This is a genomic window from Dinoroseobacter sp. S375, assembly GCF_049800775.1.
In the GTDB taxonomy this organism is placed as follows: domain Bacteria; phylum Pseudomonadota; class Alphaproteobacteria; order Rhodobacterales; family Rhodobacteraceae; genus Dinoroseobacter.
On sequence record NZ_JBNAFR010000001.1, the window covers coordinates 811,072 to 867,034 of the forward strand.

The window sequence follows — 55,963 nt, forward strand, 5'->3', positions numbered from 1 at the left end:
AGTCGGTCCCGATCCTCTATGACAAGCGCGCGCAGCGCATCGTGAACAACGAAAGCGCCGAGATCATCCGGATGCTCGACGCCCATGCGGATGCTCTGGGCAGCACCGTGTCTGCGGACGCGCGCGTGGTGCTCTGGCCCCGAGACCCGGCCCGGCAGGCCGAGATCCGGGAACTGAATGAGCTGATCTACACCACGATCAATAACGGGGCCTACAAGGCGGGGTTTTCATCGGATCAAGAGGTCTATGCCACGGCCTTTGCCGCCTATTTCGACAGCTTGGAGCGGCTGGACCAGCTCCTGTCGGATGGCCGGGCCTTTCTAACCGGTGACGCGTTCACCGAGGCTGATCTTCGCCTGTTTCCAACGCTCTACCGCCATGACCCGGTTTACATGCTGCGGATGAAGCTGAACGGGGCGCGGATCCTGGACTACCCCCATCTGTGGCGCTGGCTTTGCAGGGTCTACGGATTGCCGGGCGTCGCGGAAGCCGGCTCGTTGCTCCATTGCCGCCAAGGGTATTTCGGCCGATCCTGGAACGGCGTGGTGCCCCTCGGCCCGCTCAAACCCATGCCCTACCCCGAGGCCTATGGCCATCCGGAACTCGCCGAGGGCTAGGGCAGGCTAGCCGCGCCAGACGGTCTCGCCCGCGATGAGCTTGAACCCCACATCGCGCTTGGGTTCGCTGGGTTGACCATTGATCTTGGCCAGCAGCATTTCCGCTGCGATCTGGCCGATTTTGAGATGCGGGATCGCCGTCGAGGTCAGGCGCCACGGCTGGATCGAGGCGCTCGGCAGATCCCCCCAGCCGGCGATCCCGATATCCTCGGGGATCCGCAGTCCAGCCTTCTGGCAGTATTGCAGCCCGCCAACGGCCATGTTGTCGTTCTGGTAGTAGATGACGTCGACCTGCGCGCCCGTGGCCAACAGTTGCTCGGTCCCATAGAACCCGGTGTAGAACCCCGGCGTGTCGCGGAAGAGCAGCTGTTTTTCGAGCACACCACCGGCATCGCTCACGGCCTGACCGTAGCCACTGAGCCGGGAGCTGGCCGCGTTACCCGTATCGTGGCTTGTCCCCACATAGGCGAATTTTTTGTACCCAAGACCAGACAGATAGCGGCCCATCTCATAGCCACTGTCATAGTGGTTCAACCCCACGGACATATCGAGCGGGCTGGAATTCAGATCCCAGAGTTCCACCACCGGCAGGTTCGACCCGCTGAGCATCTGGATCGCCCGCGAGGTATGGGACCGCCCGGTGATGATCAGTCCGGCGGGCTGCCACGACAAAACCGTCTCAATCCATTTTTCTTCTTGTTCCAGAGCATATTCCGTCAATCCCAGCACGGTCTGATGCCCGAAGGATCCGAGCTTGCGATCGATCCCCTCGAGGACCTGTGCAAAGATCTCGTTCCCCAGTTCGGGGATGCTGACCCCGACGAAAGTGGACTTCTTGTCCCCGCCAAAAACAGTCGCGAGACGATTCGGGAGGTAGCCCAAACGCTCGACTTCAGCCATGACTTTGGCGCGCGTTTTCTCCGAGAAGCCGCCCTCGTCACGCAACACGCGACTGGCCGTCATCTTGGAGACGCCTGCACCACGCGCCACCTCCGTCAAGCTTATCTTGTTGTTTTTGCTCATCTATAACCTGATTTCTCTCGGTTACGTTACGGGTAACTCAATGCTCCGATCGCATTTGAAAGTGCCCAGCTGCCTTGGGAGGGGCGGACGTATGCTGCATGACCTGCGAAACAACCTGTTCTTCAATGGCGTCAAAAAGCATTTCGGGGGCACCTATGCTCTGCGCGATGTGTCCCTGAACGTCGAACGCAGCGAGATCGTGGCCCTGCTGGGCGAGAATGGCGCGGGCAAATCCACCCTGATCAAGATCCTCGGCGGCATTCACAGGGCCGATGAGGGCGGGGTGATGATCAACGGCCAGCCCTATGAGCATCGTCCCGGCAGCTTTGGCGAACGGCAATCGGTGGCCTTCATCCACCAGGATCTCGGCATGATCGAATGGATGAGTGTGGCCGAGAACATCGCGCTGGCGCTGGGGTATTCCCGCAAGGGCGGGCTGATCAAATGGGACGAGGTCACCGCCTTTGCCCAGCGCGCGCTGGACAAGGTGGGCTGCGATTTCGACCCGACCACGCGGGTGCAGGACCTGTCGCGCACCGAGAAATCCCTGGTCGCCATCGCCCGGGCCCTCGCCGTGGAATGCGATTTTCTGGTGTTGGACGAGCCCACCGCGTCGCTTCCAGCCGATGAGGTGGAACGGCTGTTCGAGGCGCTCCGTCCGCTCAAGGATCAGGGCGTCGGGATGATCTATGTCTCGCACCGGCTCGACGAGATCTTTCGCATTGCCGACCGGGTCGCCGTGCTGCGCGACGGAGATTCGTGGGGCTGCGCGACATCGAACACACCACCCCCGAGGAGCTGGTCTACATGATCGTGGGGCGCAAGGCGCGGCAGGTCATGAAGCCCAAGCTGACCCGGGGCGACACGATCCTCGAGGTCTCAAACCTGAGGGTCGAGGCGGCCGGACCGGTGGATTTCACCCTCCACAAGCAAGAGATCGTGGGTCTCGTGGGGCTGCGCGGCGCCGGGCATGAGGGTGTTTCACGGGCGATCTTCGGCGCCGAGGCCTTCACTGGCGAGATCCTGCTGGATGGCGAGGTGCCGGACCTGACCTCGCCGCAGACCGCGCTCACCTCGGGCATCGGGCTCGTGGCCAAGGACCGCACCGAGGAATCCGTGGCCATGTCGCTCAGCATTCGCGAGAACACCTTTCTCAACCCTGCTGCCTTTGGCCGGGCGCTGTTTTCCTTCATGAGCCCGAAGACCGAGACCGCCATGGCCGAGCAGATCGGGGCGGACGTGGCGCTCTCGCCCAATGACCAGAGCATGGCGATCGAGAGCCTGTCGGGCGGCAACCAGCAGAAAGTGGTGATCGGGCGCTGGCTCGAGACCAAGCGCAAGCTGCTGATCTGCGAGGACCCGACCGCAGGCGTCGATGTGGGGGCCAAGGCCGAGATCTACGCCCTGCTCAACCGCGCCGCCGAAGAGGGGGTCGGCATTGTCGTCGTCTCTACCGACTTCGAAGAGGTCGCGGCGATCTGCCACCGGGCCATCGTGTTCAGCCAGGGCGCCATCGTCAAAGAGCTCTCCGGAGCCGAGTTGACGACCGAAAACCTGATCCAGACCGCATCCGCGTCGAACGCTGTTGAGAGCTAAGGAAGAAGACTATGCAATCGCTTGAATCAAACGCTCTCGAGCCCACGAAAGCCGAGCTGAAGAACGCCTCGCTCAAGACGCGGGTGATCCGGTTCCTGCCGGTCTATGGTCTGGTGATCCTGACAGCGATCCTGATCGTGCTGTTCTCGATCCTGCTGCCGAACACCTTTCCGACGATGCTGAACCTGCGGGCGATCATCTCGGACAAGGCGATCATCGCGCTCTTGTCTCTGGGGGCGATGATCCCGATGGTTGCAGGCCGGATTGACCTGACCGTGGGCTATGGCATCGTGCTGTGGCATGTGCTCGCGATCTCGCTGCAGACGCTTTATGGCTTCCCCTGGCCCATCGCGGTCATGAGCGTGCTGGCCCTGGGCCTTCTGACCGGGTTCCTGAACGGGATGCTGGTGGAGATCGCCCGGATCGACAGCTTCATCGCCACGCTCGGGACGGGCACCGTGCTTTATGCGCTGGCCCTGTGGCACACCGGTGGCCGCCAGATGGTCGGCGCCCTGCCCGAGCCGTTCTATGCGATCAACGGCACCTTCGTGTTCGGTCTGCCGATCACCGGTTTTTACGTGCTGGGCCTGACCATCGCCATGTGGCTGATCCTCGAATACACGCCGATCGGCCGCTACCTCTATGCCATCGGCGCCAACCAGCGCGCCGCCCAGCTTAACGGCATCAACACCCGCAAATTCGTCATCGGCGCTTTCATGTCCTCGGGCTTCATCACGGCCTTTGCCGGGGTGCTGTTGGCCTCGAAGCTGCGGATCGGTCAGGCCTCGGTGGGTCTCGAATTCCTGCTGCCGGCGCTGGTCGGGGCCTTTCTCGGCTCGACCACGATCAAGCCGGGACGGGTCAATGTCTGGGGCACGGTGGTGGGGGTTGCGATCCTCGCCGTGGGGATCTCCGGCATCCAGCAATTCGGCGGCTCGTTCTGGGTTGAGCCGATGTTCAACGGTGTGACCCTGCTGATTGCCATCGGCATCGCGGGCTACGCACAGCGGCGCAAGGGCGCCAAGAAGTAAGCATAAGCATCAGGGAGGAAACCATGCTTAGAAGATCCTTCACCACTGTCTCCGCCGCGGCCTTGATGGCCGGACTTGGCTTCACCGCCCTCGCCGAGATCCCGTTCGACGGCCCGACCACGGGCCCCAAGGCCGCCGAAGGCAAATCCATCGTCGTCGTGGCGGGCGATCTGAAAAATGGCGGGATCCTCGGGGTCACCAATGGCATCGAGGAGGCCGTGGCCACCATCGGCTGGGACCTGCGTGTGCTCGACGGCGCAGGCTCGATTCAAGGCCGGACCGCCGCCATCGGTCAGGCGCTGGCGCTGAAGGCAGATGGCATCATCATCAACGGCTTTGACGCAGTGGAACAGCAGGCCGCCCTCGAAGGCGTGGTCAACGCCGATATCCCGATGGTCGCCTGGCACTCGGGCCCCAAGATCGGCTGCGACGCGCCCGGCGGGCTCTTCACCAATGTCTCGACCGACGCGATGACCGTCTCGGAGGTGGCCGCGAAATGGGCCATGAACGATGCCGAGAAGGTCGGCGCGGTGATCTTCACCGACAGCACCTACCAGATCGCCATCGACAAGGCCGACCGTATCAAGGAGACCATCGAGGCGATGGGCGGTACGGTGCTGGAATACGTGGACACGCCGATTGCCGACACCTCGTCGCGCATGGGGCCGCTGACCATCAGCCTGCTGCAGAAATACGGCGACAGCTGGACCCACGCGCTGGCGATCAATGACCTCTATTTCGACTTCATGGGCCCGGCCCTCGCCTCGGCCGGGATCTCCAGCGATGATGGCCCGCAGGCCGGCTCGGCCGGGGACGGCTCCGAAGCCGCGTTCCAGCGGATCCGCACCACGAATTACCAGGCCATAACCGTGGCCGAGCCCCTGAACCTGCAGGGGTGGCAGCTGGTGGATGAGCTGAACCGTGCCATGCAGGGCGAGGACTGCTCGGGCTACGTCACCACCCCGGCTCTGGTGACCGAAGAAGGGCTCGCCAAGCTCGGCGACAGCAACCAGTTCGACCCCGACAGCCCCTACCGCGAGGCCTATGCCGCGATCTGGGGCAAGTAACCTGACCTGACGGGTCCTGCGGCGGCGAGACGAACGCCGCCGCGGGGCCCCGTTTCCCACACACAGACGCACCGCTTTTCGCAACGGGCCTGCCCGACCGGGAGAGCTGTGCTTCAAGGAGGAAGACCATGAGCAAACCGCCACTTGTGCAAATGCGCGGTATTACCAAGCGGTTCGGAGGCGTCACGGCGCTTCAGGATGTGGACCTGGAAGCCTATGCCGGGGAGGTTCTGGCCATTGTCGGGGATAACGGTGCCGGCAAATCCACGCTGATCAAGGTGCTGACGGGGGTGTATCAAGCCACCGAAGGCGAGATCTTCATGGACGGCGAGAAGGTCGAGTTCTCGAACCATGCCGACGCGGCCAAGCTGGGTATTGATGCGGTCTATCAAACGCTCGCCCTGGCCGACCATCTGGATCCGCCGGCCAACATGTTTCTGGGCAATGAGCTGACCAAGACGTTCCTCGGGATCACGATCCTCGACAACAAGCGCATGCGCGACGAGACAGAGCGCGTTCTGATGGAGCGCCTCGGCGTCCGCCTGCGCTCGCTGGATGCCTCGACGGACAGCCTTTCGGGGGGGCAGCGTCAGGCGGTCGCCATCGCCCGGGCGGTCTATCACGAAGGACTGCGCGTGCTGGTGATGGATGAACCCACAGCCGCCCTGGGCCCGCAGGAAACCGCGCGGACCCTGAAACTTATCAAAACGCTCAAAGCGCAAGGTCTGGCAGTGATCCTGATCAGCCACTCGCTGGATGATGTGTTCGAGGTCTCCGACCGCGTCCATGTCCAGCGCCGTGGTCAATGTGTCGGGGTCGCTCTGACCGCTCAAAGCTCCACCCAGGAGGTGCTGGGCATGATCGTTGGTGCCAAGGAGGACGCCGCATGAACGCCGCAGTTGCAACAAACGAGACCCCTCAGCCCCTCACGGAGCGGTTGGAGCCCTACATGGCGATCATCGCGCCAATGGCAATGATCCTGGCGATCTTCATTTTCATGGGGATTGCCTCGCCGGACCGGTTTTTCCGGGTCAGCAATCTGCAGCTGATCCTGCAGGATGCCGCCCTCTACATGCCCATGGCGATGGCGATGACCTTTGTCATCACCCAGCGCGGGATTGACCTGTCGGTGGGTTCGGTCGCGGTTCTGTCCGCGATCATCATGGCCTTTCTGGTCAAACAGTTCGGCTTCTCGATCTATGTGGGCATTCCGATTGCCCTGACCATTGGTGCCCTTCTGGGGCTGATCAACGGTCTGGTCATCACCCGGTTCAATGTACCGGACCTGATCGGCACACTGGCGATGGATCTGGTCTACAAAGGTCTGGCGCTGCTGCTGGCCAAAGGGCTGGTGCTGGCACGGTTCCCGGACCTTTTGACCGAGATCGGGCGCGGCACCACGCCGTTCTTCATCCCGACCCCGGCCGTGATCGGGATCCTGACCATGGTCGCGGGCTACTACATCCTGCAGCGCACCTATTTTGGCCGCGACACGGTCGCCATCGGATCGAGTCCGGAATCGGCGGAACTGACCGGCATCGGTGTGAACCGCCACAAGGTCTATGCCTATGTGCTCTGCGGGGCCTGTGCGGCGCTGGCCGGTCTGATGCTGACGGGGAAACAGAACGCCATCCAGGCGACGATGGCCCCGTTCTTCAACCTGCACGTGATTGCGGCGGTTGTCGTGGGCGGCACGTCCCTCTTCGGAGGCCGCGCGTCGATCATCGGCTCGTTCTCGGGCGTGCTGCTTCTGGCGATGATGCTGAACGCGCTGGTGACCCTGCGGATCGAGTTCTTCTGGCAGCCGGTCGCCTCGGGCTTCGTGATCATCAGCTCCGTCGCGCTCTACGCCTGGATCCAGAAAAAGGACCGCGATGGCGCGGGCGGATGGCTCGCCGACCTGAAAACGGCCGAGGGCATGAAGATGGTCAGATTTGCAGCCGCGATCATCGGACTTCTGATTGCCCTTCTCGCAATCGGCGGACTGACAGCTGGCGACGTCGTCGCAAGCGGTTGACCCAAGTTTTCGGCGGCCATGAGACCCATGGCCGCCGGGAAACCCCAACAAACCAATACGTAACGGGAGGAACGAACGTATGAAACTTCTGACAACAACAACAGCAATGGTCGCCGCCACGGCACTGGGCACAGCGGCTTTCGCAGACGGTCACAGCACCCTGCCCCTGAAAGAACTGCCCGACATCGCCGAGCGCGATCACTGGGTGCCCGCCGAGGTGAACGCAGATGGCACGCTTGAGGCCATGCAGGCCGTCGTGGGGGCGGAGGCCGTGAAGTTCACCGGCAGTCTCGACAAGCCGATCCAGATCGCGCTGATCTATCCGTCCTCGGACACGTCCGATTTCTGGGCGCGCAACTACCTGGCGATGACCAAGCGTCTGGACCAGCTGGGTGTCCCTTACGAGACGACCGAGTTCGCCTCGCGTCAGATCGAGCACTCGCTGCAAACCACCTATGCCAACCAGGTCGTGCAGGACAAAGACCTCTATGACTATGTGATCTTTGGCCCGTCCGAGCTGGCGGTGCAGGCCGACAACATCTCGAAGCTGGCAGCGGAAACCGACGACCTGACGACCTATGTCTGGGCGTTCCACACCCCGCTGAAGGACATGACGGCGCAACCTGCAGCCTGGTTCGACTTTTCGTCGGCGGCGGGTGCGCTGACCATGTGCGACTACATGCTGGAGCGGTTGGGCAACGATGTTACCATGGCGATGAACCGCGGTATTCCCGGGATCACCGACAACCATCGTTCGGGTGACTTCAAGGCCTGCGTCGAGGAGAAAGGCAACTGGACCACGGTCTATGAGCACTATGGCGAGTACCAGCGCGAAGGCGGCTTTGCCGGCACCTCGCTGATCCTGCAATCCTACCCGGAAGCCAAGATCGTCCACAACGCGAACACGGCGATGGCGATGGCGATGGCGATGGCGATGGCGATGGGCTCGGTCGAGGCGCAGGTCTCTGTCGGCAAGGAGAAAGAGATCTTCTCGACCGGTTGGGGTGGCACGGGCCTTGAGCTTGACGCGATCCGTCGGGGCGAGCTGGATGCCACGCCCATGCGCATGGGCGATGATGTGGGCGCGGCCACGGCCGAGGCGATCAAGGCCGATCTGGAGGACCGCGCGGGCGAGCTGCCCTTCGTCTTCCTCGGTCGGATCACCGTCGCCCATGACCAGATGAGCGCCGAGGAGATCGATGCGCTTGAAAAGGAAGCCTTCCGCTTCTCCGGCGTCGGCGCGCTGCAGCGCTGAGCCACGCGTCGGGCGGGGCATGCGCCTCGCCCGACACCCTACCCAGACCACCCGCCGCAGAGCCCGGCAGCCACAAGAAGGGACATCCCCATGGCGCAATCCATGATGCTAATTGAGAAATGCAGCCATTGCGTAAGCTGGTACGACATCGAGACCGGCGCCCTGCAAGGTCGGTTGGGTCTGCCGGATTACCCCCATGAATTCGTCGTCGATGACGAGTTCCGTTACGCCTATATCGGCCATTACGGCGTGCAAAATTCCGGGATCGACGGCACTGACGGCCGCTCGGTGATCGTGGTCGACATCCGCAAGCAGGAGGTCGCCCATATCTACGATCTGGGCGAACATGCCCGCCCCCATGGCATCGGGCTCGACGGTCAGGGGCGGCTCTATGTGCTGTCGGAATGGACCGGGCACCTACTGGTCAAAGAGAACCCGCGCGCCTTTGACCAAGGATGGGACCACATCACCCCGACAGGTGGCAGCAAGTGCCACCTCTTTGCCCTGAGCAAGGATGGCCAGACCGCCTATTCCATGAACCTGACCTCCGGCGACGTGACGGTCTTCAACCCCTATGACGCGGCGGTCGCCCCGGTCTCGATCAAGACCGGCGAGAAGCCCGAGGGCCGCTGCCTGCGCGAGGCTGAGGGCATCCTCTATACCTCGCAGCGGATCTCCAACACGGTGGCGGTGATCGACACCGGCAGCCTCGAGATCCTGCGCAGCTTTCCGACCCCCGATGATCCCTGCCGGATCTACTATGACGGCAAGCGGAACCGGCTCGTGACCATGAACCACCATGGCGGGTCCTTCTCGGTCTTTGACGAGGCCACGGGCGAAATGCTCCACGAGCAGAAGACCCCCGCGAACCCGCTCGCACTCTGCATCGATGACGAGGCGGCCTTCGCCTATATCGCCATCGATTGCGAGCAGGTGCAGCGGTTCAATCTCGACACATTCGAGGTCGTGCAGACCTTCGACACCGGCAAGGAGCCTGACGTGATGGTCATCCTGCCGGACGGATTTTCAAAACACTGGGAGGGGCGGGCATGAGCAAGCCACGCATCGCCATTGTGCCGGGGGACCCCTCGGGCATCGGACCGGAACTGATCGCCAAACTGCTGCAGAGCGACGAGGTGCGCGCGGCCGCCGATATCCTGCTGGTGGGGGACAGCCATCTCTGGCAGCAGGGCGCGACACAGGCTCAGACCGAGCTGGAGCTGGCCACGATCTCCGAAGAGGCGATCACGCAACAGCACGGGCTCTCGCATCTGGAGATGGACACGATCACGCCCGAGCAGGTGCAGGTGGCCGAGGTCACCGTGCTCGGCGGCACGACCTCCTTGCGCTGCCTCGACAAGGCGATGGATCTCGCGATGGCCGGGCTCGTGGACGGGATCCTCTTTGGCCCGTTCAACAAGGCGGCCATGACGGCGGCGGGGCTGAATGCCGAGGATGAGCACCGCTATATGGCGCGCTATCTCGGGCATGAGGGCTACCATTCCGAGCTCAATGTCCTCGACGAGCTGATGACCACGCGGGTGACCAGCCATATCGGGCTGAAGGATGTGGCGGCGAACATCACCGAGGCGGGCGTGCTGCGTGCCGTCAACCTTGCCAATGACACCCTGCGCAAGGCGGGCAAGGCCCGGCCCCGGATCGCCGTTGCGGCGCTTAATCCCCATGCGGGCGATAACGGCAAGTTTGGCCGCGAAGAGATCGAGATCCTCGAGCCCGCCGTCGCCTCGGCCCAGAAACGCCAGATGGATGTGACCGGCCCCTGGCCCTCGGACACGGTGTTTCTCAAGGCCCAGCGCGGCGAGGTCGATGCGGTCGTGACCATGTATCACGACTAGGGTCAGATCGCGATCAAGCTCATGGGGTTCGAGCGCGGCGTGACCGTGGCGGGCGGGTTGCCAATACCGGTAGCGACCCCGGCCCATGGCACCGCTTTCGACATCGCCGGACAGAACAAGGCCAATGTGGGCGCGACCCGGCAAGCCTTTGATTTGCTGGTGCGCATGGCCAAGACACACCGCGCCGAACGCGACGCGGCCTGAAGGAGACACTCAGATGACCAAGATCAAATCCGTCCGCACGCGGGTGTGGAACTGGACCGGCCCCACGGTCCCGCCCACGGGGAATTTCTGCACCAACGCCTCGGATGCGCTCTGGGACAAGGGCGATGCCATGTCCTCCTTCCGGTTCCACCAGTGGCTGACCTGCGAGATCGAGACCGAGGACGGTACCGTGGGCATCGGCAACGCCGCCCTCGCCCCCACCGTGGTCAAGACCGCGATTGATGACTGGTTCGGCCCCATGGTGATCGGCGAGGACCCGTTCGACTACGCCTATCTGTGGGAAAAGATGTACCGCCGGTCCCATGCCTGGGGCCGCAAGGGGATCGGGATGACCGCGATCTCGGCGGTGGATCTGGCGATCTGGGACCTGATGGGCAAGCTCGCGGGCAAGCCGGTCTTCAAGCTGCTCGGCGGGCGCACCAAGGAGAAGATCCCGGTCTATTACTCCAAGCTTTACGCGGGTCCGATCGAGGCGATGCAGGCGGAGGCGGAAGAGGCCAAGAAACACGGCTATCATTCCTACAAGATGCGCTTCGGCTACGGCCCCAAGGACGGGCCCAAGGGGATGCAGGAGAATCTCGACCGCGTGCGCGCTGTGCGCGAGGTGATCGGCGAGGACGCGGATCTGATGCTCGAATGCTATCAAGGCTGGAACGTGGACTACACCAAGCGGATGCTGCCGAAACTGGCAGAGTTCCAGCCCCGCTGGCTCGAGGAGCCGGTGATCGCCGATGATGTCGAAGGCTACCGGCAGCTCAACGCGATGAACATCATCCCGATCTCGGGCGGCGAGCACGAGTTCTCGGTGATCGGCTGCAAGGACCTGATCGCGAGCAATGCGGTGAGCATCCTGCAATATGACACCAACCGCGTCGGTGGCATCACCGCGGCCCAGAAGATCAACGCGATCGCCGAGGCCTTTCAGGTGCCGGTCATCCCCCATGGCGGGCAGATGCACAATTACCACCTGACCATGGCCAATGCGAATTGCATGATCTCGGAATACTTCCCCGTCTTCGATGTCGAGGTCGGCAACGAGCTCTTCTACTACATCTTCGAGGGCGACCCGGATGCGGTCGACGGCTTCATCGATCTCGATGACGACCTGCCGGGTCTCGGGATCACTATCACCGACAAGCACCTGCACAATTTCGAGATCACGGAGTAACGCATGACCCAGTATACAGGGATATGGCCCGTCGCCCCGACCCCCTTCCAGGAGGACGGATCGCTCGATCTGGAGGGGATGAAACGGGTGCTCGACTGCCTGATCGATCAGGGCGCGGACGGGATCTGCGTGCTTGCGAACTTCTCCGAGCAGTTTCTGCTGGCCGATGAAGAGCGCGAGATCCTGACCCGGCTCTGCGTCGAACATATCGCAGGCCGCGTGCCCGTGATCGTCACCATCAGCCACTACGCCACCCGCATCGCGGTGGAGCGCGCGAAGCTCTGCAGATCGCTCGGCGTGGATATCGTGATGATGATGCCGCCCTATCACGGCGCGCTGATGAAGGGGAATGCCAGCCAGACCTTCGAGCAATTCGCCGCCGTGGGCGAGGTCGGCGTGCCGATCATGGTGCAGGACGCACCGCTTTCGGGCGTGGATCTGCCGGTGCCGCTGTTGGTGCGCATGGCGCAAGAGATCGAGGCGGTGAAGCTTTTCAAGATCGAATGCCCGCGCGCGGCCAACAAGCTGCGCGATCTGATCGCGGTCGGAGGAGACGCCATCGAGGCACCCTTCGACGGCGAGGAGGCGATCACGCTTCTTGCCGATCTCGACGCCGGGGCCACGGGGTCGATGACCTCCGGCATGATCGTGGATCAGATCAAGCCAGTCATCACCCATTACCATGCGGGCCGCATCGACGAGGCCACCGCCGCCTATGGCCGGGTCGCCATGGCGATCAACCACGAGAACCGCCAATGCGGCTGGCTGTCCTGCAAGGCGGCCATGGTCGAGGGCGGCGTGATCGCCTCAGAGGCCTGTCGCCATCCCATCGAACCGCTGCATCCGGCCATTCGCGCCCGGATGATCGACCTTTTGAAACCATTGGAACCGTTGGTCCTGCGCTGGGGAAAGTAGCATGCTCTACGGTAAGAACCTGATTGATGGGGCCTGGGTAGGCTCCGAGACGACCTTGGCTTCGGCCGATCTGGATGGGCAGGTCTTTGCCCAGGCCAATCCCGAGCAGATCGATGTGGCCTGCCGGGCGGCGCGGCGCGATTTCCGCGCCTATTCCGCCCTGCCCCGGGCAACGCGCGCCGCGTTCCTGCGCGCCTGCGCCGAGCAGATCGACGCACTGGGCGACGAGATCACCCGCACGGCCATGGCCGAGACCGGCCTGCCCGAGGCGCGCCTTGTGGGCGAGCGGGGCCGGACCACGGGGCAGCTCCGGATGTTCGCCGACTTGCTGGAGTCGACAGAGTATCTCGACATCCGCAAGGATGCCGCCCTGCCCGATCGTGCGCCCCTGCCCCGCCCGGACCTGCGCCTGATCCACAAGGCCATCGGCCCGGTCGCGGTGTTTGGCGCCTCGAACTTCCCGCTGGCCTTCTCGACCGCCGGGGGGGACACGGCCTCGGCCCTGGCGGCGGGGTGTCCGGTGATCGTAAAGGGCCACGGCGCCCATGCGGGCACAGCCGAGCTGGTGGGTCAGGCCATCGCCAAGGCCATGGAAGCCTGCCAGATGCCCCAGGCCACGTTCCAGATGATCCAGGGGGCGAGCAACGAGACCGGGGCGGCGCTGGTCACCCATCCCGAGATCTCGGCAGTGGGCTTCACCGGATCGTTGGCCGGGGGCCGCGCGCTCTTTAACCTGTGCCAGGCGCGCCCGGTGCCGATCCCGTTCTACGGCGAGCTGGGTTCAATCAACCCGATGTTCTGCCTGCCCGAGGCCATGGCCGCGCGCGGGGCCGAGATCGGCAGCGGCTGGGCGGGTTCGCTCACCATGGGCGCGGGCCAGTTCTGCACCAATCCCGGGATCGCGGTCATGGTGAAGGGCCCCGAGGCTGACGCCTTCGAGGAGGCCGCCGTTGCAGCCCTGCGGGGCACGGCCGAGCAGGTCATGCTCACCGATGGCATCAAGGCCGCTTACGAGAGGGGGGTGAAGACCCTGTCGGACCTCGCGACGGAACTGGCCTCCTGTGGTGCGCCCACAGGCAGCCGCGCCGCACTTCCGGCGATGTTCAAGGTCTCAGCCAAGGAATGGATGGCCACCCGCGCGCTGCAGCATGAGGTGTTTGGCGCGGCGGGGATCCTCGTTCTGTGCGAGGACATCGCCGGGATGGAGGCCCTGGCCGAAGCGCTGGAAGGCCAGCTCACCGCGACCCTGCAGATGGATGCGGGCGATACGGCGCTGGGGCAGACCCTCTTGCCGATCCTCGAAGAGAAAGCCGGGCGCATCCTTGCCAATGGCTTCCCCACGGGCGTCGAGGTGGCACCCGCCATGATGCATGGCGGCCCCTACCCGGCCAGCACCGATGTGCGCGGCACCTCGGTGGGCACACTGGCCATCACACGATGGCTGCGTCCGGTGAGTTATCAGAACATCCCCGACGCACTACTGCCCGCGGATCTGCGCGACTGAGCCGAGCACAGGCGCGGCGGGATCCTGATGCGGGTGCCGCCGTGCCTGACCAGATTATCCATGGAAAGGACGCGCCATGACTTTCGGCGTCATCGAGGGCACGGGGTTCGAGGTGATCGAGCCCGAATTCGCCGCCTGTTTCATCGGCCATGCCCGGGTCGAGCGGCTCTGGACCGGGGCGCGCTGGTCCGAAGGACCCGCATGGTTTCCCGCCGGGCGTTACCTGCTGTGGTCCGACATCCCCAACAACCGGCTGATGCGCTGGGACGAGACGGACGGATCCGTCTCGGTCTTTCGCCAGCCCTCGAACAACACCAATGGCAACACGGTCGATCCGCAGGGGCGGCTGGTCTCCTGCGAGCATCTGACCCGGCGCGTGACGCGAACCGAGCCTGACGGGAGCGTCACCGTGCTCGCCGACCGAGTGGAGGGCAAGCGGCTGAATTCGCCCAATGATGTGGTGGTGACCTCGGACGGCGCGATCTGGTTCACGGACCCGTCCTACGGGATCATGATGGACTACGAGGGCGACCGCGCCGAGAGCGAGATCGGCGCCTGCCATGTCTATCGGATAGACCCGGGCACCGGTGCGGTGGTGGCGATGGCCACGGATTTCGTAAAGCCCAACGGGCTGGCCTTCTCCGCCGATGAAAAGACGCTCTTCATCGCCGATACAGGCGGCACCCATGATCCGGACGGCCCGGCGCATATTAGGCGCTTCGACGTGGCCGACGGGGGCACGCGCCTCTCGGGTGGAGAGGTCTTTGCCACCTGCACGAACGGTTTTTTCGACGGGTTCCGGCTCGACCGGGATGGCCGGATCTGGAGCTCGGCAGCGGATGGCGTGCACTGTCTTGCCCCCGATGGCCGGCTGATCGGCAAGATCCACCTTCCGGAGATCGTGGGCAATGTCTGTTTCGGCGGGGCCAAGAAGAACCGTCGCTTCATGGCCGCGACCAGTTCGCTCTATGCGGTCTATCTCAACGTCAACGGGCTGTGACCCGGACCGCTTAGCCGGACGAAAGGAGGGGCCAATGGCCCCTCCCGATGCTTATCCCAGATCCATCCCGAGATCGGTCAGCGCCTGCACAAGCGGGCTCGTCTCGTCGAGGATCCCGCTCCAGGACGGCGCGTTGAGGCTCTGTGCCGTGAGGTCTTCGGCCTGCACTCCGTCGAGCACCACGAAATCCCCACCATTGCCCAGCACCTCGAAGACAAGGCTGTCCTCCTGCTCGGTCACGGCGATCTGGTCGCCGGAGAACGAGCCGAAGTCGAACGTGTCCTCGGCCGGATTGAACCCGGTGATCGTGGTGGTCGAGCCATAGCTCCAGCCCAGGGTGTAGGCCTCGGCCGTGCCATCGGAGAAGACCACGGTGTCGCCCTCGCCCGGGGTGCCGCCAGTGTCCCCGCCGTCCCCTCCGTCGCCGCCGGTGTCACCGCCATCGTCGCCGCCATCGCCGCCATCGCCGCCATCGCCTTCATAGATCGACCCGGTCAGATCGCCCGTCCGGGTCTGGAACCCGTCCGTGCTCGCCCCAGCGGGGGCCTCGGGGGTCAGCAGCATGGTCCGGTCCACCAAGGTGACGTCATTCTGGTCGAAGCCGAACGGATCCTCGAGGTTGTCCTCCATCACCTGGTCGAAATGGAACTCGACCATGCCGGGGATCAGTTCGGCCTTGGTCACCCCGGTGAAGGTGAAGCTCTGGCCACTGGGCAGCGACGAGATCACCAGCCCCTCGGCGCTGTCCTCGACATTCAGCCGCTCGCGGGTGCCGAAATAGAGGAAGCTGATTTTCATGGAAGTCGGGTCGAACCTGTCGATCACCTCGCTCGCCCCGTATTCGTGGCTGCGGATATAGACCGTGTCATCGGCGCGGGGGCCGACCCCTTGCTCCCACGAAACAACCCCGCCGAGATCCTGGCGCAGGTGCTCGTTCCCGACCACACCGAAACTGTCGATGGTAACATCCTGATAGGTGACGCCCTGCACGATCTGCGCGGCGTCGGACCAGGGGCTGTCGATCACGATCTCACCGGCTTCGGATTTGGTGATGATCATGCCATGCACCGAGGTGCCGCCGAAATCCAGCTCGTCCCGCGTGGTGTCGAAGCCAACGATGTCATCGGCATTGCTGTCGGCCTTGTACTTTACGCCGCCCGCCTCGGTCGCACCGGTGGTTTCAGGCGGGTTGGAGCCGTCATTGTCATAGCTGAGCGTGTAGCCCTCGCCATCTTCGGGGGTCGTGTTGACCGCGCCGAGGGCCGCGGCGATCTCGTTCTGGACCCCCTGATTGGCGGCGGTGATATTGGCCAGCGTCAGATCGTCGAGCCCAAACCCGGTGAACACGATCTGCTTGGTCTGACCGTTCTGGGTCAGCTCGATCCGGACCGTCTGGCCCAGCGCATCGCCGGATTCCTCGAATATGTTGAAGGCATCGGCGGTGACATCGGCCTCGATCTCGATCATGTCGCCCATGCCGGGCATAAAGCCGTCGATCACCTGCGCGGGCGTGTCGAGATTGATGTAGACATGCTGATGCATATGGCCATCGCCATGCCCGTCATCGCCGCCATCCCCGTGACCATCGCCGCCATCGCCATCGCCGCCGTCACCATGGCCATCGCCGTCACCGCCATCGCCATCACCATGCCCGTCACCGTCGCCCGTACTGGAGCCATCCCCGATCAGGCCCAGAACCTCCGCCGCGGCGGTGTCATCCAGAATGGTGAAGTTGGCCGCCGAGAGATCCCCGAGCGAGACATTCTCCAGCGTGGTAGACTGGTTGTTGGAGGGCACGAAAAAGGTCACGCCGAACGCAGTGCCCTCATCGGCGGTGTATTCCACCACCTCCAGGGCATCCGCCCCGATCCAGTCGATGAAGATCGTATCCGTGGCCGGGTCGAAACCCGAGATCACGGTATCGCTGCCATAGGACCAGGTGATCACGACATCCGCGGTTTCCTTGGTGACGTTGGCATCGCCATTGCCCGAGGGCCCGGTCCCGCCAGTGTCGCCACCATCGCCCGAGCCATCGCCCGAACCATCACCTGTGCCGTCGCCGGGTCCGTCACCGCCGGGCGTGCCGAGCCCCTCATCGCCCGTCTTGCGGTCTTCGAAGAAGGCAATCGCCTCGTCCACACTCGGGCTGTCATAGCCGCCATATTCCTCGATATAGCGCAGGATCGACGTGCCATTCTCATCCGTGGACGCCCCGCCGCCGAGCAGCAGGTTGACCGTGCCGAACGCGCCCCGCAGATGCGAGGCCGCCATCAGGCCGGTCACTGTGATCTCGACCGAGACGGTCGAGCCATCCACGTCCTGATAGGTGAAGGTCTCGCCGATGAAGTCATCGAGGCTGTAGCCCTGATAGCCGAGCTGCTGCTCGATGATCTGCAGGTTGAACCCGAACGCCTCCTGGATCGCGACCTCCTGCGCCTCGGCGGTCATGAAGTCGTCGAGCGAGGTGACACCGGCCTTGCCGGTCCAGTCGCCATCCCAGCGATTGATCGTATCGCCGCCCAGGTAATAGACGTCATCATCGTAGTATCCGAGGTCGATCAGCAACGCCTCGCCGAACTGGTATCCAACAAATCCCAGCGAGTTGGTGGAGCGATAGGACATCGCATCCCATTCCGCGTCGGTCAGGTCACCCCAGCTGCTATAGCCCGGATAGAACTCGGTGACCGGCCCACCGGCCCACTGGTCGAGCTGGGCGTCGATGATGATGCCGTTGTCGTACCGATCCCGATCCCAGCCGGATTCAAACGCCCGCAGCGCATCGCGAAATTCTTCATAAGTCCCTTTGGACATTGTTTTCCTCTCAGCAACAATTGATGGCCAGCCCGGTGATTGCGGGCTCTGGAGGTCACATGGCAGGGCGGGGCGCGTTTCGCTTGGGCCGACGCGCCAAAGACTTGCTCGGACCCGCCGCCTGGCTGGCTAGGCGGATTTCTGCCGTGGCGCGCGGGCCGAGATCGGCGGGCGCCCGGTCCAGCGCCGATAGGCGTTGGAGAAGCTGCTCGGGTCGGAAAAGCCCAGAAGGTAACTGATCTCGGTCAGCGAGACACTGGGGTCTTCCAGCAGGGCCGCTGCCATGGCCTCCCGCGTCTCGTCGATCACCAGTCTAAAGGTCGTCCCCTCCTCGGCGAGCTTGCGCGACAGGGTCCTCTCCGACAGGCCCAGCGCCTCGGCGGCGTCCTGCAAACGGGGCAACCCCGCATGGAAGCGGCGCATCAGGTATTGAAAGACCCGCTCCCGGGTACTGGTCGGATCCGGACGCCGCTGCGACAGGATCAGCCGGCCATACTCCGTCAGATGGAGCAGCAGATGCGCATCGCTCGACCGGATCGGAAGATCGAGCGCCGAGGATTTCAGGACGATCGCCGTATAGCCCGTGGCATCCTCCACCGGACAGCCCAGCGCCCCCGAGATTGCCCGAGCACGATGCCCGATCGGGGCGGCCACATGGACACGCTGGGGCTGCACCGGCGCTTGGGTGGCCGCGGACCAGCTGTTGAGGATGCTGCCCAGAACGAACTCGCGGTAATGGACCGCGCGCTGCACCCTCGGGGCCGGATGCCCCATGCGGAACTCGGTGGTGGCCCCTTCGCTGCGGATCTCGACCCGGCTGCGCGGGCGCGTCAGCCGCACGAATTCGGCGATATGGTCGAGCCCGGCGCGCAAGGTGGGGGACGCAAACAGGATATAGGACAGGATGGAGCCGGTATTGGCCCTGGCCGCCAGCCCGAGTTTCAGGGCAAAGAGCGGATCATCGCTTTGCCGGGCCAGCGCCTCGACCACGGCGATTTCCTGCATCAGGGGGACCATCTCGCCGGGGGTGTCCAGAACCCGTGTCTCGAGCCCCGCTGCCTCCAGCGCAGCCGCGAGCGCGCCGGGGCCCAGATGGGGCACCTCTTTCAGGCTGCTGAGCCAGTAATTGGGAACAGATTCCTGACCGTCATCTGCAATTGGGGCTGCACGCTTCATCGGTCTCTTTTCCGTCTGCGCTCACTCCGGGGGCGGCGGCGGCAATCCCCGCATTTGAGCAAGTTTAGAGGTGGCAGTTTCCGCGGACAAGACAATAGGGCGAGAGAGCAGGTCTTGTTGCGGGGATCCCCTGCGGTGTTCCGCGCCCCGGAACCCTCAATAGCGGGACTTCAGGCATCCCAATAGGTGCCGGAACAACGTTCGGGCAGATGCCAGCCCGCAAGGCCCCCGCGCGCATCCGAGGGCTGAGCGTGCCCCTTCGGGACCTGCCACAACCCGGCCTGTGCCCGTGCCGCCATGGCGCTGACCAGAGGATGCAGGCTGCGTGCCGCTCCCATCGATGCCCGGTCGTTCGCATCGACAGGCTCCTAACGGAGAGCGCGCGACATCCGCGCCGGGAATTCTGGAAGGGGCATGGTTGTCGCCAACCCTGCGCTCGGCGTGGTCCGGACCAAAACAGGCTCTTTGCAGCGGCCAGCCCGCAAAGGCGGCATTGCCCGGGCCGCGCAGCCTTTTCCGCTCGGAGGATTGGCAATTGGAGAACCCTCATGAAATCCCCATCCTGTCCTCGAGCACACATGTCTGCGCATCGCTAGACCGGGCCTATCTCGGGGCCCTTCTGTCGCGGCCCTGCCTGTTTGGAGACTGCAATGCTTGATGACCCCACTCTGCCCCGATTGCTGGATGCGCCCGTGCGCGCGTCCTTTGCCGAAAGCTGGCAACCCCATGCCCTGACCCGGAATGGCGCGGCAATGCTGCAGCCCGAGATCGGCCCCTTTGCCGCTGCGGCCAGCGATGCGCCCGAGGATCAGGCGGATCTGGCCGCGCTCATCGCCCGGCGCGCGGCCCCGGTCCTCGTGACGCAGGTCGCCGAGATCCCGATCCCTCCGGGTCGCGAGTTGCTGAGCCTGGTCAAGGGGGTGCAGATGGTTGCCACCGACGACGCCAGCGCCGCAGAGATCGACAGTCTGACCCTAGGTCCTGCGAATGCGCCCGAGATGCTGGCCCTGGCACAGCTGACCCAACCGGGACCGTTCGAGCTGCGCACCTATCGCTTGGGCACCTTTATCGGCCTGCGCGAGAACGGTGCCCTGATCGCCATGGCCGGGCAACGCATGGGCTTTGCCGGGCTGCGCGAGATCAGCGGGGTCTGCGTGCATCCCGAGCACCGGGGCCAGGGCCTCGCCACGGCCCTGATCCGCGCCATGATCGGCCAGATCCGCGCCGATGGGGACCGGCCCTTCCTCCATACCTATGCGGATAATGCGGTGGCCATTCAGCTCTATGAACGTCTGAGCTTCGCGCAGCGCGCTGAGGTGAACGTGGCGCAGATCGCCTGAGCGCGCCGCGTCACATCATCATGCAATCACCCGCCGGGGGCAGCGCCTCTGCCCCCTCGGGCAGGGTGGGCGTGTAATCGAAACTCGCGATCCGCGCACCCACGTCGAAGGCCACGAAAAGCTGGTTTGAACCGGGGCGGATCGCGATCCCCTCCGGATCGATCCCATAGGGCAAAAGCGACGCGGTCGAGAGCAACTGCCCCTCGGTGTCGAACTCATACAGGCTGTTGGTGCCCTCGCGGTCATCCACAATCAACAGGTGCCCGGTCCGCGGATCCCGCGCAATGCCCTGCGCTTCGCTCAGGGGCGGGTTCAGGGTCATGGTGTCGATCCGGCGCAGCACCTCGCCCTCGGGCGTCATCCAGGTGAGGTATTCCGGATCATCCTCGACCATCACCAGATTGCCCGACCCGTCCACGGCCAGACCCTCGGTATCGGCCCAGCCGAGGCTGCTGCGGAAGGGCGCGCCGAGGGGCTCGCCATTCTTGGTCAGGCGCTGGAACATCCCCGCGCCATCGGCCACGAGGAGGGCATCGCCCTCGATGGTGATCGCCTTGATCGTGAAGAGATCCGAGGAGAACCGCCGCAGTTCCAGCCCGTCCAGGGTCACGAGGATCACCTCGGGCCCTTCATTCGCGATCCAGAGCCCGCAAAAGGTCGGGTCATAATCGAGGCTCGAGGGATGGTTGATCTCGAACGTGCCCGTATGCCTGAGATCGAGCGCCGTGGCCGCCTTGGGCAGCGTTCCGGGCAGGATGAGGGTCAGTATTGCGAATACGCGCAGCATGGCAGGGCCTCCTGACAGGGGTGCTGCTAAGGATGGGGCAGTTGCGCGCAACATCAACCGTGCCCGGCCCTGGAGAGGTGTCGACCCACCCCGCCCGGAGGCCGGTCCGTGACCGGGCGGGCCCCGTCAGGCAGCGGATCGCAACGCGCACAGTGCCGCGCAGCGCGCCGGCACCCCGGACAGGGCTGCGGCGATCGCCGGGTTCACCTGATCTGCATGGGTCAGGGGCGCCATATGGCCAAGCCCCGGCATCACGCTGCAGCGCGCCTTGGGATACTGCGCCAGAATCCGGTCGCTGACATCCACCGTGACCCGGGGCGAACAGCTCCCGCGCAGCACGGTCACCGGGCCGCGAAAATCCGGGCGAGGCACGGTCCAGACACCCGCGCAGATCTCTTCGAAATCCCGGGTGAGCGAACCGCTCAAGGCGATGAGCCCCGCCTGCCGCTGGGGCGAGAGGCGATCCCACATCCCCGGCGCGCACCAGAAATCCAGAAACCGGGCCATCGTCACCGGCGCAGGCTGCCCGCGCAGCCCGGTCCAGAGCGCGCGCAGATCCGGTGCCATACAGGCCGGCCCCCGCGCATCCGTCACAGGCATGACCGGATCGTAGAGCGTGACGCTGCGCACCTGCTCGGGGTTTCGGTTGGCCAGCATCAGCGCCACGGCGCCCCCGAAGGAATGCGCCACCACGTCCACGGGGCCCGGGACCTGCCAGAGTGCGGCCTCCAGATAGGAGAGCCGGTCGAGATCGGGCGGGGTCCCGCCGTAGCCGGGCAGATCCGGCGCGATCACCCCAGATGCAGACCCGAGACAGGCCGCGAGGCTCTGCCACTGACGCCCGGTACTGGCGGTGCCGTGGATCGCGAAGATCGGAGCAGTGGATTGCAGAGGGCGCGCGCCCGCATGGTCAGCGCTGAAAGATGGGGCTTTCATGGTCATGACTTCCTGACTGGGACGCGGCATGCGCGTGGGTTGCGAGGGGCCGGGGCTCTGCCCGGCGCTGTCATCTCGTAATCCAGAGCCACACCGCGAAGCTTGAGGCCTGCATGGGGATTGCGTGAGGATTGCCCCTGGACCGCGCTGGGATCTGACCGGTGGCGGGGGCGCGGAGCACCTATGTGGTCCAATCGAGCCTGTGCCTTGCCCTCGCCATGTGGCTCTGGCAGCCGATGACCGGAACGATCTGGCAGGTCGAGGGGCCCGCCGCTCTTGCCCTCTATGCGCTTTTCGCACTCGGCGCGGGGATCGTGTTCTGGTCGACCTTCCTGATCGACCATTTCGAGCTCTTTGGCCTGCGCCAGATCTGGACCCATCTGCGCGGCAAGCCCATGCCCGCGCCGGAATTCCGGACCCCGGCCCTTTACCGCATCGTGCGGCACCCGATGCAGCTTGGCGTGGTGATCCTGCTGTTTGCGACCCCGCATCTGACCTTGGGGCACCTGCTCTTTGCCGGATCGATGACGCTCTACATCTTCGTTGGGCTCTTTTTCGAGGAACGCGCCCTCGTGCGGACCTATGGCGCGCGCTATCAGGCCTATCAGGCCTCGGTGCCCATGCTGATCCCCGGCCTGCGCCCACGGGTAGGATCCAGCCTCGGCTGAGCCCGATCCCCCGACAGAACAGCGCGCCGGGCCTCGGGGTCCGGCGTCGTGCTGCGTCTCAGTCGAGGATCTTGATCGACCAGATCAGGGCGGTTCGATAGCCCGAGTGTTCCAGCAAAGCGATCTTGGAGCGCCATGCCGCCGGGCAGACCACAAAGACCGCCCCATCGCCCCGGGCCTGCCGCGCCGCCTCGGCGGTGCGCAGAAGCGCGGCCGCCTCATCCGCCCCCGTCCCGAGGCTGAGCGGATCCTCCAGCGCGGCATGGTAGAAGTCGTCGATGATGCCCATGCCCGCGATCCGGTGCCCGGCAGAGACATGCATCGCGGTGATCGGCTGCGAGATCGCATAGCCCTGCACGGCCCCCTCCCCGGCCACGAACATGTCCCGATCCGCAAGGCCGAGGCTTCGCGTCATCCATGCCCCGAAGCGGGCATCAGCCGCCTCATGGGTCTGCCAGAACCGGGGATGGAGATCCGCGATGATCCGGCGGTGCGTGGCGCTGAGCCCGACAATGGCGGGCACATCCCCCTCTGCCGCAGACCGGACCGGGGGGCGCACCGCCATCTCGGCCAGCCCCGCCTTAGCGAGATAGAGGGTCAGCGGGTGGTACCCCTGCGCGGCGTGGCAGGGCAGCCAATCTCCCTCCGCGACGCTCGCGGTCAACAGGATCCGCGCCCCGGCCGCCGCGAGATCCGCTTCGGCAGCCGCCAACAGGGTCGCGCGCGCCGCTTCGGGCGCGTTCGGGCGCAACGTGGCATCCTGCAGGATCAACCCCGGCGAGCCGAGCGCCCCCGCATAGATCGGCGGCACCGGCAGGAGGAAGGAGTGGACAGCGCCCAGCAGCTCGCCCCCATCCTCGGCCAGCAGCCAGCGCTGGCGCAGCGGCGTGTCTTCGCCCGCAACCTGACGCTCCAGCGTGGCGCGGATCTCGGTCTCCGGGTCGGCAACAAGGGGCCAAAGGGCGGGTTCGCGCGCCGCCAACCCTCTCGCTGAGTGGCAGAGCAGGTCCGCAAGCGGGTCGAGATCCGCGCGTCCGGCTGGTCGGGTGGTGAGTGTCATCGCGTCGCCCTCCGCTGTGTCGCCCCGTGATCGCAAGCGACCGAGCATTTGACAAAGCAGTTCTTCTGAACGAGGCAATAGAAAACCTAAGACCTAGAGGTCCCGTGACCAAGTCGATCAACCTCAACGCCCTGCAGATCTTCGCCATGGCCGCAGAGCTCGGCAATTTCCAGCGGGCGGCAGACGCGCTGAACCTGTCCCACGGGGCGGTGTCCCAGCGGATCAAGGGGCTGGAGGAGGCGCTTGGCACGCGGCTCTTTGACCGGGCTGCGCGGGGTGTGCGGCTGACCGCAGCGGGGGCCGCATATCATGACGAGATCGCCGCGCCCCTGGCCCGGATCGAGGCCGCGACCCGCGCGTTGCACGAAGCGGATCGCCCGATCACCTTTCGGGTCGGGCCCTCCTTTGCGACGCGCTGGCTCATGCCGCGTCTGGCCCGGTTCCGCGCGGCCCATCCCGATCTCTCGATCACCACGGATGTACAGGAAACCGCGCTGGCGCATCCGCTGGGACCCAACGAGCTTGCGATCCTGCCCGGGGAGCTTGTGCCAAAGACCCGCGATCTGGAGCTGCGCCCCTTGGTGGAGCTGTCCTTTCTGGCGGTCTGCCATCCGGATCTGCCGCGTCCGCCGGGGGCCCTCTCGCTTGCTCAGATCCTCGCGCTGCCGCTTCTGCAGGATGCCAAGCGCCGGTGGGAGCATCTGATCACTGCAGAGGGGTTCCCGGGCCCCGCAACCCTGCTGAACTTCGACCGCTCGGCTCTGGCGCTGGATGCGGCGCGCAACGGGCATGGGGTCGCCATGGCGCCCCGGCACCTCATCGACGACGCCCTCGCGGCGGGGGACCTTGTCACGCTCTGGCAGGCACCGGCCCCCACGGGCGAGGCGCTGTACCTCTGCTGGACGTCCGAGCATGGCCGAGCCCGCGGACTGCGCCGCACCCTCGGCTGGGTGCTGGCCGAGTTCGGGCAACCCCCGCTTTAGACCTGCGCCCGGGCCTCCCGCCGCAAGGCATAATAGTTCGCGCCAAAGATCATGAGCGCCCCCAGACCCAGCCACGGATCGAGCGCCTCGCCATAGGCCCAGAACCCGATCAGCGCGATCAGAGGCACGCGGGCAAAATCGATGGGCACAACCGTCGACGCCTCCAGCAGCCGCAAGGCCCGTGCCATGGTGTAATGCGCGCTCAGCCCGGTCAGCCCCGCCAGCAGGATCCAGGGCAGGTCCGGCAGGGACGGGCTCTGCCAGTCCATCAGGGCCAGTCCGAACCCCATGGGCAGCTGCATCACGATCATCCAGGTGACAATGGCCAGCGGCGGGCAGCTCTCTGTCAGGCGCTTGACCAGCACGATCGACAGGCCATAGCCCATGGCCGCCGCGAGCACGACAAAAGCCGCCGGATCGATGATCTCGACCCCAGGGCGGAGGATGACCAGCACGCCCGCGAAACTGCCCAGCACCGCGACCAGCCGCGCGCGATGTATCCGCTCGCCCAGCAACAGAAAGGCGAAGATCGCGACCCAGACCGGCATGGTGAATTCCAGCGCGAACACCTCTGCCAGAGGCAGCAGCACGACCCCGAGCGTCCAGCAATACTGGGCCGCAAAATGGATGAGGTTGCGGATCAGATGCAGACCGATCCGCTCTGCCCGGCGGCAGGCCGGGAGGACTTTGCGCGCCAACAGGGCCAGGATCGCCAGCCCGACGAGCGACCGGAAAAACAGGATCTGGACCACCGAGAGACTGTCGGCAAGCTCCCGCGAGGCGATGGCCATGCCGATGAAGGACGCGAGGCACCCCGCCATCCAGAGCACGCCCTGCACCAGCGGGCTGGGACGAACCACGAAACGGGCACTGGGGGGCATGGGGGACATGGGGCAAACCTCGGGGATGATTGTCCCCGCTTTGCCAGACCATCCGATACATTGAAAATTCAGCTTCTAGATACTTGGAATTGATTTTTCAAATGCTTCGCGCAGGCGCAGGGCCACCGGCGAGAGCTTCCGCGCCCCGTTCCAGGCAATGCCGACATCCATGGTGGGGATCGTCTCGACCAGATCAATCGTCTCGACCCGGCGCCCCTCCAGCGTCCAAGGGCGGTAGACCACGTCGCTCAGGATCGTCACCGCCTGACCGGAGGCGACAAGGCTGCGCACCGCTTCGATCGAGGCCGAGGTGAGCTTGATCTCCGGGTGCCCTGTCGCGTCGGTCCAATGGGCCAGCCCCTGCTTCTCGGCATCATCCGAGCGCAGGATCGCATATGGATAGCGCGCGACATCCGCCAGCGTCACCCGTTTCAACCGCGTCAGAGGATGATCGACGCTGACCCAGAGCCGCCGCTGGGACCGCCGAAAGGTCCGGCTTCTCAGCCCCAGATCCGGCGACAGGTTCGAGGTCAGGACCAATGCCAGATCCACACGATCCGCCAGCAGATCCTGCTCGAGCTGCGCGCGCAGATCTTCGGTCAGGGTCACGCAGACATGCGGATGCTCGCGCGAGAATTGCTCGATCACCGGCATGGCGAAATAGCTCGACAGGGTCCAGCTCATGCCGAGCCGCACCGTGCCCGTCAGGGTTTCATCCCGGGCCGAGACGCTTTTCATCGCCGCCTCGAAAGACGCGGCGATGGTCTGGGCATGGTGGCGGAACTGCTGTCCCGCCCGGGTCAGGCGCACGCCCGAGGGTAGACGTTCAAAGAGCGGCGTGCCAAGCAGCGCCTCCATATCCTTGATCGACAGGGTCACCGCCGATTGCGACACGTTGAGCGCCCGCGCCGCCGCAGACACTTGCCCAGCTTCGGACACGGCTAGGAAGTAGCGGATCTGGCGATGGGTCAGCATATGAGTTTTTCCAATTCAGGGCATAAGAAGCCTGTATTTTCAATGAGCGCTTCCGTCTGTCAAGCTCACCCCGGCCCCCGTGGGAGGATGTGATGACCGAAGGACCAGAGCCCAAGGACGACATGCCTAGCCATGCCCAGGACGAAGCCCGGGTCTTCGCCGCGCTGGAAGAAGCCGCCCGCGTGCGGGCCGCCGCGGATGCCCGGGACAGACTGGTGCTTGCCTCTGCGCGGCCATCGCGCCTGACACTGCGGCTGCGGGCCTGGTTGCGCGGCTCGCGCGGACCCTGACCTCCGGCGCAAGGTATTGGTAGCGCGCCCGAAACTCTGGCGATAACGTGAGGCCGTGCGCCACCGCGCCATCCGCCCGAATGAGGAGCCGACTGGATGAAATCGATCACCGAACCCGCCCGACATGTGGATGTCATCTTCGAAACCGATGTCGTCGTGGTCGGATCGGGGCCGGCCGGGCTCGCCGCCGCCCTCGCCGCGGCACGCTGCGGTGTGGATGTCGCTCTGGTCGAGCGGTTCGGCTGTTTCGGCGGCAATATCACCGCTGTCGGGGTCGAGGGATTTGCATGGTACCGCCATGAGGCCACCATCGAGGCAGGCGGCATCGGTCGCGAGTTCGAGGACCGGGCCAAGGCCATGGGCGCCGCCGTGCCCGAGAGCCAGTCCCTGAGCTATGAGCTCGACAGCGAGGGATTCAAGCTGGTCGCCGACCGGCTGGTGGAAGAGGCCGGGATCCACCCCATGCTCCACCGCCAGTTCGTCGCCCCGGTGATGGATGGTGATCGGGTGACCGGGATCATCACCGAGAGCAAAGCGGGACGCGAGGCGATCCTCGGCAAGGTGGTGATCGACGCCACGGGCGACGCCGATGTCGCCCACCGCGCGGGCGCGCCAACCTACAAGACCCCGCGCGAGGACATGATGGCCGCCTCGGTGATGTTCCATCTGGCCGGCGTCGACAAATCCGCTTTCATGGCCGGCATCCGGGACGATCCCCAGACCTACAAGGACTGGGATGGCGGCGGTGAATGGGCGATCGAGACCTCGGGCAAGGAGGACGACATGTTCTCGCCCTTCATCAAGAAGCCCTTCGACCGCGCCATCGAAGAGGGGCTGATCCCCGCCCATCTCAACACGATCGCGGGCACTTGGGGGGCGATGCATGACACGGGCGAACTGACTTATATGAACCTCGTGCACATGGATGAGGTGGACGGAACCGACCCCGACAGCCTGACGAAAGGCGAGATCGAGGGGCGACGGCAAGCGATGCTCGCCATCGATGCCCTGCGCCGCTACATGCCGGGCTGCGCCGGGGCGCGTCTGCGGAACTTCGGGATGACCGTGGGGATCCGCGACACCCGCAAGATCGATGCTGCCTATAACATGACCGAAACGGATGTGCGCGAGCAGGGCCGGTTCGAGGACAGCATCGGGATCTATCCCGAGTTCATCGACGGCTATGGCATTCTGATCCTGCCCACGACCGGGCGGTACATGCAGCTACCGTACCGGTCCCTCCTGCCGAAGAAGATCCAGGGGCTGCTGGTCGCCGGACGCTCCACCGGTGGAGACCGGATAGCCCACGCGGCCACGCGGAACATGTCCTGCTGCGCCGTGGTCGGACAGGCCGCGGGGGTCGCGGCCGCGCAGGTCGTCCGCTCCAACCGGGATTTCTCGGATGTGGATCTGACGGCCGTGCGCGGAGAGCTCGACCGGCAGGGGATGCGGGTCCACTAGCTACCAGCCGAAGCGGTCCCGGATCCGGTAGACCAGCACGGAGGGCGCGAGAAACCACGGGCTGCCCGTATAAAAAGGCTGCGTCGGCACGGGCACCCGCCCGGTCCAGGGCAATTCGGTTTCGGCCCCTGCGAGCCGCCGCCCGATCCGGTGGCCGAGATAGCCCGCCATCCCCACCCCGGAGCCGCAATAGCCCATTGCGTAATGCAACCCGTCCTCCGCGCCCGTATGGGCCAGCGTGTCAAAGCTGAAGGCGACGGTCCCGCTCCAGGAATGGCTGATGCGGGTGCCCGCGAGTTCGGGGAAGAGCTTCACCAGCTCGCGCAGAAGGATCGGCCCCGTGCGGTCCGGATCCGCCTCGGCGAGCGAGACACGCCCCCCGAACAGGATCCGCGTACGATCCGGCGAAGGGCGGTAGTAATAGACCAGCTTGCGCGTGTCCGACAGGATCCGGTCCGTGGGAAAGAGCCGGTCCATCAAGCCCGGATCGAGCGGCTCGGTCGCGATCACATAGGACCCGATAGGGATGACCCGCCTCTGATGCCAGGGCGAGAGGGGGCCGCCATAGCCATTCGTGGCCAGGACCACCTGCCCTGCCCGCAGCGCGCCCCGCGCCGTGCGCAGGCGAAACCCGGGGCGCAGACGCTCCAGCTCGGTCACCCGGCAATGCGGGATGATCTGCACCCCGGCCGCGCGGCACAGGCGCATCAGCCCCGCATGGTATTTCCCCGGATCGAGGCTGGCATGGCGCGGAAAAACCACGCCGCCATGATAGGCCTCGGTCCCCAGTTCCGCCGCCATCTCGGCGCGCGGCACCAGATAGGCGCCGGTTTCAAAGGCCGGGTTGGGGGCCGTGACCTCGCGGGCCAGCTGATCATAGCTTTTGGCCAGATGCGCGCCGTGGAACCGCCCGACCTCGCGAAAGGATGCGTCGATCCCCTTGGCAGCAATGAAATCGCGGGTGAAATCCAGCGAGGCTTGCCCGTCGCGCAGGATGCCCTCGGCGGTCTCGGCCCCGTAGCGTTTGACCAACGTCCCGTAACCGGGCTTCACACTGGTCGAGACCTGCCCGCCATTGCGCGTGCTGCACCCCCAGCCCGGAGCCTCGGCCTCCAGCACGACAGTGGACAGCCCGGCCCGAGCGGCCTGCAACGCCGCGTGCAGGCCCGTATAGCCCGAACCGATGACGGCCACATCCGCCTCTGCTGGCAGTTCCGGCACGGGCGCGGTGCCGAGCGGTGCGGCCTCCCACCAATAGGGGGTCGGAGTGTAGTCCTCGGCAAAGACCGACGCCGCCGCCATGGGCGAGGCTAGGTCTTCTCGGGCCGCTGGACCGCAACCGAGATCAGCGCCAGAAGACCGGACCCCACCATCAGGAAGAACGACACCGCGTTCAGCACCGGGGTCGAGCCGACCTTGGCCATGCGGTCGTACATGGTGATGGTCAGCGGGCTCTCGGAACCGACAAGGAAGAGCGTGGTGTTGAAATTCTCGAACGACACGAGGAACGCCACGATCCCCGAGGCGATCATCGCGGGCCGCAGGAAGGGCAGCGTGATGGTCCAGAGCACCCGCGCCCGACTGGCCCCGAGGTTGAACGCAGCCTCCTCGAGCGAGACATCGAACTTGCGCAGGCGCGCCACGATCACCAGCGACGAGATCGTCGTGATGAAGGAAAACTGCCCCAGCACCACGAGGAACAGCCCCGGCCGCAGGAATTCCAGTTCGATCCCCAGCACATCATCCGCCGAATTGGCCATGTTGCTCGCCATCACGAGGATCGAGATCCCGAGGATCACGCCGGGAATGACCAGCGGCACGATCATCAGGATGTAGAAGAAGTTCTTGTAGGGAAACTCCCGCCGCACGAAGAGGAACGCATTGGTCGTGCCCACCGCCACCGACAGCGTGGCCACCATCAGGGCGATCACGAAGGAATAATAGAGCCCCCGCAACAGCCTGCGATCATGGAACATGCCCAGCTTCGGCTCGGTATCGTTGAAGAACCAGTCCAGGGTGAAGCCCTGCCACGGCAGCGCCGGAAAGAGCGAGTCGTTGAACGCAAAGGTTCCCGCCGCGACCAGCGGGGCCGCAAGGAAGATGAAGAACGCCACCACATAGAGCCGGTAGCCAAAGAGAAGTGCGCGGTTGCTGTTTGCCATTGCCATATCCGCCCCCTCAGGTCTTTGCGACCGTGTTGGCCAGGGATTGCCCGCTCAACCGCAGGCCCAGCCAGACCACAAGCGATGTGAAGGCCAGCAGCAGGAAGCCAAAAGCCGCGCCGGATTCCCAGTTGAACCGGGTGATGAACTGGTCATAGATCTGCTCGGTGAACCAGCTGGAATTCTTGCCCCCCAGAAGGATCGGCGTCAGGTAACTGCCCGCCGTCAGCATGAAGACCACGATGCAGCCCGCCACGATGCCGGGCATGGCATAGGGGATGATGATCCGCCGGAGCACGGTCAACGTGCTGCCCCCGAGGTTGTAGCCCGCCTCGATCATGTCATCGCCCATCCCATCGAGGGTCGAGACCAGCGGCACGATCATGAAGAGGATAACCGTATAGACGAGCCCCACGACCACCGTGACGTCGTTATAGAGGAACTCGATCCCTTCGCTGGTCATACCGCTCCAGATCAGGATGCTCGACACCACGCCCGTCTCGCGCAACAGCAGGATCCAGCCAAAGGCCCGGATCAGGTCGCTGACCCAAAGCGGGATCAGGCACATTAGGAACAGAGCCCCGCGCGACCGCCGCCCGGCGATCTTGGCGATGTAATAGGCGATCGGAAAGCCGATCACCAAGGCCAGCGCCGTGACCAGCAACGACATGGACCCGGTCCGCAGAAGCGTGTTCCAGTAGATCGGCTCGTTGATGAAATCGATGTAGTTGCCGAACCCGAACTCGTAGACCCGGGGCGCCACCTTCTCGCGCAGCGAGAGGGCGATCATGCCCAGATGGGGCAGGATGATCAGCAACACGATCCAGAGCGCGAAAGGCGCGAAGAGCAGGATCAGCGAAAGGCGTTTGGCATCCGAACTCATGGCCCGCTCACACCGCAAAGCACATGGATTGCTCCTGCGCCCAGTTCAGCGCCACCGGATCGCCCGCGCGCAGGTCATTGCCCCCGCCGGTCACCACCACATCGGCCTCGATCAACTGCCCCGCCGGACTGCGGACCAGCACGCGGCTGTTCGCGCCATTGAAGAGGACACTGTCCACGGTTCCGGAATAGGTGTTCTCGGCGCCCGCAGCCCCCTGATCTGCCGGGGTGGCAGCGATGAACTCGGGCCGCACGAAGACCTCGACCGCGTCGCCCTCGGCCACCGCCCGGTCGCCGTAGCCCGTGGCGACGACGCTCAGCCCGGCCTCGGTCTCGACCTTGATGCCCTCGGCGCTCACCTGCGTCGCGCGGCCTTTCCAACGGTTGGAATCGCCCACGAACCCGGCCACGAAGGCCGTGCGCGGCGCATGGTAGAGCTCTTCGGGGCGGCCCACCTGCTCGAACCGGCCGGCATTCATGACCGCCACGTAGTCGGACATGACGAGGGCTTCGGACTGGTCATGGGTGATATAAACAAAGGTGGTGTCGAACTGGTGCTGCAGCAGCTTCAGCTCGATCTTCATCGCCTCGCGCAGCTTCAGATCCAGCGCGCCCAGCGGTTCATCCAGCAACAGCACATCCGGGTTCAGCGCCATGCAGCGCGCGATGGCGATCCGCTGCTTCTGGCCACCCGAGAGCTGATGGATCTCGCGTCGGGCCAGATCCGGCAGGGCCACACGGTCGAGCACATCCGAGACCTTCTGCGCGATCTCCTCCTTCGAGGCCCCGGCACAGCGCAGCCCGTAGGCGATGTTTTCATAGACATCCATCATCGGGAAGAGCGCCAGATGCTGGAACACCATCTTCACGTTGCGCTTGTTCGGCGGCACCGAAAGGACGGATTTCCCCTTGATCGCGATATCGCCGCGCGACGGGGTTTCGAACCCGGCAATCATCCGCATCAGCGTGGTCTTGCCACAGCCGGAGGGGCCAAGGATGGAAAAGAAGGTTCCGCTCGGGATCTGGAAAGAGACGTTATCCACGGCGCGAAAATCGCCGAAATCCTTGTGGAGACCCGTACATTCGAGGTCAAGGGTGTCCGCAGCTGTCATGTGGTCCCGAACTTGCAATCAAGAAATGTCAAAAGGAGAGAGGGGCGCCGCGCTGTCGCGACGCCCCAGTTGCGAGTGCGCAAGGATCAGCCGCCCGTGGCCGCCTTGATCTTCTCAAGCGCCTTGCCTTCCATGTCCTCCACGCCCGGGGGAATGTTGGCAAAGAACTTCAGGTTGGCGATGTCCTCTTCGGTGAAGGCCGCGTTCACAGCTTTCTTCTTGTCCTCGGGCAGCAGATCCGCACCGCCCGGCACAGCCGCGATCGCGCCGGTGCTGCCGGACATGATCGAGATGTTCTCGGGCTGCATGACGAAGTTGATCCACTTGTAGGCCGCGTCATCCGCCTTGCCCTTGGCCGGGATCACGAAGGTGTCGATCCAGGTCAGCGCGCCGGTCTCTGGCGGGATGAAGACGATGTTTTCGTTCTGGTTGAACAGCTTATACGCGGTCGAATCCCAGGTCTCGGAGGCCACGATCTCGCCCGACAGCATCATCGCCGAGAGGTCGTCGCCGCCCTGCCAATAGGCTTTGATGTTCGCCTTGCACTCGATCAGCTTGTCCGCCACCCGGTCCAGCAGGTCCTGATAGGCGTCCAGATCGGAATACATCGCGAAGGGGTCCTCGCCCATGGCGAAGGCGGTCCCCAGCAGGATCGTGCGGCGCAGACGCATGGAGGTCTTGCCCGCATAGGCCGGGTTGCACAGATCGTCCCAGCCGGAGACATCCGGCGCGACGGACACATCCGCCATCAGACCGGAGGTGCCCCACTGATGCGGCACGGCGTAGACCTCGCCGTCGATGGTTGTGTTGCCCTTCACCGCGTCCAGATGGACCGAGGACATCACGCTGGTATCGATCATCGACAGGTCGAGCGGCTTGTAGATCTCGTATTCGAGCTGTGCGGCATAGATCCGGTCATGGCTCGGCTGTGCCAGATCGAAGCCCGCGCCGCCGGTGGCGCGCAGCTTGGCGATCATCTCTTCGTTGTTGGAGAAGGTCACCTCGACGGTGATGTCCGGATATTGCGCTTCGAATTTGTCAACAAGCGCTTCGGGGGCATAGGAGCCCCAGGTCAGCAGTCGCAGCGTCTCGGCGGAGACCGCCGTGGACGTCAATGCGGTGGAGGCCGCGAGGCCCATTACGAGTAGGTATGATTTCATGAATTGCGCTCCCTGAATAATTGACGGTGTCTTTTTGCAGACATCCGATACGCAACGGTAGGTCAGATCTGGATGGTTGTCGTCACCCGAGCCACACTCCCTGAACGGGAGCCTAGCCGCCGCCCGGGCTTTCAACAAGCGCCCAATTTCCAAAGCTTAGCGTCCCGGTATGACAGGCGGTTGACAGGCCTCCGACCAGTTACGGCTTTGGGCCGGGCGCGTGCGCGCCGCCAGCGGCGGGTGCCGTTGCGGAGGCGGGCCAGGCCGCACGCGGCGGCGGGCCCGCCCGGGCGCCCCCTAGTCCAGCTGATATCCCGGGGTCGAGCGCGAGATCGCAAGTTCTTCGTCACTCATATCCTCGGCGATCTCCTCGAAGAGCGGGGTCGAGAGATAGCGCTCGCCGGTGTCAGGCAGCATGCAGAGCAGAACCGAGCCCTCGGGCGCGGTTTTGGCGACCTGCTGCGCAATCGCGAAGGTGGAGCCACCGGAGATTCCGGTCAGGATCCCCTCTTTCTGGGCGAGCTTGCGGGCCCAGGCGATGCCATCCGCCCCGGCAACCGGCAAAAGCGCGTCGTAATAGTCGGCGTCCAGCGCCTCCTGCAGCACTTTGGGGATGAAATCGGGGGTCCAGCCCTGGATCGGGTGCGGCTCGAACGCATGGTGGCTGACCGCTGGTTGGCCCGCCGCATTGCGCTCCTGGGCGGTGCCGCTGGCGACCAGCTGCGCATTGGCCGGCTCAGTGAGGATGATCTTGGTCTCGGGGCGCGCCTTGCGCAGGACCCGGCCCAGCCCGGTCACCGTCCCGCCGGTCCCGTAGCCGGTGATGATGTAATGCAGCGGCGCGCCCTCGAAATCGCTGAGGATCTCCTGCGCCGTGGTGTTCTCGTGGATCGTGGCATTCGCTGCGGTTTCAAACTGGCTCGCGAGGAACCAGCCATTCGCCTCGGCCAGCTCCACCGCCTTGCGATACATGCCGATCCCCTTCTCGGCCCGCGGTGTCAGCACCACCTGCGCCCCCAAAAGCCGCATCAGCCGCCGCCGCTCGACCGAGAAACTGTCGGCCATGGTGATGACCAGCGGATACCCCTTCTGGGCGCAGACCATCGCGAGGCCGATCCCGGTATTGCCCGAGGTCGCCTCGACCACCGTTTGCCCCGGCTTGAGGGTGCCATTGGCCTCGGCGGTCTCGATGATGCTCAGCGCAAGCCGGTCCTTGACCGAGGCGGCCGGGTTGAAGAACTCGGCCTTCACGTAAAGCGTGACGCCTTCGGGCGCGAGGTTGTTGATCCGAATGGTTGGCGTGTTGCCGACGGTTTCGAGGATCGAGTCGTAGCGTGTGCCCCGACCTGTGGTTGTGCGCGCGGTCATGGTGGGCCCTCCTGTCTGGACTGCCCAGGGCGCATCACCGTCGCGCGCCAGGGCAGAGTACCGCCCACATCCGGGCGCACCTTCTTCCGGGGCCAGCTTAGGTCAAGAACCGACCAGATCGCAAATGGCCGGGCGCCGGGGCGCTAGCGCGCGGCCTCGGCATCCTTGGCGGTGCCATAGCTCGGCAGGTCAGCGGCGCTCTTGCCATGGGCCGCCATGAGCGTGTCGCGAACAAAGGCGATATGGGCGGTCTCTTCGATGATCTCGGCCAGGTACTGGGCCGCGGTCAGGGTCTTGCCCACACCGATGGTCCCGTGATTGGCCAGCACCGCCGCCCGCACCGACGCGTCGCGAAAGACCGGGCTGATCTCGACCTCGGTCTGGGGCCCGCCATTTTCCGACAAGGGGATGAGCGGCATGCGCCCGATCTTCTCGATGGTCTGGACGGTCAGGCAGGGGATCTCGATCCCGGCGCTGGCATAGCCGGTCGCCCAGGGGCTGTGGCAATGGACGATGGCGTTGATATCGGGCCGGATCCGGTAGAGGTCGAGATGGAAATCCAGATCCTTGGACGGCTTGAAGGATGACGGCTCGATCGTGCCGTCCAGATGCACCACCTGCAGGTTGTCCCGCGAGCATTCGGCAAACCCGACCCCCGAGGGCTTGATCACGATGGCCTCGGCGGAGGACAGGCGCACCGAGAGGTTCCCGCCCGCATTGGTCTGCAGACCCAGATCAAAACAGCGCTGCGCCGACCAGATCAGCGCGTCTTTCTTGGCCTCGACATCGGAGGGGTCAATCATGTCAGGGTTCCTTTGTGATCTCTGCAAGCGCATCGGCGGCGGCGTGGGCCACCTCTGCATCGTTGATATGGCCGGGCAGCCGGGTGACCGGGACATGGGTCTCGAGCCGGTCGGCAAAGAGGTGGCGCAGGGCGGGGCTTTCGACCGCGCCGCCGGGCCGGTCCTCGGAGGAAAAGCCACCCATGGGGATCAGGACACGCTGCGGCGCGGTGGATCCGGCAAGGGCTGCGCCAAGGATATCGGCGCAGCGGGCCATCTCCGCCTCGGAGCATTGGACATGGGTGAAGAGCGGCGAATGGGCGTAATGGGGCCGCGCGCGATAGATCTCAGGCATCAGGCTGGCCTCGCCCAATCCGATCACATTCACCGCGCCCGGCAGCACGACCCGGGGCAGATGGCCCATGCCGGTGAACCGGTTCGGCATCTCGGCATGGATCCCGGCCACATGACAGCGGGTGAGCTCATGCGGGGTGTAATCCACCACCCCCTTGAAGGCACCGATCTCGGCCCAGCGGGTGAAGGCCGCGCCACCAAAGCCATTGGCGTGGAACACCGTGACCTCATGCCCGTCCTCGGTCAGGCGCTGGCGCAGCGCATCCGTGCCCGGACCCGTCACCCCCAGAGAGGTCACGCCGACCGAAGGGGTCAGCGGCGCGTCGCCCGTGGCGGGCAAGGCCCCGCGCAGGCCCGCCGCAATGGCCGCGGCACGGTCCAGCACATCGCGCGTCGTGGCGTTCAGCCCGCATAGATCGGCGATGGTCGGCACCAGCACGATCGCATTGTCGGCAATCACATAGCGTGGATCAAAAGGCAGCGTCGTGACCAGCAGCTTGGGCATCATCGCCGGGAGGGAATGCAGCACCTTGAGCGCGATCTGCCCACCAGTCCCGCCCCCGAGGGCGACCACGAGGCGCGGCGCCTTGGCCGAGGCCGCCGCGATCTCGGCGATGGCGCGCTTGGCGGCGGCTTCCATCCCGGCGAGCTTCTCTTCGGGGGACCAGTGCACCCCCTCCGCGTTCAGCGAGATATCGCAGCGGCGCACCGTCAGACCCGCCGCCTCCATCGCGCGGGAGATATACTCGGTCTCCTCCCGCTTGGTGTCGAACGTGGCCAGTAGCAGGACGGACATCAGCCTTTGACAGCTCCAGCAGTCATGCCGGTGATGATCTGACGGCTTGCGACAAAGGTAAAGATGATCGGCGGGATCGCCAGCAGCATCCCCGTCGCCATGATCACCCCCCAATCGATGTCAAACTCGGTCAGAGAGTTCACGATGGTGACCGGCACCGTGCGGCTGTTGCGATCCGCCAGCGCGTTGGCCAGCAGGAACTCGTTCCACGCCACCCGGAAGGTAAAGATCGACGCCGCCGCGATGCCCGGCTTGATCAACGGAAGCACCACGAGGAAGAACACCTGGAACGGGCCCGCACCATCCATCCGCGCAGCCTCTTCGAGCTGGATCGGGACCTGCACGATGAAGCTCTGCAGGATCCAGATCACGAAGGGCAGGTTCAGGGCCACATAGACGAGGATGATCCCGCCCCGTGTCCCGTCGATCCCGAACTGGAACGTCCAGATGCCAAATACCGGCACCAGAAGGACCGCCGGCGGCACCATCCGCATCATCAGCGTCCAGATCGACACCACATCGCGCCCCATGAAGCGGAACCGGACCAGCGCATAGGCCGCCATTGTCCCGATCACCAACGTGATGCCCGTCGAGATCAGCCCGATGATCAGCGAGTTGGTCAGCGCCCGCCCAAAGGTCGGATCGCAGCGCCGCAGATGCTCGGGCTCGTACCACAGGAAGTCACACAGCGCGGTCTCGTAGTTCCGCAGGGTGGGCATGAAGAACAGGCTGGAGCTGTCGGACATGATGTCCACGTTAAGCTTCAGCGAGGTGACCAGCATCAGGTAGATCGGACCCACCGCCATCAGCACCAGCGCCACGAGCAGCGCATAGAAAGCCGGGTTCTGCCGGTCGTAGGTCTGGGAGCTCATGCCTCTTCCTCCACCGCGCGCAGCCGGGCGGCGCGGGCGTCCTGGGCTTTGTTGTAGATGAACATCGCGAAGGTCAGGATCAGCAGCACGATGAGCAGCAGGTTCGACATGGCCGCAGCCTCGCCAAGTTCTCGGAATTCCGACGCGGTTCGATTGATCCTGAGGGACAGGATCTCGGTCGACAGGCCCGGGCCGCCATTGGTCATCACGAGGATCACCTCCAGCACCTTGAAGCTGTCGATCAGTCGCAAGAGCAGCGTCACGATCAACACCGGCAGCATCAGGGGCAGCTTGATGTAGACGATCTGCTGCCATCCGGTCGCGCCGTCGATCTTGCTTGCCTCGATGGCCGAGGATGGCAGAGATTGCAGGGCGGCGAGCGACAGGATAAAAATGAACGGGGTCCATTGCCAGATGTCGGCGATGATCACCGAGGCAAAGGCCCAAGACCCGTCCGACAACCATGGCACGCTGTCAAACCCGAGCGACGTCAGCGTCTTGTTAAAGATGCCCACCGTCGGGTGGTACATGTAGCGCCACATCAGGCCCACCACGATCGGTGCGATCATCATCGGCAGGATGAAGAGCGTGCGCAGCACCGACATCCCCCGGATATTCCGGTCCAGAAGCAGCGCAAGACCGACCCCGATGATCATCTCGAGCGTCACGACAATCCCGGCGAATTTCAGGGTGACCCACAGGCTCTCGCGGAAGTTCGGATCGCCGAACAGTTTGATGTAGTTCCGGATCCCGACGAAATCCGCCTCGCCGATCCTCTGGCTGGGGTTCCAGTCCAGAAAGCTGGCATAGATCATGTAGCAGATCGGGTAGAACAGCGCGACGGCCAGCACCAGAGCCGCAGGCGCGAGGAACATATACGGGGTCAGACGGGAGGCGCGCGCGAGGGACATGGGCTGGGGCCTTTTCAAGAAGGGTCACCTGACCGACCGCAAGGGCCGGTCAGGTGCGGGGAGGAGGCTTACTGCCAGGTGTAGTACCCGGCCTCATCCATCACCGCGCGGGCGCGCTCTGCGACACCATCCAGTGCTTCCTGGATGTCGAGATCCTCGGTCAGGACCTGGCTGAGCGTCGTGCCGATATCGGCGTTGATCTTGCCCCATGTCGGGATGATCGGACGCCAGTCGGGATCAGCATGTTTCAGCGCTTCACCAAAGGTCGCCGAATAAGGGAACTTCTCGTTCAGCTCGGCATTCTGATAGGTCGAGAAACGCGAGGGGTTCCCGCCTTCCATGGCCACGGCCAGATCGCCTTCCTTGGAGGTCAGCCACTGCATCAGCAGGAAGGCCGCTTCCTTGTTCTGGGCGTTCTTCGGGATGGCGATACCGAAGCCACCGGTCTGGCTGCCGCGCCGCACACCTTCGGGATGCAGGGCATAGCCGACCTTGCCGGCCACCTTGGACTGGCTCGGATCCTCGAACCCGGCGGCAAAGGCGATGGAGTCCATGAACATGGCCGCCTGGCCTTGCTTGAACGCCGCCGCCGCTTCGGCCGGACCAAAGGTCGTGCTGCCCTCGGGGCCGCAATCCACGATGGTCTTCAGGGCGTTGGCCGCAGCCACCCCGGCCTCGTTGTTGATGATCGGGTTCCAGCTGTCGTCAAAGACCCGCCCGCCGAGCGGCGCGAGGTGCAGCAGGAAGGCGTGGCTCGCCTGGTGACCCGATGCCGCGCGGGAGGCCATGCCGCCCATGCCCGGCTCAACCTCAGGGATCTTGCAGGCCGCGTCGAGCAGTTGGTTATAGGTTTCGGGCGCGGCGATGCCGTGCTTCTCGAAGATGTCCTTGCGATAGGCCAGAACCGAGGTCTCAGACCCGAAGGGAATCCCGAAGGCCGAGCCCAGCTTGCCCGGCAGATAGCCCTTCTGGCCGCCCGCGACGCCGATATTCTCGACATAGCCGTCAATCAGATCGGCCTGGTCGTAGTTCGGATCCGCCAGCTTGGGGTTCATGAAATACTTGGCGAGGTTCTCGAGCTGATCGGCAAAGACGTAATCCGCCTTGGAGAACACCACATAGGCGATCAGGTCATAATCGCCCTCATCCTTGGTCAGCTCCAGCGTCTGGCGCTCGCGCATCTTGAGGTATTGCAACTGGTCGACCTCGACCTCGATACCGGTCTGCTCGGTGAACTCGGGCAGCACGTTCATCACCGCGTTGTAATGCGGGTGTGCCGGGAAGTTCACCACCAGCGTGGTTCCCGCATAGGGCGCGTAGGGGTCCGAATGGCCCGCCGCCATGGCAAAGCCACCGCTGAATGTAAGGGCCACGGCCGCCGCAGCGGACCAGACCTTGGACGTGTGTCGTGTCATGTCATCCTCCCAGATGTTGATCGACCGCCTGCGCGGCCATCCTGCGGGCTGCGCTAGAGCGCCGCCTCCGTCTTCGGGTCAAAGAGATGCACTTCCTCTCCCTGAACCGTGAATTCCCGTGTCTCGCCAGAGCGGATCGGCTCCACCGTGTTGACCTCGATGGCGACGCGCTGGCTGCCGAGCTCGGAGATCAGCACCGATTGCGCGCCGATATACTCCGACAGGATGATCGGCATCGGCATGCCGCCGGCCCCTTCGGCAAAGCTCGACGGGCGAATGCCCAGATGCACGGCGCGATCCTTGTGGCCTTGCAGGCTGGCCTTGCGCGCCTCGGGCAGCGGGATAGAGAACCCCTGCCCGGCAGCGCTGAGCACGCCGTCGCTCTCGGTCAGTTCGGCATTGAGAAAGTTCATGGTCGGCGAGCCGATGAACCCCGCCACGAACTTGTTGGCCGGGCTGCGATAGAGCTCTTCGGGGGAGCCTGCCTGCATGATCTCGCCGAATTTCATGACCACGATCTGATCCCCGAGGGTCATCGCCTCGACCTGATCATGGGTGACGTAGATCATGTTCTTCCTGATCCGCTGGGACATGAGCGCCAGCTCGGCGCGCATCTGACCGCGCAGCTTGGCATCCAAGTTCGACAGCGGCTCGTCAAACAGGAAGGTGCCCGCATCCCGCACCAGCGCGCGCCCCATGGCGACCCGCTGACGCTGCCCGCCCGACAATTCGGCGGGCTTGCGATCGAGATAGGCGGTCAGATCGAGCGTCGCGGCAACCTCCCGCACGCGCGTCTCGATCTCGGCCTTGTTCATCCGTGCAAGACGCAGGGCAAAGGACATGTTCTTGGCCACATCCATATGCGGGTAGAGCGCGTAGTCCTGGAACACCATGGCCAGGTCGCGCTCTTTCGGCTCGAGCTGCGAGACGTCGCGGTCGCCGATCATGATCTGACCCCCGGACACGCTCTCGAGCCCGGCAATCATACGCAGGGTCGTGGACTTGCCGCACCCGGATGGGCCCACCAGCACCGTGAACTCCCCGTCTTTCATGGTCAGGTTCAGGTCCTCGATCACCGTCATGGCGCCGTAGTCCTTACGCAGATTTTGCAGGCGTATCTCAGGCATGGCCGGCTCTCTCCCCTTACCGTGACAGCAAGGAACCCTAGTTTGTATACAAAGGCAACAAAAAATATGCAAAAATGCCGCGTCGATGGATTTCGCCAAAGTTTCATGCTAGAGACAGGGTCAGTTCAGCCCAGTCAGGAGCCCGCAAATGGACCGAAGCGCCGGATCCCCTCGCGAATCATCCAGCCAGCGAATCGAGAGCCAGCTGCTCGATGACATCGCGGCGGGCCTGCTCGAGCCCGGGCAACGTCTGGACGAAAGCAAACTGGCCGAACGATTCGGCGTCTCGCGCACCCCGGTGCGCGAAGCCCTGAACCGGTTGACCGCACAAGGCGTGCTGGTCGCGGGCGAGAAACGTGGCGTCCGCGTGGCGGAGTACTCGCGCGAAAAACTCGCGCAAATGTTTGAAGCGATGCAAGAAATTGAAAGCGTCTGCGCGCGGCTCGCCAATCAGAGGCTCACCCTTCTGGCCCGCTCCGAGATCGAGGCGGCGCAGGCCGAATGCGCCCAGGCGGCAGCGCAGAATGACCGGCTGCGCTATATCAAGGCGAATGAGGCGCTCCATCTCGCGATCTACCGTGCCACGGAAAATCCCTTCATTTCCGAGCTGGCGTCGGACTTCCGCCGTCGCACAGGCCCCTTTCGCGCCAAGAAACTCCAGACCCAGGACGACCTGCTGAAATCCGTGGAAAACCATGTGGACCTGCTGGCCAAGATCTTTTCCGGAGACTCGCAGACCGCTGTCGACGGAATGCGCAAGCACATGACCGAAAGCTTCATGCAAGTGCTCGCCGCGAACGGCTAATTTGCCCTTTCAGCCGGAAAAATCGCCCCGCTCTGTAGACACACGGTTTTTTATGTATACAAACATCGTGAACCGTATATGGAGGACCCGATGGGCGTTGCAGAGACCAAGATCTATCCAATCAATACCGGCTGGCTCGAGGCAGACCTCGGCACCTATATCTTCTGGAAAGGCCCTGCCGGGAAGAAGATCTGGAACCCGGTCTATTGCCACTACGTGGACACCGGCGAGCACAAGATCCTGATCGACACCGGTCTGTGCGACGAGGAACGCGCCACCAAGTACCACCATAAATGCGACAAGCGCGGCTGCCTGCAAGTGCATGAGCATCTCGAGCAGAAGCTGGGCGTGCATCCGGACGAGATCGACGCGATCGTGTTCACCCATCTGCACTGGGACCACGTGCAGAACATGAAGGAATTCAAGAACGCCCGCTATATTGCGCCCAAGGCTGAGATCGAAATGGCGTTCAATCCGTTGCCGCTCTACTACCGCACCTATGAGAGCGGGTATCTCGGCATCGACCCGGCCTATACGGGCTGCGTGTTCGAAGCGGTCGAGGATGAATGCGAGGTTTTGCCGGGCATCACCATGTTCCACACGCCGGGGCATTCGGTCGGCCACATGGCCGTGACCGTCGCCACCAGCGCAGGCGATATCGTCGTCGCGGGCGACGCGATCTTCCAGGAGCGGAACATGGAGCCGAACCCGGACGAGGGCTGGCGCTATTGGGTGCCGGCGCGCTTCGTGAACAGCTATGAGGGCTGGAAATCGGTCGAAGAGCTCGACAAGCGCGCGGACTACATCCTCGCCTGCCACGACAAGGTCGCGAACGCGCGCTCGGACGTGTTCCCTTACGAGGGCATGCCCCTGCGCAAGCGCCGTCAGGTGATCCCCGGGTATCAGTTCTACTTTGGCGACATGCCCCCGGGCAGCGCGGGCAAATCCGCCCCCGCGCTTACCAAGGAAGAGGCCGAGGCCTATATCGCCAGCCTCGTGCCGCCCACGCCCGATCCGAAATAGGATGACGGCGCTCGACAGCCTTCTGTCGGTGGCCGACCGCTACGAGGCCATCGTCTTTGACCAATGGGGGGTGCTGCACGATGGCAGCACCGCCTACCCCCAGGCGGTCGAAACCCTGGCCGCCTTGCGCGCGCGCGGACACCGGCTGGCCGTGCTGTCGAACTCGGGCAAACGGGCCGAGATCAACCGTGCCCGCATTGCCGGGATGGGGTTTGAGGGCGACGGTTTCGAGGTTGTGATGACCTCCGGCGAGGCGCTCTGGCGCGATATGCAGACCGAGACCCTGTCCCATCTCACCACATTGCTGCCGATCACGGCTGCCCCCGGCGATGCAGAGGCCTGGGCCGGGGACCTGTCGCTGCGTTTCACCGGGGATGTGGCGGGGGCGGAGGGGATCCTCCTGATGGGGTTGCCCGATGGCGGTGACCACGGCGCGATCCGCGCGACGCTCGACGCCGCGCGGGCCCGACACCTGCCGCTGATCTGCTCGAACCCGGACCGGGCCTCGCCGCGTGCGGGCGGGGTGACCGTGATCTCCCCCGGTGCCCTGGCCCATGACTACGCCGAGGCGGGCGGCGAGGTGACCTTCTACGGAAAGCCCCATCTGCCAATCTTTGCCGCGCTGCAATTGGCCCTCGGCGTCGCGGATCCCGCGCGGATCCTGATGGTCGGGGACAGCCCCGAGCATGATATCGCCGGGGCCCATGGTGCCGGGTGGCACGCGCTGTTCATTGCCGGCGGGCTTCATGCGGCAGCGACCGAAGACCTCTTCACCCGGATCGCGCCGCCCCATTACACCCTTCCAACGCTCAGGTGACCCAATGACCCTCCTCAGCCATGATTTTCAGGCCCTTAGCGCCCGGCTCGGCTCCGACCCGCTGCAGGTGCAAGGCCCCGGCGGCAACACCTCGATCAAGGGCGACGGGGTGATGTGGATCAAGGCCTCGGGGACTGAGCTTGCCAATGCCCTCGATGCACCGATCTTCGTTGCCGTGGACCCCGAGAAGGCCAAGGCGGAGGCGTTTGGCGCGGGGGACGGGACCTGCAAGGCCACCGTTCTCGACCCAGAGAACACGCTGCGCCCGTCGATCGAGACAACCTTCCATGCGCTAGTCGATTGGGCCGTGGTCGCCCATACCCATTCGGTGGCGACACTGGTCCACGCGATCTCCCCCGAGGGGCGGCGTATCGCGGCCGAGAAGCTGGCGGGCCTGCCGGTGATCTTCGTGCCCTACCACAAGCCCGGCGTGCCCCTGACCGGCGCAATTGCGAAGCGCCTGACGCCCGAGACGCAGGTGATCATCCTCGAGAACCACGGGCTGGTATGTGCCGGTGCGACGGTGAAGGAGGTCTCGGACCTGATTGCCGAGGTCGAAACCCGGCTCGCCATGCCCGTGCTGGCCCCGCCTGTCCCGGCCCCCGCCGCAGCGGCCCCGGAGGGATATCAGTGGGAGGCAGCCGCGACCGTGCTTGCAAGCGACCCCCGGTTGCGCGCGCTGGCACTTGGCGGGTCCTATTATCCGGACCATGTGGTGTTCCTTGGCCCTGCCCTACCCACGGCGCTTGGCCAGCCTGTCTGCCTGCAGGGCACGGATGGCGCGTTGTTGCAGGACGCAGCCACCACGTCTCAGGCGGCCATGCTGCGGTGCATTGCGGATGTGCTGACCCGGCTGCCCGAGGGATGGGAGCCTGAGGCGATCGGCCCCGCCGCCGAGGCCGAGCTGCTGAACTGGGACGCCGAGAAATACCGTCAGGCGCTGGCCGCCCGGTCATGAGCGATCTGCGCCTCGGCATAGATATCGGAACGTCGGGCATCCGCAGCGCGGTGCTCGCCCCCGACGGTGCCGTTCTGAGCAGCGCGCGTGCAGCGCATCTGCCCCAGCCGGATCCGGACCACATTGATGCAGAGGCATGGTGGCAGGCAACCTGCACCTGCCTCGCGGCCCAGGCGACCGCCCTGGCCGAGATCGGGCTAGACCTGCGCGAAGTCGGGCGGATCGGGGTTGATGGCACCTCCGGCACGATGGTCCTGACCGATGCGGCCCTGCGCCCTGTGACCCGCGCGCTGATGTATAATTCCACGGGGTTTGAGGCCGAGGCGACGCGCATCGCCGCCGCCTGCCCGGGACCGCATATCGCCAAAGGTTCCAACTCGGCGCTGGCCCGGGCGCTCTGCCTGCAGGGCGAGGATACCGATCAGCGGGCCGTGCATCTGCTCCATCAGGCCGATTTCATCGCCGCGCGCCTGCTGGGCCGGGGTGGGATCAGCGATGAAAACAACACGCTGAAGCTCGGCTTTGATCCCGAGACCGGAGCATGGCCCGAGTGGTTCGCCGAGACCGGGCTGCGCCTCGATCTGCTGCCGCAGGTCCTGCCCGCCGGGGCCCGGATCGACCAGATCGCCCCAGAGATGGCCGCCACGCTCGGGCTGTCCCCGAACACGGTGATCCATGCCGGAACGACGGACAGTATCGCCGCCTTTCTCGCCGCAGCGCCTCTGGCGCCGGGCGCTGCGGTGACCTCGCTGGGCACGACCCTGGCGCTCAAGATCCTCTCGCCCGCGCGCGTGGATGCACCCGAGCTTGGGCTCTATTCTCATAAGGTCGGCGATGTCTGGCTCGTGGGGGGCGCGTCCAATACCGGGGGCGGCGTGCTCGCATCGCTGTTCTCGCCCGAGGAACTTACCGCGCTCTCGGCCCGGATCGACCCGACCCGGCCCTCGGATCTCGACTACTACCCCCTGCTCAAGCCCGGCGAGCGGTTTCCGGTCAACGACCCCGCGCTCGCCCCGCGCATGACCCCGCGCCCGGAGGACGATGCGGTGTTTCTCCATGGCCTGCTGGACAGCATCGCGCGGATCGAGGCGCGAGGCTATGCCGCCATCGCAGCCCATGGCGGGCCGCAGCCGACACAGCTCTACACGGCTGGGGGCGGGGCGCGGAACCCGGTCTGGACACAGATCCGCGCGCGCTGTCTCGGGCTGGAGATCCGCGATGCCGGGGATTGCGAGGCCAGCGTGGGGATCGCGCGACTGATCGGCACCTAGCCGACAAGCCCGAGATAAATGAGGTTCACCCCCGCCAGCGCCAGCAATCCATAGGCAATCTTGCCAAAGAGGACCTGCGGCACCCGGTCATGCATGGCAAAGCCCAACCCGACGCCCAGCAGCAGAAACGGCAGCAGCGACGCCGAGGCCATGAGGCTTTCGGCTGAGAACAGCCCCAGCGCGCCATAGCCCACCCCCTTGAACAGGTTCAGCATCAGGAAGAAGACCGCGTTCGTTCCGACAAACGCCGCCTTGTCGAGGCCCATCCGCAGGAAGGTTCCCTTGATCGGCGGCCCGCCCGCATGGGCGATGCAGCCCGCAAAGCCCGAGAGGGCACTGGCCCCGAAGACCAGCGGCCAAGGCGCGCGGCCCGGCCCGCGCGAGCCTGCCCCGGCCCAGAGAAACCGCGCGACAAAGCCCAGCGCCATGAGCCCGATCCCGAGCCGCAGCAGGTCGTCATTCACATGTGACAGGCTGGCAAAGCCCAGCCCGATCCCGACCGCCGCCCCGGGAAGAAGCGCAAGGATCACCCCCGCCCGGCCAGCGCGGCGGTACCGCCAGACCGACAGCAGATCGATCCCCAACAGGATCGGCAGCAGAAGAACCACCGCGCTTTGGGCAGGCATGACCAGCGCCAGCAGCGGCACCCCGAGAATGCCAAGCCCCCCGGCAAACCCGCTCTTGGAGATGCCCGTCAGAACGACGGCGAAGGCGGCGAGGAGATATACAGTCAGGTCCATGGCTCCGGACTATCGGCCCTGAGCCCGCAGATGAAACGATTTTACAGGATCACAAAAATCGCATTTAGTGATTTTATGGCTCTGGATCTGAAACAGGTGGAAAGCTTCGTGGCGGTGGCCGAAACCCGCAGCTTCTCGCTCGCGGCGGAGCGGACCCATACGGTGCAATCCGCGATCAGCGCACATATCGCCGCGCTGGAGGCGCGCCTTGGGCGGCGGCTTGTGGCCCGCGGCCGGGGCAAACCCGTCAGCGTCACCGATGAGGGCGCCGCGTTTCTGGTGCAGGCGCGCCGTCTTCTGGCCCTGGCCGAAGAGATGACCCATGCCCCCCCGCTGCGACGCCCGACGCTCCGCCTCGGGACAACGGTGACCTTCGCGCTCTCACTGGTGCCGCAGGCCTTGCGCCGCATCGCGCAGAGCGACAGCGCGCCCGAGGTCACGATCCGCACCGCACGAAGCCATGGGGTGCTGGATCTGCTGGACCGGGGCGAGATCGACATGGCGCTGGTGCTTGATCAGGGCCCGCGCCCCAACCGGCAGGCAACCCTGCCCAGCGATCTGGTCTGGGCCGGCGCGCCGCCGCTGAACTGGCAGGCGGGTGCGCCCCTCCCCCTGCTCTTTCTCGAGGATGCCCGGGATCTGCGCCGCCATGCCTTTGCCGCGCTGGACCGAGAGCCCGGGATCACGGCGGCCCTGCGCACCGCACCGGATCCGGTCGGGCTGCGTGCGCGGCTCGCGGCGGGCTCCGCGCTCACACTTCTGCCCAGGGTCGCCCTCGTGTCGCCGCTCCGCGACCTTGGCGCGGATCTGAACCTGCCGTCTCCGGGCGTGGTGCAAATCTCGGTCTATGGCCCTGCGCGCAGCGCACCGGCCACAGCGCTTCGCGATGCGCTCTGCTCGGCGCTGGGGGATCTTAACGCCGCGCCGACCATCGGCTAGTCTGGCCTCCATGGGGTCCATCACGTCTCTTTTCGTGCGCAAGATGGTGGCCGCCGCAGGAGAGGCTGTGGACGGTCCGGCCCTGCTCGCCTCGGTGGGGATCGATGCCGCAGCGCCGGTCGATCCCAAACTTCAGATCGCCGATACCGCCTATTACGATCTGTTGGAGCGGATGGCGCAGCAGATGGATATCACCGCCCTGCCCCTGCGGACCGGCGCGTCCATGCGCTGCGACGAATACGGCGCGCTCGGGCTGGCCTTCAAGGCGGCGACCACGCTGCAAGGCTCCTACGCGCGGGTGGCGCGCTATGCCCGGCTCTGGACCAGTGTCGTGGAATACGAGCTGGTGCCCGACGGGGATCGGTCCTGGTACCTGTTGCACCGGGCCGGGGCGCGGCGGCTCGGTCTGCGTCTGTCGAACGAGGCGACGCTGGCGAGCTCGGTCGCCCTGGCGCGCGAGGTCTCGCAATCGGGCAGCTTTCGCCCGCTGGAGGTGCATATCCAGCACCCGGCCCCCAAGAGCCTGCAGCATCACGAGGCATTTTTCGGCTGCCCGGTGCGGTTCGGCTCGGACCGCGATGGCCTGCTGATCAGCGCCGAGGCGCTGGCCCGCCCGAACCGGCTGGGCGATCAGGGGATCACGGCCTTTCTGATCGGACATCTGGAGCAGGAGCTCTCGGCGCTCAGCCAGACGACCTCCCTGCAGGACCGGCTGCGCGATGCCATCGCGCGCTCGCTCAGCGAGGGTCTGCCCCGGATGGAGGACATGGCCAGCCGTCTCGGCATGAGCGTCCGCTCCCTCCACCGGCGGCTCGCCGAGGACGGGCTGAGCTTTCAGACCCTGACCGAGGAAACCCGGCGCGATCTGGCCGAAGGACTGCTGCGGGACGAGCGCTATTCCCTGTCCGAGATCGCCTTTCTCACCGGGTTTTCGGAACAGAGCTCCTTCACGCGCGCCTTCAAGCGCTGGCGCGGCGAAACCCCGGCCCAATTCCGCAAACGCGGCGAGCGCTGACCGGATCGGTCAATCCCTTGGCAGGGCCGGTCAAGACCCGGGGCGCCGCGACTGTCTATCCAGAGGTCATCACACCGGACCTCAGGAGAGAGACAATGACTTCGCAAACCACCCTCGTGATCGGCGCACATGGCAAAACCGGCTCCCGCGTGGCAGCACAACTCGATGCCCGCGGCCTGCCTGTGCGGCGCGCATCGCGTTCGGCCGAAACCCCGTTTGACTGGGACGCGCCTGAGACATGGGCCCCGGTGCTCGACGGAGTCCACTCCGCCTATGTCACATATTTCCCCGATCTGGCCTTCCCCGGCGCGGTCGAGAAGGTCGCAGCCTTCGCCGAGACCGCCCGGAGCGCGGGTCTGGGACGGATGGTCCTGCTCTCGGGACGGGGGGAACACCATGCCCGCCTCGGCGAAGAGGCGGTGCGCGCCTCGGGTCTCGACTTCACCCTGATCCGCTCGGCATGGTTCGCGCAGAACTTCTCCGAAGGCTATCTGCGTGACCCGATCCTGTCGGGGTTGCTGCCGATGCCCGGGGGCGATGTGGTCGAGCCGATCATCGATGTGAATGACATTGCCGACGTGGCCGTCGCAGCCCTGACCGAGCCGCAGCATGGCGGAAAGCTCTACGAGGTGACGGGTCCGCGGCTCCTGACCTTTGCCGAGATGGCCGACACGCTGGCCCAGGCCCTTGGCCGCCCGATCCAGCATATCCCCATCAGCTTTGAGGATTTTCATGCGGCGATTGCCGAAACCGGCGGGGCCTTCGTGGCCGATGTCTTTACCGCCATCGCGCGCGAGACATTGGACGGGCGCAATGCACGCGTGACCGATGGCGTGGCGCAGGCGCTGGGACGCCCGCCGCGCGACTTCGCGGATTTCGCCCTCAAGGCCGCGCAGGCCGGAGCCTGGGCGCAAGCCGCCTGAGCCGAAGACAGGAGTACCCGACATGTCCCTTCTCATCCTCTTTCTGATGCAGATCGCCATCCTCGCCTATGCCCTTGTGGGCGGTGTCTTCCTCGCCTTCTCGGATTTCATCATGCGCTCCCTCGCCCTGTCCGGGGCCGGGGCGGGCACCATGCAGGTGATCAATCGCGAGGTGTTTCGCTGGGTCTTCATGGGGCTGTTTCTCGGCCTCGCGCCGCTGTCACTGGTCATGGCCCTCTATGCCCTGCTGACCGTGGGCGGCTCTGGCGGGCTGCTGATCGCCATGGCCGGGCTGGTCTATCTGGTCGGCGTGTTCGGGGTCACCGTGCTGCGCAACGTTCCCCTGAACAACGCGCTGGCGGACCTGACCGAAGGCGCGCCCGAGACCGAGCGGTTCTGGACGGCCACCTACCTGCCGCGCTGGACCTTCTGGAACTCTGTGCGGGCCGGGGCCTGCACGATCTCGGCGGCACTCTTGTTGCTGGGGGTCTGGGCGACGGTGCAACCCCCGATCGCCTGATCCCTGTCGCGACGCACATGGCGGCCGGGCCCTACGCCCGGCCGCTTTTGCATGCACAGCGTGCATAGCGGGTCGGACTGACCCAGCGTCACAAACCCGGCCCACTTTACCTGCAATCCGCCGTCCGCCATCACCGGGACGATTTTGATGACGCAAGGACACCCGCGATGAAAGCCCTGACCTATACCCGCTATGGCGCCCCCGATGTGGTGGAGATCTCGGATCTGCCGCGCCCCGAGGCCGGGCCGGGCGAGGTGCTGATCCGGGTGCATGCCAGCGCAGTTAACACCGCCGATTGGCGGCTGCGTGCTGCGGCCTTTCCGGGCATCATGGCGATCCCCGGTCGGCTGATGTTCGGCCTGACCCGGCCACGCAACACACGCCTTGGCTCGGAATTCGCCGGGATCGTCGAGGCCGTCGGAGCTCAGGTCACGCGATTTTCCCCGGGCGACCGGGTCTATGGGATGCAACCCAATGGCGGGGCCAGCGCCGAGGTCATCGCCGTGGCCGAGGACAGCGCCCTTGCCCCCATGCCACAAGCGCTCGGGTTCGACGAGGCGGCCGCCCTGCCCTTTGGCGGGCTCTGTGCCCTCGTCTTCCTGCAGGACTTCGCACAGCTCTCCGAGGGTCAGCATGTGCTGATCCTGGGCGCCTCGGGCGGGGTGGGCAGCTATGCGGTGCAGATCGCCAAGGCACTGGGGGCCGAGGTGACCGGGGTCAGCGGCCCGGACAGCCAGAGCTTCGTCACAGGGCTCGGTGCGGATCGCGTGGTGAACTACCGCGACACAGCTCTCGCGGATATGCCCGGGGCGTATGATCTGGTCTTTGACACGGTGGGCGCGGCCCGCCCGGCCGAGGCCTTCGGACTGCTGAAGCCGGGCGGTCTGTTCCTGCCGCTGAACTTCGGGATGCCCGAGATCGGCGCGGCCCTGAAGAACCCGCTGCGCGACCGCAAGATCCGGCTGGAGGTCAACCCGGACCGCGCCGAGGATCTGGTCCGGCTGACCGCGCTGGTCGAGGCGGGCAAACTGCGTCCCGTGATCCACACCCGGTTTCCGCTGGCCGAAGCCCGCGCGGCCCATGCCCTGGTGGAAACGCGCCACAGGCAAGGCTCGGTCATCCTGACCATGCCCGGGGTCTGAGCGCTCAGAGCAGGCGCCAGACTTCCTGCGCTGGCTGGTCGAACGGGACCTGACTGGCAAAGGCCGCCACGGTCAGCTTGGCGACCCAGGCCGGGCCGCCGATGGGCACGACCTGCCCGGTCTCAAGCTCGCGCGCAATCGCGCTTTCCGGCATCCAGGCGAAGCCGCATCCCGCCATCAGCCGACGTTTGATCGCCTCGACCAGCCCGTCCACATAAAGGGTCTTGGCGACCAGCGGCTTCCCCCCCGCCGTGGCCTCGACCACCATGCCCAGAAAACTCGACCGCTCATAGGCGAGATAGGGCAGCCGCTCGGACCCGGGCTGATCCAGATCCCAGCCATGTTCAACCACCTGGCTGCGCAGGGCGACCGGGATCAGGCGCTCGACCATCAGGTCCTTGCGGGCAAACCGCGCCTCGTCGATCTCGAGCGAGACCGAGGGGTGGCTGTAGCACAGCATGATGTCCACCGCGCTCTCGACGAGCAGTTCGCAGCAGGTGTTCAGGCTTTCGGAAATGACCCGCGTGCGCAGGTCGGGCAGATCCCGCTGCATCGCATCGAGCCGGTCGGCGAGCACATGGATCGAGATCGTGGGCAGGACCGAAAGGCGCACGAACCGGTTCTCGCCCTGATCCGCATCGCGCAGGGATTGGCGCGCCTCTGACAGCCGCGAGACCGCCGCCACGGCCACCGGAAGGAAGGAATGCCCGGATTCGGTCAGTTCCACCGGGTATGTCGCGCGATTGACCAAAGGTAAGCCGACCCAGCTCTCCAACGCCTTAATTCTTCGGCTAAAGGCCGATTGAGTGATGCTTCTTTCATCAGCTGCCCGCGTAAAGTTCTGCGTGCGGGCTAGACACTCGAAATCTCGCAACCAATTGAGATCCATGTTTTCCCCATGTTTTCAGAGGCTTTCCCGAAAATCGCATCAAACTATGCAAAACTGGAATAGTTTAATGAATAGTTCGAATTTGCGCCGGGCAAAACCCCCGCTCTAGTGTTTTGCCATGAAGAGACACCCCGCTCAGGCCGAAATCACTTCATCCCGGATGCATCGGGCGCCGATGCGGTCCCAAATGCTTGGCCCGGTCCACTCACGAACAAGTCCCCTCGAAGGGACATCCGACCACCGCAGCCGGCTCAACCCGAGACGCGCTGCGGCCACGCCAAGATAACACCCCCGTCGGTGCCACCGACGGCCCCCAACACAGGAGACGACTATGGATCTGAAATTGAAATCGCTGGGTATAGCAACCGCACTGAGTGTGCTGGCCCTGCCCGCCTTCGCCGCCGAAGAGGTCAAGATCGGCGTGCCGTCCTGGACCGGTGCCCAGGCCATTGCCTATGTGCTCGGCGAGGTCGTGGAATCGCGGATCGGCGGTCAGGTCGAATATGTGCCCGGCAACAACGCCACGATTTTCCAGGCCATGGACCAGGGCAAAGGCGATATCGACGTGCACCCGGATGTCTGGCTGCCGAACCAGGAAAGCTTCACCAAGAAATACGTGGATGACGCGGGCACCGTGACCCTGTCCTCGAACCCCTATCAGGGCAATCAGGGCTTCTGCGTGACCCAGGACTTTGGCGAGGCCAATGACATCACCGATATCGCCGATCTGGGCCGCCCGGATGTGGCTGCCCTGATGGACAGCGACGGCAACGGGCTGGGCGAGATGTGGATCGGCGCACCGGGCTGGGCCTCGGCCAATGTGAACGAGGTGAAGACCCGCGATTACGGCCTGATGGACTTCATCGAGCCGATCCGGGCCGAGGAAAGCGTCAAGACGGCACGCATCAAGGATTCCATCGCCAAGGGCGAAGGCTATGCCTTCTACTGCTACAAGCCCCACGCGGTCTGGTTCATGTTCGACGTCAAGATGCTGACCGAGCCGACCTTTGATCCGGAAAAATACGTGATGGTTCAGCCCTCGGACGACGCGGATTGGTTCGAAAAGTCCATGGTCGCCACCAAGGACGCGCTGAAGGACGTGCAGATCGCTTGGTCGAACTCCCTCGTGGACCGCTCGCCGGCCATCGCCGAGTTCTTCACCAACTTCCAGCTGACCGCCGATGACGTGAGCCAACTGGCCTTCGAGATCAGCGCCAATGGCAAGAACCCGGCCGATGTGGCCGAAGCCTGGGTGAACGCCAATTCCGACCGCGTGGACGGTTGGCTCGGCCTCTGATCCGAGCTCTCGACACTCTCAACGGCACCGGGATCCCGGTGCCGTTTCCCGGAGCCCCCAGCAGGAAACGAGCGCCATGACCGATGAGACCGTCATCGAAATCTCCAATGTCTGGAAGATCTTCGGTGCCAATGCCCAGGCCGCCCTGGCCGCCATTCGCGATCGCGGGATCGGCAAGGCCGAAGTGCTGGCGGAGTTCAACGCCGTGGTCGGCGTCGCCGATGTGAGCCTATCCGTCAATCGCGGCGAGATTTTCTGCATCATGGGCCTGTCGGGCAGTGGGAAATCCACGCTCGTGCGCCATTTCAACCGCCTGCTCGAGCCCACAGCGGGCAAGATCGAGATCGAGGGCACGGACGTGATGGCCCTTGGCCCGGCCGAGCTGCAACGGTTCCGCAACCAGAAGATCGGGATGGTCTTCCAGAATTTCGCACTGATGCCCCACCGCTCGGTGCTCGACAATGTCGCCATGCCCCTGGAGATCCGCAAGGTTCCCAAGAATGAGCGCATGCGCCAGGCCGCCGCCATCCTCGACATCGTGGAGCTTGGCGCCTGGGGGGCAAAATTCGCCCATGAGCTCTCGGGTGGGATGCAGCAGCGGGTGGGCCTTGCCCGGGCGCTGGCCGCAAACCCGGACGTGTTGCTGATGGACGAGCCCTTCTCGGCGCTTGACCCGCTGATCCGGCGCCAATTGCAGGATGAGTTCATCCGCCTGTCGAAGATCCTCAAGAAAACCACGATCTTCATCACCCATGACCTGGACGAGGCCGTGCGGATCGGCGACCGGATCGCAATCATGCGCGACGGCAAGATGGTCCAGATGGGCACCGCCGAGGATATCGTGATGCACCCGGCCGATGACTATGTGGCCGATTTCGTCGCCGGGATCTCGCGGCTCAAAGTGGTGCATGCCCATGCGGTCATGCAGCCGCTGGAGACCCATGTCGCAACCCATGGCCCGCTTTCGGCAGACGCGCCGCGGGTCGATGAGGCCGAAAATCTCAGCACGCTGATCAATCTTGCCATTGACGACGATCACCCGATCGTCGTGCAGGACAAGGGCAAGGATACGGGCATCATCACCCGCTCGGATCTGCTGCGTACCGTGATCGAGGGGACCGAAGTATCATGAAAGACAGCGATATCAATCCGCTCGAAGACACGGAATCCGAAGCCGCGCTGGCCTATGCCGCCGAGCGCAAGGCGAATATCGCCACCTTCGTCCGCACCAACCCCGACTATTATACCGAGATGTTCGACAAGATCGGGGCCTCGTCCAAGTTCGTGCCCACGGTCAACGTGAATGCGGGCCTGTTCGGGCCCGTCTGGTTCGGCGCGCGGGGGCTGTGGAACTGGGCGCTGGTCTTCCTGATCATCGAAACCCTCGCCTTGGTGCAGATCGCGCGCGGTCTCTTCGGGGATCTCGCGGCGGATGCCATGGCGCGTATCGCCTCCATCGAGGGCACGCTGGAGTTGCGCCGCCAACAGCTTGCCGCCGCCATCGAGAGCGGATCGGACCGGGTGGATGCGTTCCGCCGCACGGTGGAATCCCTTGAGGCCAATATCGGCGGTATCCGCGCCGAGGCCGAGGCCATGGCCGCAGAGGGGCCGAGCATCGCGCTCACCGGACTTGTCATCCTCATCCTGGCCAAGGTCGCGCAGGCCCTCATGGCCAACACCGCGCTTGAGGCGCGGTTCTCGGAATGGCTGAGCGATCGCAGCGTCCGGTCCGGCCTGCCGGTGCAGCATATCGTGCTGAGTGCGATCTTCATGGGGCTCATCGTCGCCACGGCCATGGTCCATTACAGCTTTCCGGGGCGGTTCAACATTCTCAGCACCTTCCCGACGGACCCCGACATCCGGCTCACGGGGATCGCCTGGGTGGAGGATTTCATCGCCTGGACGGTGCGCAACACGGAGGCCTTCTTTGACGGCCTGACCTTTGGCATCCGCGCCCTTCTCGACGCGCTCGAGGTGATCTTGGTGCAAACCCCGTGGATCGTGATCGCAAGCCTGATCATCCTGCTGACCTGGCTGACGG

54 protein-coding genes and 1 pseudogene (2 of these 55 running past the window's edge) are annotated in these 55,963 nt (G+C 64.9%); 32 read left to right on the forward strand and 23 right to left on the reverse strand.

Annotated elements, in window-relative coordinates:
• Positions 1–617, forward strand: the 3' portion of a protein-coding gene (locus ACP150_RS03895) for a glutathione S-transferase C-terminal domain-containing protein (protein WP_424965231.1). The gene continues 409 nt to the left of window position 1, outside the view; the window shows 617 of its 1,026 coding nt (coding positions 410–1,026); its start codon lies beyond the left edge, outside the window; its stop codon occupies positions 615–617.
• Between the two features lie 6 nt (positions 618–623).
• Here the strand turns inward: ACP150_RS03895 and ACP150_RS03900 are convergent, their stop codons facing one another.
• Entirely contained in the window at positions 624–1,640 is a 1,017-nt protein-coding gene (locus tag ACP150_RS03900; RefSeq protein WP_424965232.1) for a LacI family DNA-binding transcriptional regulator, read from the reverse strand.
• A 91-nt stretch (positions 1,641–1,731) separates the two neighbouring features.
• Here ACP150_RS03900 and ACP150_RS03905 point away from each other — a divergent pair, with 91 nt between their 5' ends.
• From ACP150_RS03905 to ACP150_RS03965, 13 genes and pseudogenes are all read left to right on the forward strand, one after another.
• Positions 1,732–2,451, forward strand: a complete 720-nt coding sequence (locus ACP150_RS03905) for an ATP-binding cassette domain-containing protein (protein WP_424965233.1) — start codon at positions 1,732–1,734, stop codon at positions 2,449–2,451.
• Complete coding sequence (locus ACP150_RS03910) at positions 2,400–3,236, forward strand: ATP-binding cassette domain-containing protein (protein ID WP_424965234.1); 837 nt, start codon at positions 2,400–2,402, stop codon at positions 3,234–3,236. Before ACP150_RS03905 ends, ACP150_RS03910 begins: the two co-directional genes overlap by 52 nt.
• A gap of 11 nt (positions 3,237–3,247) precedes the next feature.
• Complete coding sequence (locus ACP150_RS03915; RefSeq protein ID WP_424965235.1) at positions 3,248–4,267, forward strand: ABC transporter permease; 1,020 nt, start codon at positions 3,248–3,250, stop codon at positions 4,265–4,267.
• 23 nt (positions 4,268–4,290) lie between these two features.
• The gene (locus ACP150_RS03920) at positions 4,291–5,334 is read left to right on the forward strand and encodes a substrate-binding domain-containing protein (RefSeq protein ID WP_424965236.1); all 1,044 of its coding nucleotides are present in this window, start codon (positions 4,291–4,293) and stop codon (positions 5,332–5,334) included.
• A 128-nt stretch (positions 5,335–5,462) separates the two neighbouring features.
• Positions 5,463–6,224 carry an ATP-binding cassette domain-containing protein gene (locus ACP150_RS03925; RefSeq protein WP_424965237.1) on the forward strand — a complete coding sequence of 254 codons (762 nt, stop codon included), beginning with the start codon at positions 5,463–5,465 and terminating at the stop codon, positions 6,222–6,224.
• A complete protein-coding gene (locus tag ACP150_RS03930) occupies positions 6,221–7,351 on the forward strand; it encodes an ABC transporter permease (protein WP_424965238.1) in 1,131 nt (376 codons plus the stop codon). Before ACP150_RS03925 ends, ACP150_RS03930 begins: the two co-directional genes overlap by 4 nt.
• 79 nt (positions 7,352–7,430) lie before the next feature.
• On the forward strand, positions 7,431–8,606 hold the full coding sequence (locus tag ACP150_RS03935) for a substrate-binding domain-containing protein (RefSeq protein WP_424965239.1): 1,176 nt from the start codon (positions 7,431–7,433) through the stop codon (positions 8,604–8,606).
• Between the two features lie 102 nt (positions 8,607–8,708).
• On the forward strand, positions 8,709–9,659 hold the full coding sequence (locus tag ACP150_RS03940) for a YncE family protein (protein ID WP_424965240.1): 951 nt from the start codon (positions 8,709–8,711) through the stop codon (positions 9,657–9,659).
• Positions 9,656–10,666: pseudogene (locus ACP150_RS03945) on the forward strand (4-hydroxythreonine-4-phosphate dehydrogenase PdxA). The gene ACP150_RS03940 and the pseudogene ACP150_RS03945 overlap by 4 nt, the downstream one beginning before the upstream one ends.
• A 13-nt stretch (positions 10,667–10,679) precedes the next feature.
• Positions 10,680–11,855: an L-rhamnonate dehydratase gene (locus tag ACP150_RS03950; protein ID WP_424965241.1), complete on the forward strand. Its 1,176-nt coding sequence runs from the start codon at positions 10,680–10,682 to the stop codon at positions 11,853–11,855.
• 3 nt (positions 11,856–11,858) lie between these two features.
• Positions 11,859–12,770, forward strand: a complete 912-nt coding sequence (locus ACP150_RS03955; RefSeq protein ID WP_424965242.1) for a dihydrodipicolinate synthase family protein — start codon at positions 11,859–11,861, stop codon at positions 12,768–12,770.
• 1 nt (position 12,771) lies between these two features.
• Positions 12,772–14,274 carry an aldehyde dehydrogenase (NADP(+)) gene (locus tag ACP150_RS03960; RefSeq protein ID WP_424965243.1) on the forward strand — a complete coding sequence of 501 codons (1,503 nt, stop codon included), beginning with the start codon at positions 12,772–12,774 and terminating at the stop codon, positions 14,272–14,274.
• A 76-nt stretch (positions 14,275–14,350) separates the two neighbouring features.
• A complete protein-coding gene (locus tag ACP150_RS03965) occupies positions 14,351–15,274 on the forward strand; it encodes an SMP-30/gluconolactonase/LRE family protein (RefSeq protein WP_424965244.1) in 924 nt (307 codons plus the stop codon).
• Positions 15,275–15,325: 51 nt separating this feature from the next.
• Here the strand turns inward: ACP150_RS03965 and ACP150_RS03970 are convergent, their stop codons facing one another.
• The 3 genes from ACP150_RS03970 to ACP150_RS03980 all read right to left on the reverse strand — a co-directional run bounded on the left by ACP150_RS03970 (position 15,326) and on the right by ACP150_RS03980 (position 19,599).
• Positions 15,326–18,085 (reverse strand): hypothetical protein, encoded by a 2,760-nt coding sequence (locus ACP150_RS03970; protein ID WP_424965245.1) that lies wholly within the window; start codon positions 18,083–18,085, stop codon positions 15,326–15,328.
• Between the two features lie 129 nt (positions 18,086–18,214).
• Complete coding sequence (locus tag ACP150_RS03975) at positions 18,215–19,261, reverse strand: AraC family transcriptional regulator ligand-binding domain-containing protein (RefSeq protein WP_424965246.1); 1,047 nt, start codon at positions 19,259–19,261, stop codon at positions 18,215–18,217.
• A gap of 170 nt (positions 19,262–19,431) precedes the next feature.
• Positions 19,432–19,599 carry a hypothetical protein gene (locus ACP150_RS03980; protein WP_424965247.1) on the reverse strand — a complete coding sequence of 56 codons (168 nt, stop codon included), beginning with the start codon at positions 19,597–19,599 and terminating at the stop codon, positions 19,432–19,434.
• Between the two features lie 312 nt (positions 19,600–19,911).
• On the opposite strand from ACP150_RS03980, the gene ACP150_RS03985 reads away from it, so the two are divergent.
• The gene (locus tag ACP150_RS03985; RefSeq protein ID WP_424965248.1) at positions 19,912–20,601 is read left to right on the forward strand and encodes a GNAT family N-acetyltransferase; all 690 of its coding nucleotides are present in this window, start codon (positions 19,912–19,914) and stop codon (positions 20,599–20,601) included.
• A gap of 10 nt (positions 20,602–20,611) precedes the next feature.
• Here the strand turns inward: ACP150_RS03985 and ACP150_RS03990 are convergent, their stop codons facing one another.
• Positions 20,612–21,388, reverse strand: coding sequence for a hypothetical protein (locus ACP150_RS03990; RefSeq protein WP_424965249.1), 777 nt, complete (start codon positions 21,386–21,388; stop codon positions 20,612–20,614).
• Between the two features lie 126 nt (positions 21,389–21,514).
• Entirely contained in the window at positions 21,515–22,324 is an 810-nt protein-coding gene (locus tag ACP150_RS03995) for an alpha/beta fold hydrolase (protein WP_424965250.1), read from the reverse strand.
• 161 nt (positions 22,325–22,485) lie between these two features.
• On the opposite strand from ACP150_RS03995, the gene ACP150_RS04000 reads away from it, so the two are divergent.
• Entirely contained in the window at positions 22,486–22,992 is a 507-nt protein-coding gene (locus tag ACP150_RS04000) for a methyltransferase family protein (protein ID WP_424965251.1), read from the forward strand.
• Between the two features lie 58 nt (positions 22,993–23,050).
• Here the strand turns inward: ACP150_RS04000 and ACP150_RS04005 are convergent, their stop codons facing one another.
• Positions 23,051–24,052, reverse strand: coding sequence for a hypothetical protein (locus ACP150_RS04005; protein WP_424965252.1), 1,002 nt, complete (start codon positions 24,050–24,052; stop codon positions 23,051–23,053).
• Positions 24,053–24,156: 104 nt separating this feature from the next.
• Here ACP150_RS04005 and ACP150_RS04010 point away from each other — a divergent pair, with 104 nt between their 5' ends.
• Positions 24,157–25,035: a LysR family transcriptional regulator gene (locus ACP150_RS04010; protein ID WP_424965253.1), complete on the forward strand. Its 879-nt coding sequence runs from the start codon at positions 24,157–24,159 to the stop codon at positions 25,033–25,035.
• On the opposite strand, the gene ACP150_RS04015 is transcribed toward ACP150_RS04010, so the two are convergent.
• Together ACP150_RS04015 and ACP150_RS04020 are read right to left on the reverse strand one after the other, a co-directional pair.
• Positions 25,032–25,916, reverse strand: coding sequence for a DMT family transporter (locus ACP150_RS04015; protein ID WP_424965254.1), 885 nt, complete (start codon positions 25,914–25,916; stop codon positions 25,032–25,034). The two genes, ACP150_RS04010 and ACP150_RS04015, sit on opposite strands and share 4 nt — an antisense overlap.
• Before the next feature lie 75 nt (positions 25,917–25,991).
• The gene (locus ACP150_RS04020) at positions 25,992–26,891 is read right to left on the reverse strand and encodes a LysR family transcriptional regulator (protein WP_424965255.1); all 900 of its coding nucleotides are present in this window, start codon (positions 26,889–26,891) and stop codon (positions 25,992–25,994) included.
• 92 nt (positions 26,892–26,983) lie between these two features.
• On the opposite strand from ACP150_RS04020, the gene ACP150_RS04025 reads away from it, so the two are divergent.
• Both ACP150_RS04025 and ACP150_RS04030 read left to right on the forward strand, forming a co-directional pair.
• Positions 26,984–27,181, forward strand: a complete 198-nt coding sequence (locus tag ACP150_RS04025; RefSeq protein WP_424965256.1) for a hypothetical protein — start codon at positions 26,984–26,986, stop codon at positions 27,179–27,181.
• Positions 27,182–27,277: 96 nt separating this feature from the next.
• Positions 27,278–28,642 (forward strand): FAD-dependent oxidoreductase, encoded by a 1,365-nt coding sequence (locus tag ACP150_RS04030; protein ID WP_424965257.1) that lies wholly within the window; start codon positions 27,278–27,280, stop codon positions 28,640–28,642.
• On the opposite strand, the gene ACP150_RS04035 is transcribed toward ACP150_RS04030, so the two are convergent.
• The 12 genes from ACP150_RS04035 to ACP150_RS04090 form a co-directional block, all read right to left on the reverse strand.
• On the reverse strand, positions 28,643–29,944 hold the full coding sequence (locus ACP150_RS04035; RefSeq protein ID WP_424965258.1) for an NAD(P)/FAD-dependent oxidoreductase: 1,302 nt from the start codon (positions 29,942–29,944) through the stop codon (positions 28,643–28,645).
• Positions 29,945–29,952: 8 nt separating this feature from the next.
• Positions 29,953–30,804: an ABC transporter permease gene (locus tag ACP150_RS04040; protein WP_424965259.1), complete on the reverse strand. Its 852-nt coding sequence runs from the start codon at positions 30,802–30,804 to the stop codon at positions 29,953–29,955.
• A gap of 16 nt (positions 30,805–30,820) precedes the next feature.
• Entirely contained in the window at positions 30,821–31,687 is an 867-nt protein-coding gene (locus tag ACP150_RS04045; RefSeq protein WP_424965260.1) for an ABC transporter permease, read from the reverse strand.
• A gap of 7 nt (positions 31,688–31,694) precedes the next feature.
• Positions 31,695–32,798 (reverse strand): ABC transporter ATP-binding protein, encoded by a 1,104-nt coding sequence (locus tag ACP150_RS04050; RefSeq protein WP_424965261.1) that lies wholly within the window; start codon positions 32,796–32,798, stop codon positions 31,695–31,697.
• An 86-nt stretch (positions 32,799–32,884) separates the two neighbouring features.
• Entirely contained in the window at positions 32,885–33,958 is a 1,074-nt protein-coding gene (locus tag ACP150_RS04055; protein ID WP_424965262.1) for an extracellular solute-binding protein, read from the reverse strand.
• A 297-nt stretch (positions 33,959–34,255) separates the two neighbouring features.
• Complete coding sequence (locus ACP150_RS04060; protein ID WP_424965263.1) at positions 34,256–35,326, reverse strand: PLP-dependent cysteine synthase family protein; 1,071 nt, start codon at positions 35,324–35,326, stop codon at positions 34,256–34,258.
• 143 nt (positions 35,327–35,469) lie between these two features.
• Positions 35,470–36,129, reverse strand: a complete 660-nt coding sequence (locus tag ACP150_RS04065; RefSeq protein ID WP_424965264.1) for a class II aldolase/adducin family protein — start codon at positions 36,127–36,129, stop codon at positions 35,470–35,472.
• A 1-nt stretch (position 36,130) separates the two neighbouring features.
• The gene (locus ACP150_RS04070; protein WP_424965265.1) at positions 36,131–37,258 is read right to left on the reverse strand and encodes a Tm-1-like ATP-binding domain-containing protein; all 1,128 of its coding nucleotides are present in this window, start codon (positions 37,256–37,258) and stop codon (positions 36,131–36,133) included.
• Positions 37,258–38,130 (reverse strand): carbohydrate ABC transporter permease, encoded by an 873-nt coding sequence (locus ACP150_RS04075; RefSeq protein ID WP_424965266.1) that lies wholly within the window; start codon positions 38,128–38,130, stop codon positions 37,258–37,260. The genes ACP150_RS04070 and ACP150_RS04075 overlap by 1 nt, the downstream gene beginning before the upstream one ends.
• Positions 38,127–39,041, reverse strand: a complete 915-nt coding sequence (locus ACP150_RS04080) for a carbohydrate ABC transporter permease (protein ID WP_424965267.1) — start codon at positions 39,039–39,041, stop codon at positions 38,127–38,129. Before ACP150_RS04080 ends, ACP150_RS04075 begins: the two co-directional genes overlap by 4 nt.
• Before the next feature lie 68 nt (positions 39,042–39,109).
• Complete coding sequence (locus ACP150_RS04085; protein WP_424965268.1) at positions 39,110–40,456, reverse strand: extracellular solute-binding protein; 1,347 nt, start codon at positions 40,454–40,456, stop codon at positions 39,110–39,112.
• Between the two features lie 53 nt (positions 40,457–40,509).
• Positions 40,510–41,583, reverse strand: coding sequence for an ABC transporter ATP-binding protein (locus ACP150_RS04090; protein WP_424965269.1), 1,074 nt, complete (start codon positions 41,581–41,583; stop codon positions 40,510–40,512).
• A gap of 148 nt (positions 41,584–41,731) precedes the next feature.
• Between ACP150_RS04090 and ACP150_RS04095 the strand changes: the two genes are divergently transcribed.
• The 5 genes from ACP150_RS04095 (at position 41,732) to ACP150_RS04115 (ending at position 46,457) form a co-directional block, all read left to right on the forward strand.
• Complete coding sequence (locus ACP150_RS04095; RefSeq protein ID WP_424965270.1) at positions 41,732–42,388, forward strand: GntR family transcriptional regulator; 657 nt, start codon at positions 41,732–41,734, stop codon at positions 42,386–42,388.
• Between the two features lie 90 nt (positions 42,389–42,478).
• A complete protein-coding gene (locus ACP150_RS04100) occupies positions 42,479–43,411 on the forward strand; it encodes an N-acyl homoserine lactonase family protein (protein WP_424965271.1) in 933 nt (310 codons plus the stop codon).
• Between the two features lies 1 nt (position 43,412).
• On the forward strand, positions 43,413–44,228 hold the full coding sequence (locus tag ACP150_RS04105; protein ID WP_424965272.1) for a TIGR01459 family HAD-type hydrolase: 816 nt from the start codon (positions 43,413–43,415) through the stop codon (positions 44,226–44,228).
• Positions 44,229–44,232: 4 nt separating this feature from the next.
• Positions 44,233–45,186: a class II aldolase/adducin family protein gene (locus ACP150_RS04110; RefSeq protein ID WP_424965273.1), complete on the forward strand. Its 954-nt coding sequence runs from the start codon at positions 44,233–44,235 to the stop codon at positions 45,184–45,186.
• Positions 45,183–46,457 (forward strand): FGGY-family carbohydrate kinase, encoded by a 1,275-nt coding sequence (locus tag ACP150_RS04115; protein ID WP_424965274.1) that lies wholly within the window; start codon positions 45,183–45,185, stop codon positions 46,455–46,457. The genes ACP150_RS04110 and ACP150_RS04115 overlap by 4 nt, the downstream gene beginning before the upstream one ends.
• On the opposite strand, the gene ACP150_RS04120 is transcribed toward ACP150_RS04115, so the two are convergent.
• Positions 46,454–47,197 carry a sulfite exporter TauE/SafE family protein gene (locus ACP150_RS04120; RefSeq protein ID WP_424965275.1) on the reverse strand — a complete coding sequence of 248 codons (744 nt, stop codon included), beginning with the start codon at positions 47,195–47,197 and terminating at the stop codon, positions 46,454–46,456. The genes ACP150_RS04115 and ACP150_RS04120 overlap by 4 nt on opposite strands.
• Positions 47,198–47,272: 75 nt before the next feature.
• Between ACP150_RS04120 and ACP150_RS04125 the strand changes: the two genes are divergently transcribed.
• From ACP150_RS04125 to ACP150_RS04145, 5 genes are all read left to right on the forward strand, one after another.
• On the forward strand, positions 47,273–48,136 hold the full coding sequence (locus ACP150_RS04125; RefSeq protein ID WP_424965276.1) for a LysR family transcriptional regulator: 864 nt from the start codon (positions 47,273–47,275) through the stop codon (positions 48,134–48,136).
• Positions 48,137–48,146: 10 nt separating this feature from the next.
• On the forward strand, positions 48,147–49,151 hold the full coding sequence (locus ACP150_RS04130; protein WP_424965277.1) for an AraC family transcriptional regulator: 1,005 nt from the start codon (positions 48,147–48,149) through the stop codon (positions 49,149–49,151).
• 95 nt (positions 49,152–49,246) lie between these two features.
• The gene (locus ACP150_RS04135; RefSeq protein ID WP_424965278.1) at positions 49,247–50,074 is read left to right on the forward strand and encodes an NmrA family transcriptional regulator; all 828 of its coding nucleotides are present in this window, start codon (positions 49,247–49,249) and stop codon (positions 50,072–50,074) included.
• A 22-nt stretch (positions 50,075–50,096) separates the two neighbouring features.
• Positions 50,097–50,594, forward strand: coding sequence for a DUF1772 domain-containing protein (locus ACP150_RS04140; protein WP_424965279.1), 498 nt, complete (start codon positions 50,097–50,099; stop codon positions 50,592–50,594).
• Between the two features lie 167 nt (positions 50,595–50,761).
• Positions 50,762–51,736 (forward strand): NAD(P)-dependent alcohol dehydrogenase, encoded by a 975-nt coding sequence (locus ACP150_RS04145; RefSeq protein WP_424965280.1) that lies wholly within the window; start codon positions 50,762–50,764, stop codon positions 51,734–51,736.
• A 4-nt stretch (positions 51,737–51,740) separates the two neighbouring features.
• Here ACP150_RS04145 and ACP150_RS04150 read toward each other — a convergent pair whose 3' ends face one another.
• Positions 51,741–52,625, reverse strand: coding sequence for a LysR family transcriptional regulator (locus ACP150_RS04150; protein ID WP_424965281.1), 885 nt, complete (start codon positions 52,623–52,625; stop codon positions 51,741–51,743).
• Between the two features lie 331 nt (positions 52,626–52,956).
• Between ACP150_RS04150 and ACP150_RS04155 the strand changes: the two genes are divergently transcribed.
• From ACP150_RS04155 to ACP150_RS04165, 3 genes are all read left to right on the forward strand, one after another.
• Complete coding sequence (locus tag ACP150_RS04155; RefSeq protein WP_424965282.1) at positions 52,957–53,922, forward strand: glycine betaine ABC transporter substrate-binding protein; 966 nt, start codon at positions 52,957–52,959, stop codon at positions 53,920–53,922.
• Between the two features lie 76 nt (positions 53,923–53,998).
• The gene (locus ACP150_RS04160) at positions 53,999–55,054 is read left to right on the forward strand and encodes a quaternary amine ABC transporter ATP-binding protein (protein WP_424965283.1); all 1,056 of its coding nucleotides are present in this window, start codon (positions 53,999–54,001) and stop codon (positions 55,052–55,054) included.
• Positions 55,051–55,963 carry the 5' portion of an ABC transporter permease gene (locus tag ACP150_RS04165; RefSeq protein WP_424965284.1) on the forward strand. 629 nt of this gene lie beyond the right edge of the window, so 913 of the gene's 1,542 nt are visible here — the first part of the coding sequence; it begins with the start codon at positions 55,051–55,053; the stop codon falls past the right edge of the window. Before ACP150_RS04160 ends, ACP150_RS04165 begins: the two co-directional genes overlap by 4 nt.

What these genes read in the sequence shown, in the direction of transcription:
- ACP150_RS03900 (WP_424965232.1), bottom strand. Translation starts at nt 1,640, where the DNA reads ATGAGCAAAAACAACAAGATAAGCTTGACGGAGGTGGCGCGTGGTGCA.
- ACP150_RS03905 (WP_424965233.1), top strand. Translation starts at nt 1,732, where the DNA reads ATGCTGCATGACCTGCGAAACAACCTGTTCTTCAATGGCGTCAAAAAG.
- ACP150_RS03915 (WP_424965235.1), top strand. Translation starts at nt 3,248, where the DNA reads ATGCAATCGCTTGAATCAAACGCTCTCGAGCCCACGAAAGCCGAGCTG.
- ACP150_RS03920 (WP_424965236.1), top strand. Translation starts at nt 4,291, where the DNA reads ATGCTTAGAAGATCCTTCACCACTGTCTCCGCCGCGGCCTTGATGGCC.
- ACP150_RS03925 (WP_424965237.1), top strand. Translation starts at nt 5,463, where the DNA reads ATGAGCAAACCGCCACTTGTGCAAATGCGCGGTATTACCAAGCGGTTC.
- ACP150_RS03930 (WP_424965238.1), top strand. Translation starts at nt 6,221, where the DNA reads ATGAACGCCGCAGTTGCAACAAACGAGACCCCTCAGCCCCTCACGGAG.
- ACP150_RS03935 (WP_424965239.1), top strand. Translation starts at nt 7,431, where the DNA reads ATGAAACTTCTGACAACAACAACAGCAATGGTCGCCGCCACGGCACTG.
- ACP150_RS03940 (WP_424965240.1), top strand. Translation starts at nt 8,709, where the DNA reads ATGATGCTAATTGAGAAATGCAGCCATTGCGTAAGCTGGTACGACATC.
- ACP150_RS03950 (WP_424965241.1), top strand. Translation starts at nt 10,680, where the DNA reads ATGACCAAGATCAAATCCGTCCGCACGCGGGTGTGGAACTGGACCGGC.
- ACP150_RS03955 (WP_424965242.1), top strand. Translation starts at nt 11,859, where the DNA reads ATGACCCAGTATACAGGGATATGGCCCGTCGCCCCGACCCCCTTCCAG.
- ACP150_RS03960 (WP_424965243.1), top strand. Translation starts at nt 12,772, where the DNA reads ATGCTCTACGGTAAGAACCTGATTGATGGGGCCTGGGTAGGCTCCGAG.
- ACP150_RS03965 (WP_424965244.1), top strand. Translation starts at nt 14,351, where the DNA reads ATGACTTTCGGCGTCATCGAGGGCACGGGGTTCGAGGTGATCGAGCCC.
- ACP150_RS03970 (WP_424965245.1), bottom strand. Translation starts at nt 18,085, where the DNA reads ATGTCCAAAGGGACTTATGAAGAATTTCGCGATGCGCTGCGGGCGTTT.
- ACP150_RS03975 (WP_424965246.1), bottom strand. Translation starts at nt 19,261, where the DNA reads ATGAAGCGTGCAGCCCCAATTGCAGATGACGGTCAGGAATCTGTTCCC.
- ACP150_RS03980 (WP_424965247.1), bottom strand. Translation starts at nt 19,599, where the DNA reads ATGGGAGCGGCACGCAGCCTGCATCCTCTGGTCAGCGCCATGGCGGCA.
- ACP150_RS03985 (WP_424965248.1), top strand. Translation starts at nt 19,912, where the DNA reads ATGCTTGATGACCCCACTCTGCCCCGATTGCTGGATGCGCCCGTGCGC.
- ACP150_RS03990 (WP_424965249.1), bottom strand. Translation starts at nt 21,388, where the DNA reads ATGCTGCGCGTATTCGCAATACTGACCCTCATCCTGCCCGGAACGCTG.
- ACP150_RS03995 (WP_424965250.1), bottom strand. Translation starts at nt 22,324, where the DNA reads ATGAAAGCCCCATCTTTCAGCGCTGACCATGCGGGCGCGCGCCCTCTG.
- ACP150_RS04005 (WP_424965252.1), bottom strand. Translation starts at nt 24,052, where the DNA reads ATGACACTCACCACCCGACCAGCCGGACGCGCGGATCTCGACCCGCTT.
- ACP150_RS04015 (WP_424965254.1), bottom strand. Translation starts at nt 25,916, where the DNA reads ATGCCCCCCAGTGCCCGTTTCGTGGTTCGTCCCAGCCCGCTGGTGCAG.
- ACP150_RS04020 (WP_424965255.1), bottom strand. Translation starts at nt 26,891, where the DNA reads ATGCTGACCCATCGCCAGATCCGCTACTTCCTAGCCGTGTCCGAAGCT.
- ACP150_RS04025 (WP_424965256.1), top strand. Translation starts at nt 26,984, where the DNA reads ATGACCGAAGGACCAGAGCCCAAGGACGACATGCCTAGCCATGCCCAG.
- ACP150_RS04030 (WP_424965257.1), top strand. Translation starts at nt 27,278, where the DNA reads ATGAAATCGATCACCGAACCCGCCCGACATGTGGATGTCATCTTCGAA.
- ACP150_RS04035 (WP_424965258.1), bottom strand. Translation starts at nt 29,944, where the DNA reads ATGGCGGCGGCGTCGGTCTTTGCCGAGGACTACACTCCGACCCCCTAT.
- ACP150_RS04040 (WP_424965259.1), bottom strand. Translation starts at nt 30,804, where the DNA reads ATGGCAAACAGCAACCGCGCACTTCTCTTTGGCTACCGGCTCTATGTG.
- ACP150_RS04045 (WP_424965260.1), bottom strand. Translation starts at nt 31,687, where the DNA reads ATGAGTTCGGATGCCAAACGCCTTTCGCTGATCCTGCTCTTCGCGCCT.
- ACP150_RS04050 (WP_424965261.1), bottom strand. Translation starts at nt 32,798, where the DNA reads ATGACAGCTGCGGACACCCTTGACCTCGAATGTACGGGTCTCCACAAG.
- ACP150_RS04055 (WP_424965262.1), bottom strand. Translation starts at nt 33,958, where the DNA reads ATGAAATCATACCTACTCGTAATGGGCCTCGCGGCCTCCACCGCATTG.
- ACP150_RS04060 (WP_424965263.1), bottom strand. Translation starts at nt 35,326, where the DNA reads ATGACCGCGCGCACAACCACAGGTCGGGGCACACGCTACGACTCGATC.
- ACP150_RS04065 (WP_424965264.1), bottom strand. Translation starts at nt 36,129, where the DNA reads ATGATTGACCCCTCCGATGTCGAGGCCAAGAAAGACGCGCTGATCTGG.
- ACP150_RS04070 (WP_424965265.1), bottom strand. Translation starts at nt 37,258, where the DNA reads ATGTCCGTCCTGCTACTGGCCACGTTCGACACCAAGCGGGAGGAGACC.
- ACP150_RS04075 (WP_424965266.1), bottom strand. Translation starts at nt 38,130, where the DNA reads ATGAGCTCCCAGACCTACGACCGGCAGAACCCGGCTTTCTATGCGCTG.
- ACP150_RS04080 (WP_424965267.1), bottom strand. Translation starts at nt 39,041, where the DNA reads ATGTCCCTCGCGCGCGCCTCCCGTCTGACCCCGTATATGTTCCTCGCG.
- ACP150_RS04085 (WP_424965268.1), bottom strand. Translation starts at nt 40,456, where the DNA reads ATGACACGACACACGTCCAAGGTCTGGTCCGCTGCGGCGGCCGTGGCC.
- ACP150_RS04090 (WP_424965269.1), bottom strand. Translation starts at nt 41,583, where the DNA reads ATGCCTGAGATACGCCTGCAAAATCTGCGTAAGGACTACGGCGCCATG.
- ACP150_RS04095 (WP_424965270.1), top strand. Translation starts at nt 41,732, where the DNA reads ATGGACCGAAGCGCCGGATCCCCTCGCGAATCATCCAGCCAGCGAATC.
- ACP150_RS04100 (WP_424965271.1), top strand. Translation starts at nt 42,479, where the DNA reads ATGGGCGTTGCAGAGACCAAGATCTATCCAATCAATACCGGCTGGCTC.
- ACP150_RS04105 (WP_424965272.1), top strand. Translation starts at nt 43,413, where the DNA reads ATGACGGCGCTCGACAGCCTTCTGTCGGTGGCCGACCGCTACGAGGCC.
- ACP150_RS04110 (WP_424965273.1), top strand. Translation starts at nt 44,233, where the DNA reads ATGACCCTCCTCAGCCATGATTTTCAGGCCCTTAGCGCCCGGCTCGGC.
- ACP150_RS04115 (WP_424965274.1), top strand. Translation starts at nt 45,183, where the DNA reads ATGAGCGATCTGCGCCTCGGCATAGATATCGGAACGTCGGGCATCCGC.
- ACP150_RS04120 (WP_424965275.1), bottom strand. Translation starts at nt 47,197, where the DNA reads ATGGACCTGACTGTATATCTCCTCGCCGCCTTCGCCGTCGTTCTGACG.
- ACP150_RS04125 (WP_424965276.1), top strand. Translation starts at nt 47,273, where the DNA reads ATGGCTCTGGATCTGAAACAGGTGGAAAGCTTCGTGGCGGTGGCCGAA.
- ACP150_RS04130 (WP_424965277.1), top strand. Translation starts at nt 48,147, where the DNA reads ATGGGGTCCATCACGTCTCTTTTCGTGCGCAAGATGGTGGCCGCCGCA.
- ACP150_RS04135 (WP_424965278.1), top strand. Translation starts at nt 49,247, where the DNA reads ATGACTTCGCAAACCACCCTCGTGATCGGCGCACATGGCAAAACCGGC.
- ACP150_RS04140 (WP_424965279.1), top strand. Translation starts at nt 50,097, where the DNA reads ATGTCCCTTCTCATCCTCTTTCTGATGCAGATCGCCATCCTCGCCTAT.
- ACP150_RS04145 (WP_424965280.1), top strand. Translation starts at nt 50,762, where the DNA reads ATGAAAGCCCTGACCTATACCCGCTATGGCGCCCCCGATGTGGTGGAG.
- ACP150_RS04150 (WP_424965281.1), bottom strand. Translation starts at nt 52,625, where the DNA reads ATGGATCTCAATTGGTTGCGAGATTTCGAGTGTCTAGCCCGCACGCAG.
- ACP150_RS04155 (WP_424965282.1), top strand. Translation starts at nt 52,957, where the DNA reads ATGGATCTGAAATTGAAATCGCTGGGTATAGCAACCGCACTGAGTGTG.
- ACP150_RS04160 (WP_424965283.1), top strand. Translation starts at nt 53,999, where the DNA reads ATGACCGATGAGACCGTCATCGAAATCTCCAATGTCTGGAAGATCTTC.